We start from the raw sequence: 57,671 nt of genomic DNA on the forward strand, positions 1-57,671 counted from the left end.
TCGCTCGGCTGCGGCTGCTTGATGACCGCCGCGAGCACCGCACCCTCGCCCACGCTCAGGTCCTTCGCCGCCTTGCCGAAGTACGTCTGCGCCGCGGCTTCGATGCCGTAGGCGCCCCGTCCGAAGTAGATGACGTTGAGGTAGTGCTGCATGATCTCCGGCTTGCTGTACGCGTCGTTCAGCTTGGAGGCGAGGATGGCCTCCTTCACCTTCCGGCCGTACGTGTCGTCCTGGAGATTCTCGAACGCGTTGCGGGCGTACTGCTGGGTGATGGTCGAGGCACCCTGCTTGTCACCACCGGAGATGTTGTTCCATCCGGCCCGGACGATGCCCTTGTAGTCGACGCCCGAGTGCCGGTAGAAGTTCCGGTCCTCGGCTGCCGCCACGGCATGCTGCACGTGCTCCGGGATCTGGTTGATGGTGACGAAGGTGCGGTTCTCGCTGCCCAGCTTGGCCAACTGGGTCTTGCCGTCCTTGGCGTACACGGTGGTGGACAGCGGCAACGGCAACTCGTTGGGCATGACCACGTTGGTCGAGTAGTAGGTGAACCCGACCACGCCGATGCCGGCGAGCATGATGAAGACCGCGACCCCGGCGATCAGCAGGTTCATCCGCTTGCGCTTCTTCGCCCGCGCCGCAGCCGAGCCGCCCGCACCACGACCGCCTCGACCTGGGCCGCCCGGCCCACCCGGACCGTTGGGCCCACCCGGGCCACCCGGGCCACCGGAGGTTGGAGAGACGCTCGCCCGGGCGACCGCGGCCCGGCCACCCACTGACGCGGAGCCGACGCTGGCCCGGCCACCCACTGACGCGGAGCCGACGCTGGCCCGGCCCGCCGAAGCGGTGCCGACAGAGGCGGCACCCACTGCCGCGGCACCGACCACGGCCCGACCTGCCGGTGCTCCCGGCGCCGGGGACACGGGTACCGAGGCCCGGCCCGCGCCGGCGCGACCGGCGGCCACACCCGGTGCCGGCGACACCGGCACCGACGCCCGGCCCGGGGCTGCCGAACCCACCGAGGCGGATCCGGCCGCTGCGGTGCCACGCGACGGCACCGAGGCTGAACCGCCCACCGAGGCCCGCCCACCGGCGGCCCGTGGCGTCACCGAGGCACGGCCCGGGGTTGCCGCGCCGCCTTCCGAAGCCGACCAGCCACTCCCGCGGGAGTCACCGCCGGGTCGGCGGGACGCGTCGTTCGCTCCCGACCCGGGGTCGCCGTCCGCGCCCGGGTACTGGGCCCGTCCGCGCGCAGAACTGGGATCGCCGTACGAGTTCATTCCTCACACCCTGCCGGTCGCGGTGGGGCGCGACTGCGCCGCCACCGGGTTGCCGTGAGTTGCTTCACCCGGGACACCGGCACGGGGGTGCCGCTTCACCGAGGTCATTGCCGTACCAAACGGGCCAATCGGACCAACGAGCGGTTGGTCGTCCCGGGTTTCGTCGATGGCCCCGGGGCCGGTCCAACCAGCTGTGATCACCGTTGCGCCTCTCGCCTCCGCCGACCCGCACCTTCGGCGGCAGCAACGTCCTGCTCGCCGGTGCCGTCGCTGTCGCCGGTCAGACCGTCCCGGCCGAGCAGGTACTGCTCGACGAGATGGTTCCAGTCACAGCCGAGGCACACCTCCACCACGAAGACCTGGAACTCACGCAGCGTCATCGCCAGCACGGGTAGCTCGGTCAGTGTCCGGGCCTGCCCGGCGGACTGCTTGAGCTCGTCACCGTAAATGTAGTGGACGAGCGTCAGGTTCTCGCTGCGGCAGATCGGGCAGCGCCGGTCGGTCGGTTCGCCGTGGAACCGAGCGGCGTTCTTCAGGTACGGCGACGCGTCGCAGACGTCGTACGTGCCGACCCGGCCGGCCAGGAGCTCACGCAGCACTGCTCGCTTCTGAAGCGAGTAGTCGACGACCTGGCGCTGCGTACGCATGCGGAGAAGGGTACGCGGTCCGGCCCGAGCAGGCGACCACGCTCACGATCCGTGACGAGAGCATCTCGGAGCGGGGGTTTGCCCTGGCCCGTGCGACCCGCTAACGTGCGATGTATCGGTCCGATACATCGCGGCGGTTACCACTTCAGCCGGGAGGGTAAAGAGAGGGTGGCCAGTGCTTGAGTTCGCCATCCTCGGCCTCCTGCAGGAGTCTCCGATGCACGGCTATGAGCTGCGCAAGGAGTTGACCGCCAAACTCGGCGCGATCCGGGCGGCAATCAGCTACGGCTCGCTCTACCCGACCCTACGCAGGCTGCAGGCGGCGGGATGGATCACCGAAGCTGCTGAGACACCCGTCACCGCCGAGGAGGTTCCCGCGCTGACCAGCCGACGAGGTCGGGTGGTCTACAAAATCACCGCGGAAGGCAAGGAACGCTTCGGCCAGCTGATCGCACAGGCCGGGCCCGAGACGTATGACGACACGGGCTTCGGGGTGCACTTCGCGTTCTTCGCCCGGACCGACCAGGCGACCCGACTGCGCATTTTGGAGGGTCGCCGCCGCAAGATCGAGGAGCGTCGCGAAGGGCTTCGTGACGTGCTGGGCCGAGCGGCCGAGCGCCTCGACGCTTACACCCTGGAACTGCAGCGCCACGGCCTTGACGCCTGTGAGCGCGAGGTCCGCTGGCTGGAGGAGCTCATCGCCAACGAGCGCTCCGGCCGAGCCCCGACGGTCCCGAACATCGGGACAGCCGGCGGCCGACGAGAAGACAACAGCCCGCCTCCGCCTGGAGAGACCAGGAATGAGCGGCCGTGACAGAAAAGAAGGAGGCAGACGCTATGGGCTCCGTCCGCGTCGCCATCGTCGGTGTGGGTAACTGCGCCTCGTCCCTGGTTCAGGGCGTCGAGTACTACCGGAACGCCGACCCGAACGACCGCGTCCCGGGTCTGATGCACGTCGCCTTCGGCGACTACCACGTCTCTGACGTGGAGTTCGTCGCGGCGTTCGACGTGGACGCCAAGAAGGTGGGCATGGACCTCTCGGAGGCGATCGTCGCCAGCGAGAACAACACCATCAAGCTCTGCGACGTGCCGCCGACCGGCGTGTCCGTGCAGCGCGGCCCGACCTTCGATGGTCTGGGTGAGTACTACCGCGAGATCGTCGAGGAGTCCGACGCCACCCCGGTCGACGTGGCGCAGACGCTGCGCGACGCGCAGGTCGACGTTGTCGTCTGCTACCTGCCGGTCGGTTCCGAGCAGGCCGCCAAGTTCTACGCGCAGGCTGCGATCGACGCCGGCTGCGCGTTCGTGAACGCCCTGCCGGTCTTCATCGCCTCCAACCCCGAGTGGGCGAAGAAGTTCGAGGACGCTGGCCTGCCGATCGTCGGTGACGACATCAAGAGCCAGGTCGGTGCCACCATCGTGCACCGCGCGCTCGCGAAGCTCTTCGAGGACCGCGGTGTCGAGCTGCTGCGCACCTACCAGCTCAACTTCGGCGGCAACATGGACTTCATGAACATGCTGGAGCGCAAGCGGCTGGTCTCGAAGAAGATCTCGAAGACCCAGTCGGTCACCTCGCAGATCCCGCACGAGATGAGCAAGAGCGACGTGCACATCGGCCCGTCGGACCACGTGCCGTGGCTGGACGACCGCAAGTGGGCGTACATCCGCCTGGAGGGCCGTTCGTTCGGTGACACCCCCCTCAACGCCGAGCTCAAGCTCGAGGTGTGGGACTCGCCGAACTCGGCCGGCGTCATCATCGACGCGGTCCGCGCCGCGAAGATCGCGCTGGACCGGAAGATCGGCGGCCCGATCCTGTCGGCCTCGTCGTACTTCATGAAGTCCCCGCCGGTGCAGTACGCCGACCACGACGCCCACCAGGCTGTCGAGGAGTTCATCGCCGGCGAGGTCGAGCGCTGACCCGCTGAGCACCAAGCACGGCCGAGGGCCGGGTCCGATTGGACCCGGCCCTCGCCGCGTTCAGGTCGACACCTTCGGGTACGCCCGGGGCCGAGTCACCGGCGGCGGGGTGGTGGTGGCGGCGTGATCGACTCCATATCGCCGGCATGGCGGCATCCGAGCAGCCGGACACCGCAACATCGGCGATGTGGAGTCGATCATGCGCCGGGCCGGGCCGGGCCGGGCCGGGCCGGGCCGGCTGGGGGTCAGGACCACGCGTGGCGCAGCGCGACCCCGGCCTCCAACTCCAGCAGCTTGATCTTGCGGGGCAGGCCTCCACCGAACCCGACCAGCTTGCCGCCCACCCCGACGATCCGGTGACACGGCACGATCACCGGCACCGGGTTGCGGTTGCAGGCCACACCGACCGCCCGGGCCGCGCCGGGATCGCCGACCAGGCGGGCAACCTCGCCGTACGTCAGCGTCTCCCCGTACGGAATGAGGGTCATCTCCCGCCACACGGCGCGCTCGAAGTCGGAGCCGCGCGGCATCGACACCGGGACGGTGAACGCGGTCAACTCACCCGCGAAGTACGCCCGCAGCTCGGTCGCCATCTGCCGGGACAACGCGTCACCGGGCTCGTCGACCGCTGCCTCGACCCGTCCGAACGACGCGCCACACACGTTGGTGCCGTCCGTGGCGACGGAGAACTCACCGATCGGTGAGTCGAGCACGGTCCAGCGCATCAACCCATTCTCCCCGACGCCGCTGCCGGCAGGGCTACCAGCGTCGGGCCGAGCGCCACTCCTCGGCGGCCTGGGTCGCCTCTTTCGCCGCGGCCCGTTCGGCGCGGGCCCGGTCGCGGTCGCGGAAACCCAGGTAGAGCTTGCGCCCGGCGTAGAAGGGGAGCAGCAGCGCCCCGTAGAAGATCGCGACGGTTTCGTCGTTCGAGCTGAGCAGGTAGTAGGCGTAGTAGCCGGCGAGGGCACCACCGATACCGGCCAGCACCCGGTCGACCCGGGAGGTGGTGGCGAACGAGGTGATCGCGACGCCCAGCAGCACGACCGCGGTCAACGCCAGGCTGACGATGTAGAAGACGACCACGACGTTCGGGATGATTGGGTCGGCCACGGGCAGGTCCTCTCGATGCGTGTTGACCGGGACGATCTGCCGGCGGCGCAGAAGATAACGCGCCCGAGCCGTCGGGCGCTGCCCTGTTTTCGATCTACACCAAAACAAGATCACCTTTGATCGAACGCGATCGTCAGATGTTGCGCCACATCGATACCGTGCAGGTCGTGGCCACGGGGACGCTCGTCTTTCTGATCATCGGCGCAGCCGGCATCGGGGTGCTCGCGCTCGCTCTGCTCGGCACCGAGCTGTTCCAGTTCGGGCACGCCGACGTCGACGGTCCGATCTCGCTCGAGACGGTCGCCGGCTTCGCCGGGGCGTTCGGGTTCGGCGGGGCCATCGTCAACGAGCTGCTCGGTGCGCGTACACCGGGCATGGTCCTCGGCGCGGCGGTCGGCGGCGTGCTCGCGGCCGTGCCGACCGGCTGGTTGGCGTCCCGGCTGAGCCGGGCGGCACGGAACATGCGCACCGACCCCACCCCCACCCGTGACGACCTGGTCGGTGCGATCGGCCTGGTCGTGACCCCGGTGCCGGTCGGCGGCTACGGCGAGGTCCGGGTACGCCTCGCCGGCCAACCGGTCAAACTCAGCGCCCGTGCCGATCAGCCGATACCGATCGGCACCCGGGTCTTCGTCGTGCAGGCGCTCAGCGAGACCAGCGTGCACGTCGAGACCTACTGACCTCCACCTCGCAGACGGGACTCCTTTATGGCCCTGCTAATCGCCATCGGCGGCGCGGTCCTCCTCGCGCTCATCCTGGTGCTCTTCGTGCTCTCCCGGATCAAGGTCGCCGGGCCGAACGAGGCGTTCATCGTCACGGGCCGCAAGGGCCGCACCACCCAGACCGCCGACGGGGGCCGTTCCACCGACAACTCCGGGCAGAAGGTCGTGCTGGGCGCTTCGGTGTTCGTGCTGCCCGTGGTGCAGAAACTCCAGTCGCTCGACCTGTCCAGCCGGCGGATCGACGTCGGCATCCGGGGCGCGGTGAGCAAGCAGGGCATCCGCGCCGACCTGCACGGTGTGGCGATCGTCAAGGTCGGCGGCACCGAGGACGCGATCCGGGCCGCCGCCCAGCGGTTCCTGCACCAGCAGGACGAGATCGACAACTTCACCCGGGAGGTGCTGGCCGGCGCGCTGCGCTCGATCGTCGGTCGACTCACCGTGGAGGAGGTCATCCGGGACCGGGCGGCGTTCGCCAGCGCCGTCGCCGAGGAGGCCGAGCACTCGATGACCAACCAGGGCCTGGTGCTGGACACCTTCCAGTTGCAGGACATCCTCGCCGAGGGGTCCTACCTTCAGGACCTGGGCCGGCCCGAGGCCGCCCGGGTGCTCAAGGACGCGGCCATCGCCGAGGCTCGGGCCCGGCAGCAGGCCGAGCAGGAGCGGCTGCTCGCCGAGGAGGCCATCGCGGAGGCGAATCGGAACCTGGCCCTCAAGCAGGCCGGCATCCAGGCCGAGATCGACGCGGCGAAGGCGAAGTCCGCCGCCGCCGGGCCACTCGCCCAGGCCGAGCGGGACCAGGCGATCCTCTCCGAGCAGCAGAAGGTCGCCGAGCGCAACGCCGAACTCAAGCAGCGCCAACTGGACACCGAGGTGCGCAAGCCGGCCGACGCGGCCCGGTACAAGGTGGAGCAGGAGGCCGAGGCGTCCCGCAACGCGGCGGTGCTGCACGCCGACGCACAGCGACAGTCGGTCATCGCCGCCGCGCAGGCCTCCGCCGAGCAGGCCCGACTCACCGGTGAGGGCGAGCGGGCCCGGCGGGCCGCGCTCGCCGAGGCGAACGCGATCGAGGGCGCCAAGGAAGGTGAGGCCGAGCAGCGTCGGCGCTCCGCGATCGCCGAGGCGGTGGAGCGGGAGGGTCAGGCCGAGGCCGCGGCCATCCTCGCCAAGGGTGAGGCCGAGGCCGACGCGATGGCGCGCAAGGCCGAGGCGTTCGCCGCGTACGGGGAGGCGGCGGTGCTGGACCTGCTGGTCAAGGTGCTACCGAAGGTGGTCGAGGCGGCCAGCGCGCCGATCGGGGCGATCGACAAGATGACAGTCATCTCCACCGACGGTGCCTCGTCGCTGACGAAGTCGGTGGCCGGGAACGTCGCCCAGGGGCTCCAGCTCGGCAGTGACCTGACCGGGATCGACCTGGCCGGCCTGCTGGGCCGGCTCGGTTCGGCGTCGACCCCGGCCGGCAACGGCACGCCGGCCGGCAAGGGCGCGTCCGTGGACGGGACGGCCGTCGAGACCCGCTGACGTCGTACGCCGACGGGTGCCGCTCCCGGTTTCGGGGTGGCGCCCGTGGGCGCATCTGATCGACTCGGCTGCTGAGAGTCGGGTGTCCCAGTGGTCCGCGGAAAACCAATAGCCGTAAAGATCTTGGAAGGAAAGCGCCCCTGCGTGGGCACTTTCCTTCCAAGATCTTCCGCACTAAGCCCCTGCGGCCGGGTTAGGTGATCAGGCCCTCGGCACGGGCCCAGCGCAGCAGCTCCACCTCGGCGGCGTCCCGGTCCAGTGGGCCGTGCTCGAGGCGCTGCTCCTTGAGGTGCTTCCAGGCCCGGCCGACGACCGGCCCCGGCGGTACGCCGAGCAACTCCATGATCGCGTTGCCGTCCAGGTCGGGACGGACCCGGGCCAGGTCCTCCTCGGCCTCGATCCGGGCGATCCGCTCCTCCAGCGCGTCGTAGTCCGCCGCGAGCTGGGCGGCCTTGCGCCGGTTACGGGTCGTGCAGTCCGAACGGGTCAGCTTGTGCAGCCGGGGCAGCAGGTCACCGGCGTCGGCGACGTAGCGACGCACCGCCGAGTCGGTCCACTCGCCCCGCCCGTACCCGTAGAAGCGCAGGTGCAGCGCGACCAGCGCGGTCACCTTCGCGGTGACGTCCTTCGGGTAGCGCATCGCCTTCATCCGGGCCTTGGTCAACCGGGCGCCGACCACCTCGTGGTGGTGGAAGCTGACCCGGCCGTCGGGTCCGACCGCCTTCGTCGCCGGCTTGCCCGCGTCGTGCAGGAGGGCGGCCATCCGCAGGATGAAGTCGCAGCCCTCCTCCTCGTACGAGACGGCGTTCTCGACGACCGTCAGCGTGTGCTCGTAGACGTCCTTGTGCTGGGCGTGCTCGTCGATCTCCAGCTTCAGACCGGTCAGCTCCGGCAGGAACCGCTCGGCCAGCCCGGTGTCGACAAGCAACCGCAACCCGGCGATCGGGTCGGCGCCGCAGAGCAGCTTGGTGAACTCGTCGCGGATCCGCTCGGCGGTGATCCGGTCCAGGTCGGCAGCCATCTCGGTCATCGCCCGGTGCACGTCCGGGTGCACGGCGAAGCGCAACTGCGCGGCGAACCGGGCGGCCCGCAACATCCGCAGCGGGTCGTCGCCGAACGACTCACCGGGGGTGCTCGGAGTGCGGATCACCTTGGCCGAGAGATCCTCCAGGCCGCCATGCGGGTCGGTGAACCGGTGCTCCGGCAGGCTGACCGCCATCGCGTTGATCGTGAAGTCGCGCCGCTTGAGGTCTTCGTCGAGGCTGGTGCCGTACACCACCACGGGGTTGCGGCTGACCTGGTCGTACGACTCCGCGCGGAAGGTGGTGATCTCCAACTGGAGGCCGCCGCGCTGAGCGCCGATGGTGCCGAACTCCCGACCGGTCTCCCAGATCGACTCGGCCCAGCCCTTGAGGATCCGCAGGGTCTCGTCCGGGTGCGCGTCGGTGCAGAAGTCGAGGTCGTCACCGAGTCGGCCGAGCAGGGCATCCCGCACCGAACCGCCCACCAGGTGCAACTCGTGGCCGGCACGGACGAACCGGCGGCCCAACTCGTCGGCGACCGGGGAGACCCGGAGCAGTTCGGCAACGGCGTTGCGCTGCGCGGCGGTGAGTTCGCGGCGGTCGGCGGCGTGGGGAGCGGAGGCTTCGGACATGGGATCGCCAGCCTATCGGGCCGAGGTGTGATCCGATCCGCCGGGCGCGGGTAACGGGTGACGGTTGACTAAGGTCTGTGGCGTGCGGGTCGGTGCCCGGCTCGACATACCCCCTGGGAGGCTGGAGATGAGCGGCGGGCTCTACCGCAGCGCCAACGCCACGCCGGACGGCAACGTGCCGCCGGCGGACGGGGCGATCTTCATCTCCGCGGAGCCGCTGAACCAGCCCGGCGTGGAGGCCACGGCGCCCCCACCGGAGGTCGTCGGCGAGACCAGCGCCGCCGCCAACAGCGCGGTCATGGCAGTCGGCAGTCTGGTGAGCCGGGGCACCGGCTTCATCCGGAACCTGATGATCGGTGCCGCCCTCGGCAACCTGATCGGCAACGCCTACACGACGGCCATCTTCCTCCCCAACCAGGTGTACGAGTTCCTGCTCGGCGGAGTGCTGACCAGCGTGCTGATCCCGGTGCTGGTCCGTCGACGCAAGAGCGACGCGGACCGGGGCGAGGCGTACGCCCAGCGGCTGCTCACCCTCGCGGTGCTGGCGCTGGCCGCCGCGGCCCTGATCGCCGTGGTGTCGGCGTCCTGGCTGACCGCCATCTACGCCAGCGGCAAGGACAAGGCCTACACCGATCTGATCACGCACCTGTCGTGGCTGATCCTGCCGATGCTGTTCTTCACCGGTGTCAGCGCGTTGATCGCCGCGGTGCTCAACACGCGGGGTCACTTCGCCGCGCCGATGTGGGCGCCCATCCTCAACAACCTGGTGGTGATCGGCGTCTTCGGTCTCTACATCCTGGTCTACGGGGCGAAGGGGCTACAGCCGTCGGATATGGGTGCCGGCCGGATCCTGCTGGTCGGTGGCGGCACCCTGCTCGGCGTGGCGGTGCAGACCGCCGGGCTGCTACCGGCGTTGCGCAAGGTGGGCTTCCGGTGGCGCTGGCGGTTCGACTTCCGCGAGCTGGGGCTGCGCGAGCTGGCCCAGCTCGGCGCCTGGATGTTCTGCTATGTGGCGGTCAACCAGCTCGGTCTCTTCGTGGTGGTCAACCTCCTCACCCGGGCCGCGGGCACGGACCAGGCCGGCATCCTGATCTACAACAACGTCTTCCTGCTGCTGATGATGGCGCACGGCATCATTGCCGTCTCGATCATCACCGCGCTGATGCCACGGATGGCCGCCGCGGCGGCGGACGGGCGGTTCCACGACGTCACCGCCGACCTCTCCCGGGGTGTCCGGATGGTGACAGCGGTGCTCGCGCCGATCGCGGTCTGCTACGCCGTGCTGTCCACCCCGATCTCGGTAGTGGTCTTCCGGTACGGCGCGTTCACCGCCGAGAACGCGACGGCCACGTCCACCGTTCTGCTGGCCGCCGCACTCGCCCTGGTGCCGTTCGCGATCAGTCAGCTCTTCACCTTTGCCTTCTACGCGCTGCCGGACACCCGCACCCCCGCTCTGATCAACATCCCGGTGGTGGCGTTGCGGGTCGGCGTACAGATCGTGCTCTTCGCCGCGTTCGCCGCACACTTCGCGGCGGCCGGAATGATGATCGGCAACGCGGTCTCCTACCTGGCGGCGGCGGTTGCCTCCGCCTGGTTGCTGCGGCCTCGGGTCGGCCGGATCGGGCTGGGTGCCATCATGCGCACCATCGGCCGGGTCGTGGTCGCCGCACTCGGCGCGGCGCTGGTCGGATGGTTGGTGATCGCCCTGCTGCCCGGCGGCGACCGGCCGAGCTGGATCGAGGCGGCGATCCAGCTCGTCGTCGGTGGCGCGGTTATCGGCGGGACCTACCTGGGTCTGGCCATGCTGCTGCGGATCGGAGAGATCACCGAGGTGGTCGGTATGGTCCGCCGCCGCCTCGGTCGCTGACCGGCAGCATTCGGTCACCAGAAAGTTGACACCCACACGGAACGTGACCGCGGATCACCAGGCTGGGGACACGCCTGTGGATAACTCCGCGATTCGCCGGTCAACCACCGCATCAACCTGTGGATAACCACCCGTACGGCTGAGCCTGGCAAGCCGATCGGTGGGAACATGCCTGTTGGCGGCAGCGCCCCAACAGTCCAGCCCCGGCGTCGGTCACTTGCGGTGAAGCCGTAGATTAGCTAGTACATGTGCCAGCAACGTGGCTGACAACGGTCGTAACCGGACGAGTTCCTCGACTGCCGGAAGCCCGCCGGTTACGGCGGGAAGATGACATGTCGGGGAGACGGGCAACGCGGGTAAGGTCGCTCTCGACGGGTACGGCAGGGGCCGACGCTGCGCGTCGACACCGGTCGGCCGGTTCCTTCAACGGCAGAGCGGGAAGCCACATGCCCAGCAGTTCGGGTCCATCGATCGACACGATCACCGAGGGAGGACGGGTGACCCAGGTCGGCGAGGGTCAGGAGGCAGACGAAAGCGCTCCTCCGGTCATGACCTTCGGTGCTCCCACGGCCGGTGAAGTCCTCGCCGAGCGTTACGAACTGGTTGAACACATCAACAACGACAGCGCCGGCCGGCTGGTCTGGCGCGGGGTCGATGTCATCCTGCGCCGTCCCGTCGCGGTGGTGCTGCGCTACCCGGGTGGCGACTCCGCCACCGAAATGCTTCAGGCCGCCGTCGCGGCCAGCCGGGTCATCCACCCCAACCTGGTCGGCGTCTACGACGCGATCGACGAGGCCGACCGGGCGTACGTGGTGCGCGAGTGGGTCGACGGGCAGTCCCTGCGCGACCTGGCGGCCGACGGTCCGCTGGACCCGGCCCGCGCCACCGCGATCGGCAACGCCGTCGCGAGCGCGCTCGCCGCGGTGCACGCCACCGGCATGGTGCACGGCAACGTCCACCCTGGCACCGTCATGATCAGTGATGAGGGCCGGGTGGTCCTGGCCGATGCGCGCACCGATGGTGCCGACAGCCAGGAGAACGACATCCGGGCAGTCGGCGGCGTCCTCTACTTCGCCCTGACCGGCTACTGGCCGCACGCCGAGGCACCGCTGCACGGCGCCACCGCCGGCCACGGCCGTGCCGCCATCCCGGACGCCGTTCGGGACGCCGGGGGTGCCCTCGCGGCACCCCGCCAGGTCCGGGCGGGGGTGCCCGCGTACCTCGACGACCTGACCATGGATCTGCTCGACGCCGAGATCGCGCCGCCGTCCTCCGATGTGCTCGCTGCCGAGTTGGCCCGACTGGACGTGCCGGCCGAGGAGGAGCACTACCTCGAAAACAGCGGCCCGCTGCGGTTCGCCGCCGAGACCGGGGAAGAGCCGTCGCCGTTGGCCGCGGCCGGTGGTCGCAAGGTCGCCGTGGGCATCGCCGGCCTGCTGGCGGTTGCCCTGGTCGGTCTGCTGATCGGGATCAGCACGCTGGGCGACAAGGACCCGCAGGCCAGCCAGAGCCCCACTCCGTCTTCGAGCGCTCCGGCCGGCGATGCCACTCCGGCCGCCGTCGCGGTTCGCAAGCTCCCTGTGAAAGATGTTCGGATCATCGATCCGGACGGGAAGCGCGATGAGTTGACCGACGCCAAGAAGGTGACCGACGGCGACCCGGACAAGGGCTGGGGCACCGACACGTACACGGCCGCCAAGTTCGGCAACCGGAAGTCGGGCATGGGGATCTGGCTGGATCTCGGTGCGCCGCACACCGTCAAGTCGGTGCAGGCGGTGCTCTCGGCGCGCGGCGCCTCCGCCCAACTCCTCACCGGCACCATCAACCCGCCGTCGACCACCAACGGCGACAAGCAACTGATGGCCAACTACAAGACCGCGAAGAACGCCATCGGGCAGCCATTCGTGGACCACGACGGCACGACCATGGCATTCGACGGCTTCGACGCCGACACGAAATACCAGTACCTGCTGTTCTGGATCACCGAGTTGCCGGTCAGCGAGCGGGGCTTCCAGGTCGACGTCCAGGAGATCACGGTCCAGGGGTCGTGAGCCCGGCGCCTACACCGTGGCACCGCATCCGCAGGGCGTGGTGATGGACGGGCACGCCGCCGCTTCGGACCTGGAGTTGCTGCGTGCCCACGTCGATGGCGACCAGCACGCTTTCGCCGAACTGTTCCACCGGCACCGCGACCGGCTCTGGGCGGTTGCCCTGCGTACGGTCGGTGACCGTGAGGAGGCCGCCGACGCACTCCAGGACGCGCTGCTCTCCGCGCACCGGGCAGCCGCCCGGTTCCGAGGTGACTCGGCCGTCACCACCTGGCTGCACCGCATCGTGGTGAACGCCTGCCTGGACCGGATCCGTCGCCGGCAGGCGCACCCGACCGTGCCACTTCCGGACGGCAACCGTGCGGAGGCGGGCTCGGGCATCGGCGGTGTCGAGCCGGCCGCCCCCACGCAGGACCACGACACCGCGCTGGTGGTCCGCGAGGCGCTCGCCGCGCTGCCCCTCGAACAACGCGCCGCACTGGTGCTGGTGGACGTGCAGGGCTACCCGGTCGCCGAGGTCGCCCGGATCCTCGGTGTCGCCGAGGGGACGGTGAAGAGCCGGTGCGCCCGCGGGCGGGCCCGGCTCGCGGTGCTGCTCGGGCATCTTCGCCCTGCCGTCGCCACGACGTCTTCAGCCCGACCCGGCCCGACCCGGGAGGTGCCGGGCGTCACGCCCGGGAACCCAGGCCCGGCCGAGGGCGTCGGATCGGGGTCGGGCCGGTTCCGGCGGGACGCCAACCAGGAGGACACGTGACGACCGAGGGGTTCCGGGAGGTCGACGACGACCTCCTCGCTGACTACCTCGGCGGGGCGTTGGACGGCACCCCGCAGCAGGAGGAGGTCGCCCGGCTGGTGTCCGCGGACCCGGCCTGGGCGCAGGCGTACGCGCTGTTGGCCCCCGCGCTGACGGAGGTCCGTGCCGACCTGGCCCGCTGGGCCGAGGCGTCGCCCGAGATGCCGCAGGCGACCGCCGACCGCCTCTTCGCCGCGCTGGCCGCCGCAGGACCGATGCCGAAGGACGCCTCGACCGACGAGGACACCGCCGCCGCTCCCGAGGCCGATCGACACGGTGCCGACGCCACGCCGCCGGTCGTGCCGGTGCAGGGCGGAGCTGGTCGCCGGCCAGCCGTCCCCACACCGGCCGGGTCGGGTCGCTCGGCGCCCGCCGGCCCGGGTCGTCGCCGGCGCGGCTGGATCCGCCGCGGCGCACCGGTGGCCGCCGCCGCGATCGCCGTCGTCGCGGTCGCGCTGGGCCTCAACCAGCTCTCGACGAACACGGCGGACACCACCGGCAGCGCCCTGAACCACCCGGTCAACGCGCCCGAGGCCGCCGCGGGGGCGGCGGCGGCCCGCACCACCGGGCCGGCACTGCGCAGCGGTACGGACTACACCCCGCAAACCCTCGGCGACGCGCAGGGCGCTGACACGCTGAGCAGACCGGCCCCCAGCCGGGCCACCAGCGGGACTCCCGGCACCCAGCCGAGGGTGGACGCCGAGGAGGATCGACGTCCTTCACCCAACGGGCTGGACCAGCTGGCCCGGCTGACCGCGGAGGCCGCGCTGACCACCTGCCTGGCCGACGTGGCAGCGGAGCACGGATCCGGCCCACTGACGGTCGAGCTGATCGACTACGCGCGGTTCCAGGGCGAGCAGGCGCTGGTCATCCGTTTCAGCGACGCGACCGGGGCCCGCTGGGCCTGGGTGAGCGGCCCGGAGTGCGGGGTGCCTGGGTCCGGCTCGGACAGCCGGTATTCAGCGCGGGTAGGGTGAATCCACGGTCAACGGCACGTAGACCGCCCACGTGACCTGACCCACCGGATGCCCGGTTCGGGAATCCCCGGTTCGTACGATGACGTTCTGGAAGTCAGCTGCCGGCCCCACCCAGGCGTCGGCAACTCGGATCAGCATCGGTGCTCGCGCCGACGCCGAACACACACAACTCGGGAGACGGCAGTGGACGAGGTCCGCAACCTGATCATCATTGGCTCCGGGCCGGCCGGTTACACGGCGGCGGTCTACGCCGCACGCGCCAACCTGAAGCCGCTGATCATTGAGGGCGTGCAGTCCGGTGGCGCGCTGATGACCACGACCGAGGTGGAAAACTTCCCCGGCTTCGCCGACGGCATCCTCGGCCCAGAGCTGATGGACAACATGCGCAAGCAGGCCGAGCGGTTCGGTGCCGAGTTCCTCACCGACGACGTGACCCGCGTCGAGCTGGTGGACACCGGTGACGCCGGCTCCGGTGCGGTGAGCACCGTCTGGGTCGGCGAGACCGCCTACCGCGCCCGCTCCATCATCCTTTCCACCGGTTCGGCCTGGCGTCCGCTGGGCGTGCCTGGTGAGCAGGAGTTCCTCGGCCACGGCGTCTCCGCGTGCGCCACCTGTGACGGCTTCTTCTTCCGCAACCAGCAGATCGTGGTCGTCGGTGGCGGTGACTCGGCGATGGAGGAGGCCACCTTCCTCACCCGCTTCGCCGAATCGGTCACCATCATCCACCGGCGCGACTCGTTCCGGGCCAGCAAGATCATGGCCGACCGGGCGCTGAGCAACGAGAAGATCAAGGTCGAGTGGAACAGCACCGTCGAGGAGATCCTCGGCGACGACGGCAAGGTCACCGGCGTACGGGTCCGGAACGTGCACACCGGCGAAACCAAGGTGCTGGACGTCACCGGCGTCTTCGTGGCCATCGGTCACGACCCGCGCAGCGAACTCTTCCGTGACCAGGTCGAGCTGGACGACGAGGGCTACGTGAAGGTCCAGGCCCCCGGCACCCGCACCAGCGTGCCCGGCGTCTTCGCCGCCGGCGACGTGGTCGACCACACCTACCGTCAGGCGATCACCGCGGCCGGCACCGGTTGTGCCGCCGCGCTCGACGCCGAGCGGTTCATCGCGACGCTCAGCTGAAGCAACCGAACACATCCCGGAGGAGGGGCATAGTGGGAAATACCAAGGCGGTCACCGACGCGAGTTTCATCGCCGACGTGCTGCAGGCCGACAAGCCGGTTCTGGTGGACTTCTGGGCCGAGTGGTGCGGGCCGTGCCGCAAGGTGTCGCCACTGCTCGAGGAGATCGCCGGCGAGATGGGTGACCAGGTCACCATCGTCAAGCTCAACATCGACGAGAACCCCGAGACCGCCCGGGCCTACCGGGTGATGTCGGTGCCGACGCTCACCGTCTTCAAGAACGGCGAGCCGGTGCAGTCGGTTGCCGGCGCCCGACCGAAGGGTGAGCTGGTCCGACTCATCGAATCGGCTCTCTGACCAGCACGAACATCCACCGAACCCCGTACCCGTTCGCCGGGTGCGGGGTTCGGTGTCTTGCCGGCCGCGTTTTTCCGGCCCGAGCCACCTCGCCGCCCAGGAACGCATAGCCTCAAGCCTGGGCCGCCCGGCCAGCCAGCGTCGTGCAGAGGGGGTCGTGCGTGCGTCCGATCCGACCCGGTGACCGGGGACCCGCGGTCACGGAGATCCGCAGCATCCTGACCGGCCTCGACCTGCTCACCGTCGCCGGACCGCACACCGACGAGTTCGACCTCGACACCGAGCGTGCGGTCCGCGGTTTCCAGCAGTCCCGGGGGCTCAGCGTGGACGGCCGGGTCGGGGCGGAAACCTGGCGCGCCCTGGACGCCGCCCGCTGGCGGCTCGGCGCCCGCACCCTCTACCACGCGGTCCCCGATCCGCTCAGCGGCGAGGACGTCCGGTCGTTGCAGGAGCGACTGCTGGAGATGGGGTACGACGTGGGCCGGGCGGACGCCATCTACGGCATCCGGACCTCCCGGGCCGTGGCCCAGTTCCAACGGGAGGTCGGCCTCACCCCCGACGGCTCCTGCGGCCCGCACACCATGAACGCGCTACGCCGGATCGGCCGCAAGGTGGTCGGTGGCCGCCCGCAGTGGCTACGTGAATCTGACGCTATCCGGCAGTCCGGGCCGGCGTTGGTCGGCAAGACGGTGGTCATCGACCCAGGGCACGGGGGCACCGACCCCGGGATGGTGGTGCCCGACGGGTCGCTGCGCTGGACCGAGGCGGACCTGATGCACGACCTGGCCAGCCGGTTGGAGGGGCGCCTCGCCGCGACCGGGGTGCGGGTCCAGCTCACCCGGGGCCCGTCGCCCGACAGGTGCCTGCCGGACGCCGACCGGGCCCTGCTGGCCAATTCGCTGGGCGCCGACGTGTTCATCTCGCTGCACCTGGACGGCCACGCCAACCCGGCCGCGGAGGGCGTCGCGACCTACCACTACGGCACCGACAACGGGGTGACGTCCGCGACCGGTGAACGTCTGGCCGGGCTGGTGCAGCGGGAGATCGTCGCCCGGACCGGGCTGCGGGACTGCCGCACCCACGCCAAGACCTGGGACCTGCTGCGACTGACGCGGATGCCCGCCGTCCGGGTCGAGGTCGGCTACCTCACCTCGCCCACCGACCGCGCCCACCTGGTCGACCCCCGCTTCCGGGACCGGGTGGTGGAGGCGATCGTGGCCGCGGTGCAGCGGATGTACTACCCGATCGAACGGGACGTGCCAACCGGCTCGCTGGACGTCAGCGAACTGCGGGCCGTCGTCACCGCCGGCACAGTGCTCGACTGATCCGCTGCGGGTTCGGTCGTCAGCCGTTGGTGGAGCGGGTGGCCGGGGCGGGACGGACCGGGCGGAGCAGGGTCTCCGGGCTCATCGAGCCGAGCAGCTTCTCCAACGCGTACTCGACGTCGGACTTCCAACTCAGCGCCGTACGCAGCTCAAGGCGCAGCCGGGGGAAACGCGGATGCGGACGTACGGTTTTGAACCCCACCGAGAGGAAGAAGTCGACAGGTGCCACGCAACCACCGGCGGGGTCGTCCGCGTCGCCGAACTTGGCGTCGCCGAACGCCTCGATGGCCTTGATCCCCCGCTTGGTCAGGTCCCGGGCGACGCCCTGCACCAGCATCCGGCCCAACCCGCCGCCAGCGAACGCGGCGACCACGTTGGCCGTCATCAGCAGTGCCGCGTCAGCGGAGACCGGCGAGGTGGGGAACGCCATCGAGCGGGGCACGTAGGCGGGCGGGGCGTACATCACGAAGCCCGCCGGCATGCCGTCGACGTACGCGAGCTTGCCGCAGGAGCCCCACTCCAGCAACGTCTGGGAGACCCACGCCTCCTTCTCCAGACCCGGGTCGCCGGCGGCACAGGCCCGGTCCGCGGAGACCGGGTCAAGCTCCCAGTAGACGCACTGCCGGCACGGGCGAGGGAGGTCTTCCAACGTGTCGAGGGTCAGGCTGACCAGACGTCGCGACATATGGCGCATCCCCACAATAGGCTCGGTGGTAAGACCGGCATGGAACGACAGCGCCGCCTTCCTGCCCCCGACGAGCGATCGTACGCCGCCGATCGGCGATGCGGGAGGGGACGCGCAGATGCCCACCACACCGGGGGACCCCAGGACGGTCCGCCATGTGGTCGATCCGTCTCGGCACGCCGTCGGCGTGGCTGTGGCGGACTAGGATCGACAATCGGTGTCCCGTCGCCATGGTCAGCGGTGGATGGGGTACCCGGGGCGGGAGCCACCCGAGCAGCGATCGAGGTGAGGTCATGACCGGCACGACGCTCGACGACTACACCGACCGGTACGCCCGGCGGGTACGCGGGATGACCGCCTCCGAGATTCGAGCATTGTTCGCGGTGGCCAGTCGTCCGGAGGTCGTCTCGCTCGCCGGTGGTGCACCGTACATCGCCGCGCTTCCGCTGGACGCGGTCGGTGAGATGCTCGGCCGGCTCGGTTCCGAGCACGGCGTGACCACCCTGCAGTACGGCATCGGTCAGGGCACCCTCGAGCTGCGCGAGCGAATCTGCGAGGTGATGTCGCTTTCCGGGATCGACGCCGCGTGTGGCGCCTCCCCGGAGGACGTCGTGGTCACCGTCGGCGGGCAGCAGGCACTGGACCTGGTGGCCCGACTCTTCCTCGACCCGGGTGACGTGGTGCTCGCCGAAGGGCCGACGTACGTCGGTGCGCTCGGAGTGTTCCAGGCCGCCCAGTCGCAGGTCGTGCACGTCCCGATGGATGCGGACGGGCTGATCCCGGAGGCGCTGGAGACGGCCATCGCCGACCTGGCCCGTGCGGGTCGACGGGTGAAGTTCCTCTACACGATCCCCACCTACCAGAACCCGACCGGCGTGACGCTCAGCGAGGAGCGCCGGGAACGGGTGCTCGACATCTGCGAACGCGCCGGCCTGCTCGTCGTCGAGGACGACCCGTACGGTCAGTTGGGGTTCGAGGGTGAGGCGCCGGCGCCGCTGCGGGCCCGGCGCCGGGACGGCGTCTTCTACCTCAGCACCTTCTCCAAGACCTTCGCGCCGGGGCTGCGGGTCGGCTGGATCCTGGCGCCGCACGCGGTACGCGACAAGCTGGTCATCGCCAGCGAGGCGCAGATCCTCTGCCCCAGTGGTTACGCCCAGGCCGCGGTGGCCACCTATCTGGGCACCATGCCGTGGCGGCAGCAGCTCAAGGTCTACCGCGAGGTCTACCGGGAACGCCGAGACGCCCTGCTCGACGCGATGGCCGACCTGATGCCCGAAGGCACCAACTGGACCACCCCGGCCGGCGGTCTCTTCGTGTGGGCCACTCTGCCCGACGGGCTCGACTCGAAGGCCATGATGCCGCGAGCGATCGCCGCCCGGGTCGCCTACGTGCCCGGCACCGGCTTCTACGCCGACGGCACCGGCACCGGCGCGATGCGGTTGAATTTCAGCTTCCCGCCGCCGGAGCGGATCCGCGAGGGCGTCCGCCGGCTGGCCGGTGTGATGGAGCAGGAGATCGCGATGCGCCGGGTCTTCGGTGCCGTGGGCGGCGCCGCCGGCCGACGCGGCCAGGCCGGCTCCGACGTGCCAGGGCCCGACTTGGCATGATGCCGGCATGGGTACGACCGCCACCGAGCGCCTCCTCGTGACCGAATCCGCCGCCTCGCCCGACCTCCGCGTTGTGGTGCTCGCGGGTGGGCTCTCCTACGAGCGGGACGTCTCGCTGCGCTCCGGTCGCCGGGTGCTCGACGCGCTACGCGCCGTCGGGGTGGAAGCCGAACTGCGGGACGCGGACGCTGCACTACTTCCGGCGCTGGCAGCCGATCCGCCGGACGCCGTGGTCATCGCACTGCACGGTGCCACCGGCGAGGACGGCTCACTGCGCGGTGTACTGGACCTGTGCGACATCCCGTACGTCGGCTGCGACGCCCGAGCCTCCCGAGTCGCCTGGGACAAGCCGTCGGCCAAGGCGGTGCTTCGCGAGGCTGGCATCCCCACCCCGGATTGGGTGGCCCTCCCGCACGACCGCTTCTCCGAGCTTGGCGCGGTCGCCGTACTGGATCGGATCGCCGACCGCCTGGGCCTGCCCCTGATGGTCAAGCCGGCACAGGGCGGGTCAGGGCTGGGTGGCGCGGTGGTCCGCGACGCAGCGGCGCTGCCCGCAGCGATGGTGGGTTGCTTCGCGTACGACTCCACGGCCCTGGTGGAGCGGTACGTACCCGGCATGGACGTGGCGGTTTCCGTGGTCGACCTCGGCGACGGACCACAGGCGCTGCCACCGGTGGAGATCGTGCCGCGCAACGGCGTGTACGACTATGCCGCCCGCTACACGGCTGGACGGACCACCTGGCACGCCCCGGCCCGCCTGGCCCCGGAGGTGGCCGCCACCGTCGCCGACGTGGCCCTCGCCGCGCACACCGCGCTCGGTCTGCGGGATCTGTCTCGCGTCGACGTGATCGTGGATGCCACCGGCCAGCCGCACGTGCTGGAGGTCAACGTCTCGCCCGGCATGACCGAGACGTCGCTGCTGCCGCTCGCCGTGCAGGCGGCGGGGCTGGACTTCGGCCGACTCCTCGGCACCCTGGTCGCCCGGGCAGCGGCACGCCTCACCACTCCCTGACCGACTCGTTCAACGCATCGGCTGGGGCGCAGCGCTGCCCAATGGGCCGACCATGCGGGTGGCGCACGCTCGGGTTGCCGTCGCCACCCTCATGGTCGTCCCACTGGGGTCAGCGGGTCGTGCCGTTGGTGTGTGCGGTTGCGCTAGGCGCCACACCCGAGGTGCCGCCGTCCGGGGAGCCGTCTGGTGCGGCTCCAGTGGCGGCGTCGGCCTCGTCATCGGTCTCGCCCGCCCGTTGACGAGGGACAGCGGGTCCGTCGGTGGGTTGCCCGATCAGGGAGTCGGTGCCGGACGCTTGAGCGGCAGACGCTGCCGCACCGGAAGCTGACGTGGTGGACGCTGTCGTGGCGGACGCGTTGTTCGTCAGGTTCGCGGCCGCGGTCGACCTGGCGGTTTCGCCCGGCTGATTGACAGCAGCCGTGGAGTCGGCATCGGCACCCGGGATATCGGGATCGACTGAGGACGTCACCTCGCCGTCGCTCTGCCCGGCACCGTCGGCCTGCCCAGCACCGTCGCTCTGCCCAGCGCCGGAAGTCGGCCCGGCACCGGGAGTCGGCCCGGCACCGGGAGTCGGCTCGGGCGCCGGTTCCGGAATCTCATCTGCCGCCTCGATAACGGAGACTGCCTCTACCGCGGCAGCCTCCGCTGCGGCAGCGGCATCCGCAGCGGCGGACTGGGCCAGCAGGCTGGACGGCGCCTGCCACTGGATGCGGGGTGGCTCAGCGAGCGGGCGGCCACCAAATTCGGCGAGCCAGGCGGCGACGAGCGCCAAATTCTCCCGCCACTGCGCCTCGGAGATCGGCGGCAGGATCGAGTCCCACAGCGACAGGAAGGTGCCCCGTAGTTGTAGACGGCCGTACGGCCGGGCGAGGAACCACATGTGCAGGTGGGCCGAACCGTCTCCCCACCGATTGACGTGCACCCGCGCCACACCGTCGAGAGACCGGATGGCTCGCTCCAGCCGTACGGTCATCACACCCAACTCGGCGGCAAGCAAGTTCGGCAGGTCACCGAGATCGAGGTGCGTCCGCGATTCCAGGATGAGCACCATGGGCAGACCGGTGGGCCGGTCCATGGCGCGTACCCGCCACCGCTCACCCACCCAGATGTAGGCATCGTCGGGCGCGCTGCAGGCGGTGCATTCCCGGAGACCCTCGCCCTTCCGAGGCGGTTCGACCGGGACCGGATCATCGAGTCGCTTCACGTGGAGGTCACCCTCGAAGGGGAACGACGGCCACTGGGTGAAGTCCGGAACTGAGGGAGGGGTGTCGTGCACGACGCTGACCCTAACCGAGTCTGGCACCGCTGTCCCTACCTGTTTGACCGGCCTGGACCGACCGGATCAACGCCCTCCGTCGACCACGTACGCCGAGTCACCACTAGCACCCTCAAGCGATATCCACAGGCTGCCGAGATCCTGAACACACGCCGTCATCCACAGGCCTGCACCCGCTCCCACGCGCTGTTTCACGTGAAACAGGGGGTGCCTGTGGACAACGGGTGTGGATAACTTTTTGGCCCCACGGTCGTTGTCCGCGGACCTCAGAATCGCCCCGCTGATGGCCGTGCGGCCCCGCTATCGGTACGGCGCGGCCCTGACCTTGTCTTTCCTCAGTGAATGCCCCTCCGGGTGGGAAGGCGCCCACACCGACCGGCCACGTACGAGGCCGTCGCTGAGGGTGTGGACGAGCGACGTTGGGCGGCGAAGGGTTACGAGGGGCGGTGGGCGGCAAGAGCCCGAAGGGCCAGATGCGGGGTGCAAGACACACGGCGCACACACCACGGAGCACGCTGCGCGGTCCAGCGCCGCCCGGGCCGGGTCCCGGCGCGGGGCGCGGTCCCGGCCCGGCGCGACGCGGGGCGGGGCGCGACGCGGGGCGGGGCGCGACGCACGGCGGGGCGCGACGCGGGGCGGGGCGCGACGCGGGGCGGGGCGCGACGCGGGGCGGGGCGCGACGCGGGGCGCGACGCGGGGCGGGGCGCGACGCGGGGCGGGGCGCGACGCGACGCGGGGCGGGGCGCGACGCGGGGCGGGGCGCGACGCGGGGCGGGGCGCGACGCGGGGCGGGGCGGGGCGGCGGCGCGGTCCGGCGTAGTCCGACGCGGCGCGGTCCGGCGCCGTCCGGGCCGGTCCCGGCGCGGAGGTCCGGCGGAGGCGGTGCGCGGGGCGCGGTCCCGGCCCGGCGCGACGCGGGGCGGGGTGCGGCCCGATGCGGCGCGGTCCGGCGGCGCGGTCGCGCGTGGTCCGACGCGGCCCGGTCCGGCGCGATCAGGCGCGGCGTGGCCCGGCGCAGTGGTGTCAGACCCCGGTGCGGCGCGGCCCAGGGCGGTCCAGCGCGGTCCGGTCCGAACGGGCTCTGTCCGGTCCAATCCGGCGCATGATCGACTTCATATCGCCGATGTTGCGGTGTCCGGTCGCTCGGATACCGCAATGTCGCGGATATGGAGTCGATCACGAGCAAAGCCGGCCAGGACCGCATGGGGCACGGGCGCACTGCCCACCGCGCTCTGCGCACAGCCCCGCGTCGCCTGCGCCAGAGGGCGCGAGCGCGGGCATATGGCACCTGACGCATCCCCGCACGAGCGCTGAGATGACCGTGGAACGCAGCGGCCGACCGGAGCCACCCCCGTTGGCGCGCAACGCGGCAGCGGACCGCTCAGCGGCCCGCAAGGGCATTTGATGGTCACTTCCATGGGCTCCGCGACGCCCCAACCGCCCGTCGCGGTCTCCGTTTCACGTGAAACAGAGCTACGCCTGCTCGTCGGCGCGCTTCGACACCGGCGGCGACGAGTCAGAGCGGCATGGCCGCCCGCGCGAGCGACCAACTGCGGCGGCGCGGCGGCCCGAGCCGCCACACCGCCGAACTTGCAGGAAAGCGGCGGCCTGTTTCACGTGAAACGCGCGAGCCAGATGCACAACGGCCGCGCACCCCTCGGGGGTAGCGCGGCCGTGTGGAAGAGAAGGGCGGACTCAGTCTCCGCTCTCCTCCTCCTGCTGCACTCCGATGATTCCGACGATCCGCTCAAGGTCGTCCACCGTCGCGAACTCGATAGTGATCTTGCCCTTGCTCCGGCCGATGTCCACCTTCACCCGGGTGTCGAACCGGTCGGACAGTCGATCGGCGAGATCGGTCAGGGCCGGAGCGTGCGCCTTCGGTCGCCGTTTCGCGGCTTGCCCCTTCGCCGGCGCTTCGTTCAGGGCGAGGAACACGATCTCTTCGGTCGCCCGAACCGACAGCCCCTCGGCCACGATCCGCAACGCCAACTGTTCCTGTGCCTCGGTCTCGTCGAGGCTCAGCAGAGCGCGGGCATGGCCCGCCGACAGGGTCCCCGCAGCAACCCGGTCCTGCACCTGGGCCGGGAGGTTCAGCAGCCGGATCGTGTTCGAGATCTGCGGACGGCTCCGGCCGAGGCGACGGGCCAACTCCTCATGGGTGGCACCGAACTCCTCCAGCAGTTGCTGGTAGGCGGCGGCCTCTTCCAGAGGGTTCAGGTTGGCCCGGTGGATGTTCTCCAGTAGGGCGTCACGGAGCATGGCGTCATCACGGGTCTCCCGGATGATCGCCGGGATGCTCTCCCACCCCACCGCCTGGGCGGCTCGCCAACGCCGCTCACCCATGACCAGCTCGTACTTTTCGTCGTCGAGCTGACGGACCACGATGGGCTGGAGGAAGCCGACCTCCTGGATCGAGGTCTTGAGCTCATCCAGTGCCTCATCGTCGAAGATCTGGCGAGGCTGCTTCGGGTTGGGCAGGATCGCGTCGACCGGGATCTCGGCGAATCGGGCTCCGGGTACCGGGCTGAGCGCGGGTTCTGGTTCGGGAACCTGCGCCACGGCGGACGCCGTGGGGACGGCTACGGTGCCCGCGTCGTCTGCGAGCTCGTTCTCCGGCTCGGCCGTTACGGTGCCGGCGGCAGCGGGCGCCGGCCCGGTCGGGATCAGCGCCCCCAGGCCCCTACCCAGACCGCCCCGAGGACGGTTCTTCATGCCACGCCTCCCAGCGACTCTTCCGCACTACGCATTCCGGCCCACCGGCTCCTTGACCCCTCGCTCGGCGATCTCCTGGGCGGCCTCGAAGTAACTCGTGGCACCCCGCGATCCGGGATCGTAGGTCATCACCGACTGGCCGTAGCTGGGTGCCTCGGAGACCCGGACGTTGCGGGGGATGACCGCCTGGAGAACCTTGTCGCCGAAGTGGTTCCGGACATCCTGCTCGACGGCGTCGGCCAACCGGGTACGCCGGTCGTACATCGTCAGCAGGATGGTGGAGACGTCGAGCTTCGGGTTGAGGTGTTGGCGCACCAGGTTGATGTTGTTGATCAGCTGGTTGAGCCCTTCCAGGGCGTAGTACTCACACTGGATTGGGATCAGCACCTCCTGCGCGGCAACCAGGGCGTTGACCGTGAGCAGACCGAGCGAGGGCGGGCAGTCGATGAAGACGTAGTCGAACTCACCCGGGTACGCGGCGATCGCCCGGTCCAGGCGCGACTCCCGCGCCACCACGGACACCAGCTCGATCTCCGCGCCGGCCAGGTCGATGGTCGCGGGCACGCACCAGAGGTTGGGGATGCCCTCGACCGCCTGCGCCACCTCGGCCAGCGGCACGCTGTTGATGAGGCAGTCGTAGACGTCCGGGATCCCGGTGTGGTGCGGGACGTTGAGCCCGGTCGAGGCGTTGCCCTGCGGATCGAGGTCCACCACGAGCACCCGGTTGCCATGCAGGGCGAGTGCCACCGCAAGGTTGACGGTGGTCGTGGTCTTGCCCACGCCGCCCTTCTGGTTGGCGACGCACATGACCCGGGTCCGGTCCGGCCGAGGCATGGTCACCTCGCCACTGGGATTCAGGATCTGCACGGCGCGCATCGCCTCCATAGCCAACGGTGGGTCATCCTCTTCGCGCGTCGGGGTTTCACGTGAAACGTACGTGGGATCGGCCGCCACGGCAGCCAACGACTCAGTCGAAGCGACCGGGGCGTCGGCGATCACCGGCGCGGCGTCCCGAGCAACCGCCGCGCTGGGTTGGTGCGGGACCGCCGGCTCGAAGCGAACCGCTGCTGCGGTGTTCCGCCGACCGAGCGTCTGCCGCACCTCGGCGGCATTTGCCGGTCGGGTCGGCCCTTCCGGCGTCCGTCGAGCAACCGTCGGGCCCGCGATCTCTGGCCCGGTCGAGTGATCTGCCGGACCTCCGCGCAACGGCGGCTCGCTGTCCGCAGGTTGGGTCGATGGCGCGGTCGCGCCGGGCGACCAGCTCTGGTAGTCGGTTTCACGTGAAACGGGATCGCTGGTCGATCCGGTCACGCGTGGATCGTCGTACCTGCCGTCGTCATGCACCTGTCATCCCTGCCCGCTTCGGATGGTCGGTCCGCGCCCCGGTCAACTTGCCACACCCACGCTCGCAACCCAGAGCGTACGGCCCTCGGGAGCGGTCGGAGACCCGCAGCGTCCGTCGCCCGCTCCACACTATCGACGCGCGGCCAGCCTACGGCGGACGGGCGCGGCCGGTCCACGTCGGGTTCTCATCCCCTCGTCCATCCGTACCGGTACAACGAGGCAACCCACCGGCCGGAAGCCCGATGGCGCGAAGTCACCGTCGGCGGGAGCGTCCGCCTCGGGACTTGTTGGCCGCCACGCGCGGGGGGCCGATCATCCGTTCGCGCACGATCTCCACGACGGTCGTCGGCGGATCGATCACCCCGACGCCGCACAGAACCACGGAGGGCTCCCCGCCACCGAGTCGCGCCACCACCCCAGCGTGCTCCTCGATCTCCGCCGCGGCGGATGAGCCTTTGAGCGCCAGCAGACGGCCACCGCGGACGGCCAGCGGGAGACTCCACCCGGCCAGGCGATCCAGCGGCGCGACCGCGCGGGCAGTCACCACGTCTCCGCTGATGGGTTCCCGGCCGCTCGATCCGGTGGCCGCCTCGTCGGCCCGACCACGGAACACCCGCACCGACTTGGCCAGACCGAGTCGCTCGACGACCTCGATCAGGAAGGACGTACGTCGAGCGAGGGGCTCGATCAGGGTGACCGTGAGGTCGGGGCGGGCGATGGCCAGGACCAGACCCGGCAGACCAGCACCGGACCCAACGTCGAGCACCGTGGCGCCGGACGGGATCCGCTCGGCGACCGCAGCACAGTTGAGCAGGTGCCGATCCCAGATGCGAGGTGCCTCGCGGGGGCCGATCAGACCGCGGACGACCCCGTCGGTGGCCAACAGCTCGGCGTACGCGGCGGCCAGATCGAGTCGGTCGCCGAAGAGGGTCAGCGCGGCCGGGGCCAGCTCGGGCGGCAGCGCCGCGTCATCCGGCGACGGGGCAGCGTCGCGCTGGGTCGGATCGGCGTCGACGTCGGGGGTAGCGGGCCGGACAGCGGGCGGCCCGGGCGGCGTGCCGCCCGGGCCCGTCACAGCGTCGGCCGTGATGTCGTCGGCCGTGATGTCGTCGTGGGTCACCCGGTCAGTCCGCCGGCCGTACGACGATGCGCCGGTTCGGCTCGACACCCTCGGACTCGCTCGCCACGCCAGACAGGGCGTTGACCACGTCGTGTACGCACTTGCGCTCGAAGGCGGACATCGCGTCCAGTCGGACCGGCTCGCCGTACTCCTTGACCTTCTCGACGGCGTTCTTGGCGACCGCGGCGAGTTCCTTGCGGCGGTTCGCCCGGTAGCCGCCGACGTCGAGCAGCAGGCGGCTCGGGGTCCCGGTCTGCCGGAAGACGGCGAGGCGGGTCAGCTCCTGGAGCGCCTCCAGGGTGGCACCTCGCTGGCCGACCAGATTCTGCAGGCGCTCGCCGACCACCTCGACCATCGGGCGGCCGGCGGAGACCAGCTCGTCGATGTCGCCGTCGTAGTCGAGGATGTCGAGCAGCCCTTCGACGTAGTCGGCGGCGATCTCGCTCTGTCGGAACAGGTCGCCCTCGCTCACCGCCTTCTTCACCCGGCCGCCAGCGGCGGTCTCGGTGTCGTCGTCGGCCTCGGTGTCGTCGGCCTCGGTGTCGTCGCCGTCCACTGCGAGCGTCGCGGTCTCCTCCTCGTCCAGGGACTGCTCGGCGCGGGGGATGCTGGTCTCGGTCACGGTCTCATCTCCGTACTCGCTCGGCCGGACCGCAGGGTCCGACTGGTTTCCCGGGGCCGGCTGGAGGTCGCCGGTGCCCACGGGCACGTCTGTACGGGCAGTGTCGCCCGCGGCCGCGCGATGCGCGGTCGGTTCCGCCCGGCGCCGGCCGTACGGCGGCTGCGCGGTGCGGAACGGGCCGCCGCCGGTCACCCGGCGACGGCCCTTGGAGGTCAGCCCTGCCGCTTGGCGGGGCGGCTCTTCTTCGGGTTGTTCGTCGGCTTGGCGCCCGGCTTCGGCCCAGCCACCTTGGGCGCGGTCGCCTTGACCGGTGCCGGCGGGGCCGACTTGCCACGACCGAACAGGCCACCGGACTTGGCGAGCTGCACCGGGCTGCGAGTGGCGGCGGGGGCGACGGCCTTCTTGGCGGTCACCGGCGGCGGGAACTTCCGCAGCACCCACTGCTGCTGGCCAAGGGTGAAGAGGTTGTTGGTGACCCAGTAGATGATCACGCCGATGGGGAAGATCGCGCCGGAGATCAGCAGCGACGCGGGGATGCCGTAGAGCATCAGTCGCTGGATCATCCGCTGCTGCGGGTCTTCCGCCCAGCCGGTCTTGAGGATCATCTGACGGCTGGTCAGGTAGGTGGTGCTGATCATGACCAGGACCAGGACGCCCGCGATGATCTTCACAGCGCTGCCGTTGGCACCGAGCCGGGCCAACTCGTCGGCGGTGGAGCCGAACTTGCCCGACAGCGGCGCGGTGAAGAGCTTCGCGTGCGAGGCGCTGTTGAACTGGTCGACCGACCAGCCGTAGATCGTCTTCTTGTCTTCGCCCTTGAACGGGTCCAGCCGCTTCAGCACGTGGAAGAGGCCGAGGAAGACCGGGATCTGAAGGAACATCGGAAGGCAACCCATCAGCGGGTTGGCCTTCTCCTTCTTGTAGAGCTCCATCATTTCTTTCTGGAGCGTCTCCCGGTCACCCTTGTGCTTCTCCTGCAGCTCCTTGACCTTGGGCTGGAGTGCCTGCATGGCCCGCTGCGACTTGATCTGCTTGACGAAGACCGGGAACAGGATCACCCGGACGGTGACCACCAGGAAGATGATGGACAGGATCCAGGCGAAGTTGGTGCCGAGCACCGCGCCGACCGGCACCCCGATGGCGTCCCAAGCAGAGTGCCAGGTCAGCAGGATCCACGAAATCGCGTAGTAGATCCAGTCGAGACTCAGCTTCAATTCGGGGCTCCAGTCACGTCAGCACGGCGGCGGCCGCCCGGCTCCGGCACCGGGTCATGTCCACCAGGGTGAAAGGGGTGGCAGCGCAACAGCCGCCGGACCGCCAGCGCGGCTCCCCGGAGCGCGCCGTGCCGGGCGAGCGCCTCCTGGGCGTACGCGCTGCACGACGGGTAGAACCGACAGCGGGCCGGCAGCGCCGGACTTATCCACCGACGGTACGCGATGATGGGCGCGATCAGCACCTTGGCACCGGTTGTCGACGGGCGTGGGGTGGTCTGCTCGGTGCCGGTCATCGGGACCGCCGCTCGCGGGGCGACCGAGCGACCGCGATGGCGGCGTCCAGGTCGGTGGCGAGCCGAGGGTACGACGCCTGCGCCGCTGCGGGGAGCGCCCGGACGACCAGGGTGCTGCCGGCCGGCAGGGCGGTCATCCGCTCCCGGACCAGTGCCCGCAGTCGACGCCGGACCCGGTTACGGGTTACCGCGTTGCCGACAGCTTTGGACACGACGAAGCCGGCGCGGGACGGCGCGGATGACTGCTCCGCACTGCTGTCCTGCGCCGGCTCCGGCGAGGTCGGTGTGCTGGGGTCGGCCGCCGGCACGGTCAGGTGGACCACGACGGCGCCACGTCCGGCGCGTCGGCCACCACGAACCGCTGCGGCGAAGTCAGTGCTGCGCCGCAGTCGCTGCGCGGCGGCCAGCACGACTGCCCACGTCCCCTGGACCGGCCCGGTCGGCTCAGGCCGACAGGGTGGTGCGACCCTTGGCGCGACGGCTCGAAAGGATGGCACGGCCGGCACGGGTGCGCATGCGCAGCCGGAAGCCGTGGGTCTTCGCGCGCCGGCGGTTGTTCGGCTGGTAGGTGCGCTTGCTCACGTCAGGCTCTCCGTTTTCGTACGCGCCCCGCGCGACGGGATCGCCGGGGTCGTGGGGTGGTCCAGGCCACCTCGACGGTGGCCCCCGATCGGTGCTGTCCGGTGGTGCGGGACCTCGGCGATGCGGGGATGCGACCGCGGACAGCAAGCACCCATCACCCTAGCAGAGGGCGAGAAAGCAGCCATTCCAGCCTACGCAGGGGGGCAATGACCGTCAAACACCCCGAGTAGCGGACAACAGGACGCGCCCGAGGCCGAAGGGCGGTTTTCGCTGATGTCGACAAGGGTGTCGCCACGTCGCCGGTTGATGGCGCAGGGACAACGCTGTTACCGTGCCCGATTGCGGTGAGCGTCGGAACCTCCGGTCGTCGCGCAGGCAAGACCGGACAAGGTAGTGAATCGTTCGGCACGGTGAACCCGCTTCAACGCCCGGTCAGGCAGGGGGCAGGTCCCCACCCGCGTCCGGCGGCGGCCACAATCGGTCGGTACACACAGGCTGTGGATAACTTGTGGATGACCACCGGTCGACCGTCCGGGTGGGTGTTGTTCCACCCCGCGAACGCGGCGGGCCCGGGACGGCCGGCTGGCAGACAGCGGCGGCCGGAAGCAGAGGCGAGGGGGTGGCACGACGGTGGCCGGTATGACCGACCTTGCCGCAGTGTGGTTAGCGGCGACCGACGAGCTTGCCGACGAGATCATCTCCGCTCAGCAGCGTGCCTATCTCCGACTGACCCGGCTGCGGGCGATCGTCGAGGACACCGCGCTGCTCTCCGTGCCGGACGCGTTCACCCGCGACGTGATCGAGTCACGGCTGCGCCCGGCCATCACCGAGGCGCTCACCCGCCGGCTCGGCCGGCCGATCCAGGTCGCGGTCACCGTTCGGGTGGCCGAGGACGCCACCGGCCGACCGGCCGGCACCGTGTACCGCAGCGCCCCGGAGACCGGTCCGCTCGACGTCGACGGCCCGGCCGCCGCACCACTCGGTGACGACCATGGCCTTCGTCCGGCTGCCGACGCGCTGATCCCGGAGCAGTCACACGCGACACGTGAGCCCGAGCCCAGCGCGCCGCCCGCACCGGCGGGTCCGCCGCTCGCGCCGCCCGTGGACGGGCACCGTTCCGGGCTGATTCCGGCCAGCAGGGACGGACAGGAGGCGCTGTTCAGCGCCGCGTTCGCGGAGCCGATGCGGCCGTCCCGACCGGGGCCGGACCGGCGCGGCTACGACGAGCAGGCCGCTCGCCTGGAGCCGCCAGGCCCGGACACCCGGCCCTACGAGCCGCGCTACCGGGACGACTCGACGTCGCCGCGCGACCAGCACGTGATCCGCGCGCTGCCCCGGGACAACGGGACGGACAGCGGCCCGGGCCGCAGCGGGGTGGACCACCGGGCGGGTGGCCGCGACGACCGCCGGTTGCCCGGTGCCGACACCGGTGGCAACCGGCTCAACCCGAAGTACATGTTCGAGACGTTCGTCATCGGTTCGTCGAACCGGTTCGCGCACGCGGCGAGCGTGGCGGTGGCGGAGTCACCGGCGAAGGCGTACAACCCGCTGTTCATCTACGGTCACTCGGGGCTGGGCAAGACCCACCTGCTGCATGCCATCGGGCACTACGCCACGACGCTCGGCAACGCCCGCTCGGTCCGGTACGTGTCGACCGAGGAGTTCACCAACGACTTCATCAACTCGCTCCGGGACGACAAGACGAGTGCGTTCCAGCGGCGCTACCGCGACGTCGACATCCTGTTGATCGACGACATCCAGTTCCTGGAGAACCGCGAGCGCACCCAGGAGGAGTTCTTCCACACCTTCAACACCCTGCACAACGCCAACAAGCAGATCGTGATCACCTCCGACCGGTCACCACGCCAGCTCGCCACGCTGGAGGACCGGATGCGAACCCGGTTCGAGTGGGGGCTGCTGGCCGACATCCAGCCGCCGGACCTGGAGACCCGGATCGCGATCCTGCAGAAGAAGGCGGCGCAGGAGCGGATGTACGCCCCGCCGGACGTGTTGGAGTTCATCGCCTCCCGGGTGTCGAATTCGATCCGGGAACTTGAGGGTGCGCTGATCCGGGTGACGGCGTTCGCCAGCCTGACCCGGTCGACCGTCGAGCTGTCACTGGCCGAGGAGGTGCTTCGGGATTTCATGCCCGACGGCGCTGGGCCAGAGATCAACGCCGACCAGATCATGGCCTCGACCGCCGACTATTTCGGAGTGAGTCTGGAGGACCTGCGCGGTCAGTCCAGGTCTCGCGTGCTGGTCAACGCACGGCAGGTGGCCATGTACCTGTGTCGGGAGTTGACCGAGCTGTCGCTGCCCCGGATCGGGCAGGCCTTCGGTGGCCGGGACCACACCACGGTGATGCACGCCGACCGGAAGATCCGTCAGCAGATGGCCGAGCGGCGCTCGCTCTACAACCAGATCGCCGAGCTGACCAACCGGATCAAGCAGAACAGCTGAGGCGTACGCCGGCCGTCGCGACGGCACACAGCTCGGGACACGCCCGGCCGGATCTCCGGCTGGGCGTCCCTTTTTTCGTCCGCAGCTGGACTCTCGACATGGTCTAGACCACATCATCGAGGCCGTGACCGCTTCGACTCCCACTCGTTGTCCACAGCTTGTTATCCACCGTCGGTGGATAACTACGGTCCGTCCTTCGCCGGTTACCCACAGGCTGTGGAGAAACCCTGTGTACGGAGCTGTGGACGCCTGGGGACAACCGGCACGTTATCCACCGATGATCGTCGACCTGTGTACGAGCTGTTGAAGGTTCTGGGGATGACGGCAATGGTGATCTTCGTCGTGATCCACAGGCTTGGGGAGAAAGTCGGTGGATTACCGGTGGACAACCGGTGGACAACGGTGGACAACCGGCCGTCGAGATCGGCCTGTGGACAGGCAAGCCGGTTGTACCCCCGGTTCTCCACAGCTAAATCACCGGTGGATAACCTGTCTGAGCTGCGCAGACCCGGGTTTTCCACAGTTTGCACAGGTGCGATGAAGACGATGAGTTATCTCTTCTAAGAGAACAAAAACCAATCATCACCGTTGGGCTTTCTGTGGATCGTGCCGAGCGCTGCCGGATCAGCCCGTCAGCACCGACACGATCCATGGGGTCGGGCGCACAGCCGATGTCCCCGCGCCCTAAGGTGCGATGGGTACCCGCACGGTCGGGCGGGACGGTAGGCAGCGGTCGGCATGAGAGAGTTGTCGCTGACGTCGACGCGGAGGCATTGATGAAGTTCCGAGTGGAGCGCGACGCGCTCGCCGAGGCCGTGGCGTGGACCGCGAAGAGCCTGCCCAACCGGCCATCCGTTCCGGTGCTCGCCGGGGTGATGCTCCGGGTCACCGATGGCAACCTGCGGGTTTCCGGGTTCGACTACGAGGTCTCCAGCCAGGTGACCGTTGAGGTGCAGGGTGACGCCGACGGCGCCGCGCTCGTCTCCGGCCGCCTGCTCGCCGAGATCACGAAGGCGTTGCCGGCCAAGCCGGTCGACATCGCCGCGGTCGGCGCCCACCTCGAGCTGGTCTGCGGCAGCGCCCGGTTCACCCTGCCCACCATGCCGGTGGAGGACTACCCCGCGCTGCCAGAGATGCCGCAGAGCGCCGGCACGGTCGACGCGGCCGCGTTCGCCACGGCGGTCTCCCAGGTGGCCATCGCGGCCGGCCGGGACGAGACGCTGCCGATGATGACCGGCGTCCGTGTCGAGCTCTCCGGCAACACGCTGTCGATGCTCGCCACCGACCGTTACCGGCTGGCGCTGCGCGAGATCCAGTGGCAGCCGGACGACCCCGAGGTGAGCATCAACGCCCTGGTGCCAGCCCGCACCCTGAACGACACCGCCAAGGCCCTCGGCCCGCTGGGTGGCGAGGTCACGCTCGCCCTCGCCCAGGGCGCCGCTGGCGAGGGCATGGTCGGCCTGGCTGGGGGCACCCGACGCACCACCAGCCGCCTGCTGGACGGCGCCAACTACCCACCGGTGCGTTCGCTCTTCCCGGCCACCCACAACGCCGCGGCACGCGTGCCGGTCAGCACCCTGATCGAGGTGGTCAAGCGGGTCGCGTTGGTCGCCGAGCGGGCCACCCCGGTGCTGCTCAGCTTCAGCGCTGACGGCCTGGTGGTCGAGGCGGGCGGTTCCGAGGAGGCACGGGCCAGCGAGGCGATGGAGGCCACCTTCACCGGCGACGCGCTGACCATCGGGTTCAACCCGCAGTACCTCATCGACGGCCTGGCCAACCTGGGGTCCCAGACCGCCGTGCTCTCGTTCGTCGACGCCTTCAAGCCTGCGGTGATCTCCCCCGCCGGCGAGGATGGCGAGGTCATTCCGGGGTACCGGTACCTCATCATGCCGATCCGCGTTTCCCGCTGATCGCGCCAAGCAACACCCAGATCCACGGAGGTAGAAACACATGCAGCTCGGCCTTGTAGGACTCGGCCGTATGGGCGGCAACATGCGGGAGCGGTTGCGTGCCGCTGGTCACGACGTCGTCGGTTTCGACCACAACGCGCAGCTCAGCGACGTTGCGACCATCGCAGGCCTGGCAGAGAAGCTTGAGTCGCCCCGTGCGGTTTGGGTCATGGTGCCCGCCGGTGTCACCGACGCCACCATCGACGAGCTCGCCGCGGTGCTCGGCGAGGGCGACATCATCATCGACGGCGGCAACTCCCGCTTCAGCGACGACGCCCCGCGGGCCGAACGGCTCAACGAGTTGGGCATCGGCTACCTCGACGTCGGCGTCTCCGGTGGTGTCTGGGGCCGGCAGAACGGCTACGGCCTGATGGTCGGCGGCGCCCAGGAGCACGTCGACCGGCTGATGCCGATCTTCGACGCTCTGAAGCCGGAGGGCGAGTTCGGTTTCGTGCACGCCGGGCCGGTCGGCGCCGGGCACTACTCGAAGATGGTGCACAACGGCATCGAGTACGGCCTGATGCACGCCTACGCCGAGGGCTACGAGCTGATGGCCGCCTCCGAGCTGGTGACCAACGTGCCGGGGGTCATCAAGTCCTGGCGGGAGGGCACCGTCGTCCGCTCCTGGCTGCTCGACCTGCTGGACCGGGCGCTCGACGAGGACCCGGAGCTGGCCGACCTGAGCGGCTACACGGAGGACACCGGCGAGGGCCGGTGGACCGTCGACGAGGCGGTCCGGCTGGCCGTGCCGCTGAACGTCATCACCGCTTCGCTGTTCGCCCGGTTCGCCTCGCGGCAGGACGACTCGCCCGCCATGAAGGCCGTTTCCGCGCTGCGCCAGCAGTTCGGCGGCCACGCCGTCCACAAGCGCTGAGCGGTATCCACAACCTGTGTACGTTCACCGGCTGGAACTTGTCGACTTCCGCTCGTACGAGCGGGTGGCCGTCGACCTCCAGCCGGGGGCGAACGTCCTGATCGGCGCCAACGGCGTCGGCAAGACCAACCTCGTCGAGGCGCTGGGCTACGTGGCGACCCTGGATTCGCACCGGGTCGCCACGGACGCCCCTCTGGTCCGGATGGGGGCCGCGTCCGCGGTGATCCGCTGCGCCGTGGTCCACGACGGGCGGGAGCTCCTGGTCGAGCTGGAGATCGTGCCCGGTAAGGCCAACCGGGCCCGGCTGGGCCGATCACCGGCCCGGCGGGCGCGGGACGTGCTCGGCGCCCTGCGACTCGTGCTCTTCGCCCCGGAAGACCTTGAGTTGGTCCGGGGCGATCCGGCCGAGCGCCGGCGCTACCTGGACGACCTGCTGGTCAACCGGCAGCCCCGGTTCGCGGGTGTGCGGGCCGACTACGAGCGGGTGGTCAAGCAACGCAACGCGCTGCTGCGCACCGCCTACCTGGCACGTAAGACCGGCGGATCGCGGGGCGGCGACCTCGGCACCCTCGCCGTCTGGGACACCCACCTGGCCCAGCACGGCGCGGAGTTGCTCGCCGGCAGACTGGAACTCGTCGCCGCCCTCACCCCGCACGTCGCCAAGGCGTACGACGCGGTGGCCGCCGGTCGAGGTGCGGCGAGCATCGCCTACCGGCCCTCGATCGAGCTGGCCGAGCCGACCACCGACCGGGCGGCGCTGGCCGACGCGCTGACCGCCGCCCTGGCCGCGTCCCGCTCCGCCGAGATCGAACGGGGCACGACCCTGGTCGGCCCACACCGGGACGAACTGGCGCTGGCTCTCGGCCCACTGCCGGCCAAGGGGTACGCCAGCCACGGCGAGTCGTGGTCGTTCGCGCTGGCGCTGCGGCTGGCCGGGTACGACCTGCTGCGCGCCGACGGCATCGAGCCGGTGCTGGTGCTCGACGATGTCTTCGCGGAGTTGGACACCGGCCGCCGGGAGCGGTTGGCGGAGCTGGTCAGCGGGGCGAGTCAGCTGCTGGTCACCTGTGCGGTGGACGACGACGTGCCGGCCGCTCTGCGCGGCACCCGCTACCAGGTTGGCGAAGGGACGGTACGCCGTGTCGGATGAGCCACGCCCCAAACGACCCGAGAGCGCCGGAGGCGACGCTGCGGCCGCGCGTACCCCTGGGGCGCAGGCATCGGGTGGTGAGCCGGCGGCGACCGCCAGCGGGCCGGAGTTGGCCCGTGCGGTGCTCGACGCGGCGCTGTCCCGGCGGCAGGCGGCGGCTCGCGCCCGGCGTACCCCCGGCGGCGCAGGCGGCGACGCTGCCGGCGGCTCGGGGCGCCGGTTGCGTGGCTACTCCGGCCCCGGCCCCGACCCGCGTGACCCCCAGCCGCTCAGCGCCGTGCTGAACCGGTTGGTGAAGGCGCGTGGCTGGCAGCAGCCGGCGGCCGAGGCCACCGTGTTCGGTGCCTGGGAGCGGGTTGTCGGCGCGGAGGTGGCCCAGCACAGTCGCCCGGTCAAGCTGGAGAACGGCGAGCTGACCGTCGAGGCGCGCTCGACCGCCTGGGCGACCCAGCTGCGTCTGCTGGCGGGCTCGCTGCTCAAGCAGATCGCCAGCGAGGTTGGCCACAACGTGGTGCGCAAGCTGCACATCCACGGCCCGGCCGCGCCCTCCTGGGGGAAGGGGCCGCGCCGGGTGCGTGGTCGGGGCCCACGCGACACGTACGGCTGAGTCGCCTCCCTCAGCTCCGCCGGCCGGCGTCGCGGGCTGCCCGCTTCTGTTCGCGCTGCTCCCGGGTGTAGCGCTTGCGCTCGGCGAGGTCGCGTTTCCACGCCTCGCGGGCCTCGGCGGAGCCGCCCTGCACCGCACCCTGGACACCCTCGGCCGGGCCGGCCAGGTGCCGGAAGGCCCAACGCATCAATCGGCCACCCTCGCCCGGGGCCCTGGTGGCCGCGCCGTCGTCACTCATCTGTCGCCCTCTCCCGCGTTGTGCCTGTCGCAGCAGCGTTAATTGGCCTACCAATGGTTGGTGCACCAATGATCGGTACGATAGTCACCGTGCTGGGGAAGGGCAACCGATGAGCGAACAACCAGAAGGCGTCGACCCGTTGGCGCTGGAGCAGCAGGTCTGCTTCGCCCTCTCGGTGGCCGCGCGCAGCGTGGTGGCCGTCTACCGGCCACTCCTGGAACCGATGGGGCTGACCCATCCGCAGTACCTGGTCATGCTGGCGCTCTGGCAGCACGCGCCCTTGTCCGGTCGCGAACTCAGCCGCCTGTTGCAGCTCGACCCGGGCACACTGTCACCCCTGCTCAAGCGGCTCGAATCGGCCGGCTACCTGCGCCGGGAACGCGATCCCAGCGACGAGCGCAGCCTCGCCGTCACCCTCACCGCCAGTGGTGCCGCCCTGCGCAGCCAGGCGGAGCTGATCCCAGCCGCGATCGTGCAACGACTCGGGCTGCCCGTCGAGGACCTGCGACACCTGCACGCGGTGCTGACACAGGTGATCGCGGCGGCCAACCGGCCGGGCGGCGACCAGGCCGCGCCGGAGGCCGACGCGGCGGCTCAGGCGTCGGCGTAGACGGCGAAACCGCGCTCGGCGCAGCGTCGGTAGAACGCGGCCAGCACGCCCAACTCGGCGCAGGTGAAATTCCACTGCGGCGGGTCGCCGCGCTCGTCACGCAGCGCGTCGAGGCGGCTCTCCAGCCACCGCAGTTGCTGCTCGGCCAGCCTGCCGTCGCCGAGTAGCGAGCGGAGCACGGTGCTCACCGACTCGAAGGTGACCGACTCACCGAACGGCCGGTGCCCGGCCACGAACCTCTCGATGCCGCCGGCGATCCAGGAGCAGCCGTCGGGGTCGATCACCGGGTCCTCGTCCTCGGCGGCGGCGTCTGTGGCGTACAACACACCTTCGAGGCCGAGGAGAAGATCCACCAACTCGGTGTACGCGGTCGCCCGGATGGTGCCGGTCTTCGCGATGAGTTCGGCCAGCGCCGCGGTCGGCGCGGAGATTCGCGGCAGGTCGACGATCTCGCCGAAGTCGACGAACTCGGCCGGCGCGACCGGGTCGTAGAAGCGGCCGGTCCGCGGCCAGTGCACCGCGACGTTGTCCAGCCCCATCTGTCACCTCTTAAAGAGCACGTGTCGGGTCGATCGGGTCGATCGTCCCGGTTCCGGTGGGTAAAGATCAAGGCGGGTTCCCGGGGCGCCGCAAACGTACGGCACGGACGCTCCGGCCGCGACCCCCGACCCGCCCGGCCGCGGGTCAACCCGTTCGGGGACGGCGCGTGCGATCGGACCCTGGCGTGTGGGGGGAGTCGCGGGCAACGGGGTTCTGCCGGCTACGGACTTCTCAGCCGCCTCTCTGAGGGTGCCGAGTGGTGGTTCTGTCCTCCGCGCACAGTAGGATTGACAGCGAGACGAAGACCCGGTGCGGGAGAGGGACGGGGCCGGTGGCCCCAGGTTCATTCTCCACGTCGGGTCGAGCCGATCGCGATCCGCGGGCAACCGCGGCGACCGGCGCGTTCGACCCGTTGTCCGGAGGTCTCCGGCACCGGTCCACGCGCCGACGTCGCGTCCTGTCCGCCGAACCCGCGCCCGCCGCGCCCTACCGGCGCGGCTGACGCGAGAAAGTGGCCGAGGGTGGCAGCGCAGGACAAGCAGGAGTACGGCGCAGAGTCGATCACCGTTCTCGAGGGGCTGGAGGCGGTCCGCAAGCGGCCCGGTATGTACATCGGGTCCACCGGCGAGCGTGGTCTGCACCACCTCGTCTGGGAGGTCGTCGACAACGCGGTCGACGAGGCGCTGGCCGGATACTGCGACACGATCGACGTGGTGCTGCTCGCCGACGGTGGCGTCCGGGTCACCGACAACGGCCGTGGTTTCCCGGTCGACCTCCACCCGAAGCTCAAGAAGCCGGGTGTCGAGGTCGCACTGACCGTGCTGCACGCGGGTGGCAAGTTCGACGGCAAGGCGTACGCGGTCTCCGGTGGTCTGCACGGCGTCGGCGTCTCCGTGGTGAACGCGCTCTCCACCCGGATGGCCGTGGAGATCCACAAGTCCGGCTTCGTCTGGCGGCAGCAGTACGACAACTCCAAGCCCGGTCCGCTGGACAAGGGCGAGACCACCGACCGCACCGGCTCGGCGGTCTCCTTCTGGCCCGACGCCGAGGTCTTCGAGACCGTCGACTTCGACTTCCAGACCATCTACCGGCGTCTGCAGGAGATGGCCTTCCTCAACCGGGCCCTGCGCATCCACCTCCTCGACGAGCGGGTCTCCGAGGAGGAGGACGGCCGGCAGCGCGAGGTCACCTTCTTCTACGAGGGCGGCATCGCCGACTTCGTCCGTCACCTCAACGCCTCGAAGAGCCCGATCCACAAGACCGTGGTCGAGTTCGAGGCCGAGGAGGAGGGCATGTCGCTCGAGATCGCCATGCAGTGGAACGAGTCGTACGGCGAGTCGGTCTACACCTTCGCCAACACGATCAACACCCACGAGGGCGGCACGCACGAGGAAGGCTTCCGGTCCGCGCTGACCAGCGTGGTCAACCGGTACGGCACCGACAAGAAGCTGCTCAAGGGCGACGAGAAGCTCTCCGGCGAGGACATCCGCGAAGGGCTCGCGGCGATCATCTCGGTCAAGCTGGCCAACCCGCAGTTCGAGGGCCAGACCAAGACCAAGCTCGGCAACACCCCGGTGAAGAGCTTCGTGCAGCGGGTCTGCAACGACCGGCTGGTCGACTGGTTCGACCGCAACCCGGCCGAGGCCAAGATGATCATCACGAAGGCGTCGCAGGCGGCGCGGGCCCGGATCGCCGCGCAGCAGGCGCGCAAGTTGGCCCGGCGCAAGTCGCTGCTGGAGTCCGGCTCGATGCCGGGCAAGCTGGCCGACTGCCAGTCCACCGACCCGCGCGAGTCCGAGGTGTTCATCGTCGAGGGCGACTCGGCCGGCGGCTCGGCCAAGCAGGGTCGCGACCCGCGGACCCAGGCGATCCTGCCGATCCGCGGCAAGATCCTCAACGTGGAGAAGGCCCGGATCGACCGGGTACTGAAGAACAACGAGGTCCAGGCGCTGATCACCGCGCTGGGCACCGGCATCCACGACGATTTCGACATGGAGAAGCTGCGCTACCACAAGGTGGTGCTGATGGCCGACGCGGACGTCGACGGCCAGCACATCCAGACGCTGCTGCTCACCCTGCTGTTCCGCTTCATGCGTCCGCTTGTCGAGATGGGCAACGTCTACCTGGCCGCCCCGCCTCTTTACAAGATCAAGTGGAACAAGAAGGGCGACGACGCGCAGTACGCCTACTCCGACCGCGAGCGGGACGGGCTGATCGCGCTGCGTCAGCAGAAGAAGCCGAACGCGAAGCCGGACGACATCCAGCGCTTCAAGGGCCTCGGCGAGATGAACTATCCCGAGCTGTGGGAAACCACGATGAACCCGGCGACGCGTACCCTGCGTCAGGTCACTCTCGACGACGCGGCGACCGCCGACGAGTTGTTCAGTGTGCTGATGGGTGAGGACGTCGAGGCGCGTCGGTCGTTCATCCAGCGCAACGCCAAGGACGTCCGGTTCCTGGACATCTGACAGACCGTGGTGGAGCGGCCGGGCAGTGCCCGGCCGCTCCACCGGTCCACAGAGTTATCCACAGCTTGGCCGGTATCCACAGCGGTTATCCACAGCACGAAAACGACTCTGAGTCTGATAAGGGTATACAGTGACCGATTCTCCCGAGTCCACACCGAACGAGCCCGAGGTCCCCGCCGAGGCCATCGCCGCCGTGGTCGCACACGACCGGATCGAACCGGTCGGGCTCGAGGTGGAGATGCAGCGCTCCTACCTCGACTACGCGATGAGCGTCATCGTCGGGCGTGCGCTGCCGGACGTGCGGGACGGGCTCAAGCCGGTCCACCGCAAGATCCTCTACGCCATGTTCGACTCCGGCTACCGCCCGGACCGCGGCTACGTGAAGTGCTCCCGCGTCGTCGGCGACGTGATGGGTCAGTTCCACCCGCACGGCGACTCGGCGATCTACGACGCGCTGGTCCGGATGGCGCAGCCCTGGTCGCTGCGTTATCCGCTGGTCGACGGCAACGGCAACTTCGGCTCCCCGGGTAACGACCCGGCCGCCGCGATGCGATACACCGAGTGCAAGCTCGACCCCCTCGCCATGGAGATGCTGCGGGACATCGACGAGGACACCGTCGACCTGCAGGACAACTACGACGGCCGGGCCAAGGAGCCCACCATCCTGCCGTCGCGGATTCCCAACCTCCTGGTGAACGGCTCCGAGGGCATCGCGGTCGGCATGGCCACCAAGATCCCTCCGCACAACCTGCGGGAGATCGGCGCGGCGGTGCAGTGGTGCCTGGAGCACCCGGAGGAGGACGAGGAGACCACCCTCGAAGCCCTGCTCGGCATCGTCAAGGGCCCGGACTTCCCGACCCACGGCCTGATCGTCGGCACCACCGCGATCCAGGACGCGTACCGCACCGGTCGCGGCTCGATCCGGATGCGCGCCGTGGTGGAGGTCGAGGAGGACAAGCGGGGTCGGCCCTGCCTGGTCGTCAGCGAGCTGCCCTACCAGGTCAACCCGGACAACCTCGCCGAGCGGATCGCCGAGCTGATCAAGGAGGGCAAGCTCGCCGGGATCGCCGACATCCGCGACGAGTCCTCCGGCCGTACCGGCATGCGGATCGTGCTGGTGCTCAAGCGCGACGCGGTCGCGAAGGTCGTGCTGAACAACCTCTACAAGCACACCCAGCTCCAGGAGACCTTCGGCGCCAACATGCTGGCCCTGGTCGACGGGGTGCCGCGCACGCTCAACCTGGCGCAGTTCATCCGCTACTACGTCGAGCACCAGATCGACGTGATCCGTCGGCGGACCGCTTTCCGACTGCGCAAGGCTGAGGAGCGGGCGCACATCCTGCGCGGTCTGGGTAAGGCGCTGGACGCGCTGGACGAGGTGATCGCACTGATCCGGCGGTCGCCGACCGTGGACGACGCCCGGCAGGGCCTGATCCGGCTGCTGGAGATCGACGAGATCCAGGCGACCGCGATCCTGGACATGCAGCTGCGCCGCCTCGCCGCGTTGGAGCGGCAGCGGATCGTGGACGACCTGGCCAAGCTTGAGCTCGAGATCGCCGATCTCAAGGACATCCTGGCCAAGCCGGAGCGGCAGCGGAAGATCGTCTCGGAGGAGCTCGGCGAGATCGTCGCCAAGTGGGGCGACGATCGGCGTACGCAGATCATTCCGTTCGACGGCGAGGTCTCGATGGAGGACCTCATCGCCCGCGAGGATGTGGTCGTCACGATCACCCGGACCGGGTACGCCAAGCGGACCAAGGTCGATCTCTACCGCTCGCAGCGGCGCGGCGGTAAGGGCGTCAGTGGCGCCACGCTGCGGCAGGACGACATCGTCAGCCACTTCTTCGTCTGCTCGACCCACGACTGGATCCTGTTCCTGACGAACAAGGGCCGGGTCTACCGGGCCAAGGCGTACGAGTTGCCGGAGGCCAGTAGGGTAGCCAAGGGCCAACACGTGGCCAACCTGCTCGCCTTCCAACCCGACGAGCAGATCGCGCAGATCATCGAAATCCCGAACTACCAGGTAGCCCCCTATCTGGTACTGGCCACGAAGAACGGCCTGGTGAAGAAGACGCGGCTCGAGGAGTTCGACTCCAACCGTTCCGGCGGAATCATCGCGATCAACCTGCGCGATGAGGACGAGCTGGTCGGTGCTGCGCTGGTTGCGCCGGAAAATGACCTGCTGCTGGTCTCCAAGAAGGCACAGGCGATCCGGTTCAACGCCTCGGACGAGGCGCTGCGGCCGATGGGGCGGGCAACCTCGGGCGTGATCGGCATGCGCTTCACGGACGACGACGTCCTGCTCGCCATGGAGGTCGTGCGGGAGGGCCTGGACGTTCTGGTGGCCACGAACGGGGGATACGCGAAGCGGACCCCGATCGAGGAATACCCGGTGCAGGGCCGGGGAGGTAAGGGCGTGTTGACTGCGAAGATCACCGAGCGGCGCGGTGGTCTGGTCGGCGCGGTGGTGATCGATCCGGACGATGAGCTCTTCGCGATCACCAGCAACGGTGGTGTCATCCGGACTCCGGTGAAGCCTGTACGCCGTACGCGTGACCGGAACACAATGGGGGTCAAGCTGATGGACCTCCCGGACGGCGTGACTATCGTGGCGATTGCTCGCAATGCCGACGAGCCTGACGAACAGGACTAGTTGAATGACGGAGACACAGGCGAAGTCGGGGAACACGGGGACCTCGGCCAACCCGGTCGACGAGGAGGCCGCCAAGGGCGGCACACCATCGACCGGCCGCGCGGCCGTGGGCCGGGCGACGGTCCCCGCTGACGCGCCTGCCCCGAAATTCACGAGAGCCCCGGGCATGACACCCCCGCCGGAGCCTTCCGGCGATGATGCTGGCACGGGCGACAAGACCGAGGCGTCCGCCGCCGAGGCGCCGACATCCGCTGTCGCCACGCCTGCGGGTCCGGCGGCGGCACCCTCGGCCCGTCCGGTGACCACCCAGCCGATCAACGTCCGGCCCGGCCAGGCGGCGTCGACTGGGACAACCGGCACCCAGCCACGGATCACACCCGGCATGACCCAACCGCAGCCGGACACGGCACGTACCTCCGCTGCCGGCCGCCCGGCCAGCGGCGGTGGCCTGCCGCCGGGCATCGGCAACCCGTCCGCCGTCGGGGCCGCCCGGGTCGGTGACGCGGTACGCGCGGCGCGTACCTCGGTCAGCTCGGCCGCGTCCCGCGGACCGCGCCGGGCGCGACTGAACCTGAAGCGGATCGACCCGTGGTCGGTGATGAAGTTCGCGTTCGCCGTCTCGGTGGTGCTCTTCATCGTCGTGGTGGTCGCCACTTCGGTGCTCTACCTGGCGCTGGACGCGATGGGCGTGTTCCAGAGCGTCAACGACAGCCTGAGCGACCTGGTCAACGCCGGCGGCGGTCAGGGCACCAGCGGCTTCCAGATCACCGCCAAGGGCGTGATCCTTAGCTCGGCGCTGATCGGCCTGGTCAACGTGGTGCTGTTCACCGCGCTGGCCACGCTGGGAGCGTTCGTCTACAACGTCTGCGCCGACCTGGTCGGCGGGATTGAGCTGACCCTCGCCGAGCGGGACTGAGTGACCGGGACGCCGGGGCACCGCGGAAAGCGGTCGCTCCGGCGTCCCGTACTCGGGTAGGTTTTGCAGGCGGCGACGGGCCCGGCCCGCAGGCGCGGACCCCGATTTGGGGCCAGCCGAGCGGATGGGTTAATCTTGCTCGTCGCACGCGGGGCTATAGCTCAGTCGGTTAGAGCGCAGAGCTGATAACTCTGAGGTCGATGGTTCGATTCCATCTAGCCCCACCGCATGTCGTCCGACGGTAGTCAAGCTTGAGGGGTTGCCCCATGTTCAAGAAGCTGTTGATTCTGGCTGGCGTCGTCGGCGTGGCCGCCGTCGTGTTCAACAAGATCAAGGCCTCGAACGACGAGCGCGCCCTGTGGCACGAGGCGACCACCGCGCCCGACCTGCGCTGACGCCCGGCCGTGGCGACGAGCGATCGACGCCACGGCCATCTGCGGGGCCCTAGCTCAACTGGCAGAGCACTGCCTTTGCAAGGCAGGGGTTAGGGGTTCGAGTCCCCTGGGCTCCACCAGCACTTTCCTTGGTTGATCTCGGTCCGCGAGTTTCTCGCGCAGCCCGGTGAGGAGCCGCTGCGCTGGCGGCCACCTGCGCCATGGGTTCGTTGACGACATCCCCGGGGTGGAGTTTCGGGGCGGCCTGTGTTGGGCGGAGTTGGGTCCGACGCGGGATGCCTTTCCTGCGACCAGTAGCCCGAAAGCGGAGGCACCGGGCGGCCAACCTTCGTCTGAGCGTTATGACGCACAGGTATGAATATGACTCAGAGGTATATCGCTCTCTGGTAAGTCCGCCGCCGGCCCGGTCGGCGCGACACCGCCCGGCCCGGTCAGCACCACACCAGCGCCGGGCGCTCCTCCGCGCCAGCGCTGTCCGTCAACCCTCGGACCTGCTCACTCAGTCGCTGTCCGCCGATGGCCGTGCAGAGTCGGCCGTCTGCCCGGCACCTCGCCCAGCGGCGTTGGGTCGAGCTTCGGGGAGATGTTCCATCAGCCTGGTGAGCGCGCCGTTGGCGAAGGTGGCGCCGAGCGCCGACCCGGCGCCGATGGTCCAGCCGACCGGCCCGAGCGGGGTGCAGCCGAAGAACTGGCTCACCCCGGGCGTCTGCACCACCACGACGAGTACGCCCAGCGACGCCGCCGTGGATGCCAGCACGGCCGGGCTGGTGCCGCCGGCCAGGATGGTCTGCCCGAGTTGGGTGCCGACCAGGGAGACCAGGGCGACCGTTCCGGCCCGCTGACGGCGTCCGGTGTACCGGGCCAACGTCCAGCCGGCGGTCGCGCCCAGCGTGGTGGCTGCCGCCCGTAGCCCGATCTCCCTGGTGAGGCTCTCGCCGAGCGCCGTGTCCGGGCCCTCTCGGAGTAGCGCGTCGGTGCGGTCCGACGCGGGCGGCCGGACCGCGATGGCCAGCGCCGGCGCCAGGTCGGTGAGCAGGTTCACCAGCAGCAGTTGCCGCCCGGTGAGCGCGGAGCGGCCGGTCGCCGCGGCGGTGAGCACACTGAACGCGATCTCGCCGAGGTTGCCACCGACCAGGATGCTGAGCGCGTGCCGCACCGACGACCACATCGCCCGCCCTTCGATCAGGGTCGCGATGATGGTTTCCAGCCGGTCGTCGGTGACCACCAGGTCGGCTGCGGCGCGCGCGGCCGGGGTGCCCCGTTGGCCGAGGGCGATGCCGACATCGGCCAGCCGGATCGCCGGGGCGTCGTTGGCACCGTCGCCGGTCATCGCCACGGTCCGCCCGCACTTCTGCAACGCCTGGATGATCCGCACCTTGTGGGCCGGGGTGCAGCGGGCCACCACGTCGGTGTTGGCCAACCGCTCGGCGAGCGCGTCGTCGTCCAGTTGGTCGAGTTCAGCGGCGGTGACCACTCGCTGTTCGTCGTGCTCGCTGATGGTGGCGGCGATCGCCTCGGCCGTGGCCGGATGATCACCGGTGATCATGATGGTGTGCACACCGGCCTGCCGGATTCGGCGTACCGCCGGGGCGGCGCTCTCCCGGACCCCGTCGGCGAGGGCCAGGAAACCAACGAAGGTCAGCCCACGCACGTCGGAGTCGGTCACCTTCGGGTTATCCACCTGGCACTCGGCGACCGCCAGGATCCGGTTACCCGCGCCGGCCCGATCGGCGAGCATCCGCTCCAGCTCCGCGCGGCCGGCGTCGTCCAGCGGCTCCTGACTGCCATCGGTACGCCGGGCCGAACAGCGCGGCAGCACGGTCTCTGGAGCACCCTTGACACTCAACAGCAGGTGACCGTCGGTCTCTCCGATGCTCGCGTGATAGCCGCGGGACGGCTCGAACGGCAGCCCGCCCGCAGCCCGCCAACCGGCGGCACCGGTCTGCTCCACCACCCCGGCCACTCCGGCACCCCGCCGGACCGCCCGGTCGGTCTGCAATGCCAACTCCTCCGGGTCGGCCGCGGCGGGGGTGGCGCGCAGGGCAGCGGCCAGCGTCAACTGGAGGCGGTCATCCAGCCGGTCCACCGGGGCGTACCGGCCGCCCACACTGTCGCCGACCCCGGCGAGCAGCAACTTGCCCTCGGTGAGGGTGCCGGTCTTGTCGAAGCAGAGCACATCCACCCGACCCAGCGCCTCGATGGTGCGCGGGTTGCGGACCAACGCGCCGTGCTCGGCCAACCGCCGGGCCGCGGCCAGCTGCGCCGCGCTGACCAGAAACGGCAGCCCCTCCGGCACCGACGCCACGGCGAGGTTCGCGGCGGTCGCCGCCGTTTCGGCAAGGGGTACGCCCCGAAGCAGACCCGCGCCGGCCACCGCCACCGCAGAACCGGCAGCCAACGGGATGGCCGCGCTGGTCAACGAGCCGAGCCGGGCCTCCACCCCACTGGTCGGCGGAGCCTGCCGAACCAGCGCCAAGCTGCGTCCCGCCTCGGTGTCGTTGCCGGTCGCCACCACCACGGCGGTGCCGTGCCCGGCGGCGACGGTGGTGCCCTCGTACAACATCGAGTGTCGGTCGGCGATGGCGGCGGCCACCACCGGTCGGTTGGACTTGGCAACCGGCAGCGACTCACCGGTCAGCGACGACTCGTCCGCCTCCAGGCCCACCGACTCGAGCACACGGCAGTCGGCGGGCACCGAGTCACCCGACTCAAGGGCGATCACGTCCCCGAGGACCAGGTCCTCGGCGGCGAGAACCTGCTCGGTGCTGTCCCGGCGGACCCGTGCGGTCACCGCCGAACGGGACAACAGCTCCGCGAGGGACCGTTCCGTGTTGCGCTCGTGCACCGCCCCGATCAGGGCGGACCCACCAACCACGCTGCCCACCAGCGCGGCGTCGACAAGTGAACCGAACGACGCGGAGAGCACCGCCCCGGCGGCCAGCACCGGGGTCAGCGGGTTGGACAACTCGTCCACGAAGGCACGCAGGAGACCACCACGTCCGGATCCGGCATCGCCGTTCCCTCCGGAGCTGTGCTGCCGGCGCTGCGCCTCCGCGCTGGCCAGACCGTCCGGCGTGGTGCGCAGGTGGTCGAGCACGGTGCTGACGGGCATCAGGTGCCAGGCGGTCGCCACCGGCACCGGGGTGTCCGACTGGTCGTGCAGCCGGCGGGCCTGCCACACCCCGTTCGCGAAGGCCAACCCGGCCGCTCCGTTGACCGCGACGAGCGACCGGTGGGGCAACTGGGTCGGTGGGGCGGTCAACGCGCCCAGCGCCCCGAGACCGGTACCCGCCATGGCCAGCCGGATGTTCTGCTGAGCTGTTCGCCGGGCAGCGCCGGTCGCCTCGATCACCAAAGCCACCACCCGCAGGTCGGCACCGACCAGCAGATGTGCCCCCCACGGCGGCAGCTCCTCCGGCGCGGCGAACCCGAGACCGCAGTCGGACGCGCCCAACGCCTTCCGGTCCGCGGAAACGAGCATCACCACAGCGCCGTCGCGCTGCAACGCGCGTACCGACTCGGCCAACCGGTCTCCGCCGGGCAGCATCGCGTCGGCGAAGCCGTACCGCTGCTCGTCACCGCCGGCCACGACGAGCCGCAGGCCGGCGTGTCGGGCGGCGGCCGGTAGGCCATCGACGCCCGGCGCGGGTTCCGGCTCGACCCGCAGCAGTGCGGCGAGTCGGTCGCCGTGGGCCAGGCCGAGTAGCTGGCCGCCAGCGGACCGCAGCCGGTCGCCGTCCGGGACTGCGTCCGGGGCACTCGGGGGGAACTGATCCAGCGGTCCGAGCTGCCAGCCGTCCGCCTTGCGGGAGGCGGTCGGATCGTCCGGGTCGAACAGCGCGAAGGCACGCTCCGCCACCTGGTCGACGTCAGCTCCGGACGCCGGCGCCAGATCGGCCAACACGCCCCGGTCCGACCCGAGTACGGCGGCGTCCAGCACGAGCGTGTCGATCCGGTCCAGCTCACGCAGCACACTGCGGTCCATCGCGATCACTCCGCGCCGGGCCAGCATCCGGCCGAGCTGGGCGGCGTACCCCTCGCGTCCGCTGCCGGGAGCCTTGGGCAACGCGGACAGGCCCAGCGCGGTGGCCCGTTTCGGCCCGGCGAACGGCATCGCCGCCGCGCCGGCCGCCGTGCCCGCGGCGAGCATCCGATTGATGTACCGCTCGACCGGGCCGTCCGGCTTCGGCCGCGGACGTTCGATCACCGGCCAGCGGGCGGTGGCTCGTTCGGCGTCGCCGGTCAGCCGTGGCTCGGCCTGCTCCCACGCGGAGAGCTGAGCCCGATCCTCACCCCACTGCACGATCCGTTGGGCGCCGTCCAGGACGATCCCCGTCCAGCGGCCGGTCAAGCCCTGCACCACCGCCTCGGCCAGCGGAAAGAGGAGGTCGGCGCGAGGGTCGGAGCGCAGTCGTTTGCCGATGAACTGGTGCAGCTTCGGTTGCAGGTCCACCGCGGAGAGCACACCGGCGACCTCGCCGGGGAGGGGCGCGAACGGCAGGATCCGAGTGGCCGCCGAGATGGTCAGGCCCAGCGCGTCCGAGGCGAGCGCGCCGAGGGTGCGTGGGGTGCGCGGACCCTCCTCCGGTGGGTGCGGCGGTGGGATCTCCGGGTCGGGCTCGTGATCGCAGGTCCGCTCGATACGGCTGATCGTGGCAATCAGGTCGCGCAGCGGCGGCTCGGGGGTCTGGACGGCAACCACCACCCGGCCGGAAGGGGCGTTTACCCGGGCCCAGGCCACCCCGGGCGTTCGCTCCAGCGCGCTCTCCACCTGACGGGCCAGCCGGTTACCGCCGTCCTGGCAGACGCCGTGTACCTCGATGTGATGCCGGCCCGGTCGGGACCAGACCCGGCGCCGCGAGAGCCCGGCCGTCCGAGCCAGCCGGGTCGCGGCCGACCCGACGGTTCGGGACGCCTCGCCGATCAGGTGCGGCACGCCGAAGGACGGCAGGATGCGGCCGGCTGCGCGACCCGCCGCCGTCATCGAGGCGTACGGCTGGACGGACGTTGGCCCGGCTCCCGGTTGCTGCTGATTCTGACCTTGGCCATCTCGTCCCTCCCACCGCTCACGTCCGGCGGCCTGGCTTCCCGACCTGCCGTCCGTTATGCCCCTTCAGCGACGGAACTTTCCGCCCGTCACCGGCGCATAGACGGGGTGGGCCGTGGAATCCGACGACCATCACTGGACATGGGGAGGCCGGATTGAGCACGCTGACGCGACACCTCAACGGTTCACACGAGAACGTCCAGATGTACAACCGGCGGGTGGAGATACCGATGCTGGGCGAGGTGGCGGTGCCGCCACCGGACAAGGTCGCCTACTACGCCGGGCTCGGGGTGCTCGCCGCACTCCAGGTCATCGAGTGGCCGATCGCCCTCGTGATCACCGCCGGCCACCTGCTGGCAGACCAACATTTTTCCGGACTGGTGCGCGGGGTCGGGGATGCGTTGCAGGACGCGTGACGAGAGCCGGGTCACCAGCGGTTGACATGAATCCGGGTTGAGGTCGGATGCTCGGCCCATGCCGAGCACAGTCGTCGCCACCGCCGTACCGGCCCCAACGGGACTGTTCGCCCCCCGCTTGCGAGCGATGACGGTGGGCAGCGTCGCCTTGATCTCGTTGCTCGCGTTCGAGGCGTTGGCGGTCGGCACGGCGATGCCGACCGTCGCCCGCAACCTGGACGGGCTGGCGCTGTACGGGATCGCGTTCGGTGGCCCGTTCGCAACGGGCGTGCTGGCCATGGTGATCTCGGGTATCTGGTGCGACGCCCGAGGGCCGCGGGGACCGATGTGGCACGGGGTCGCCTGGTTCGTGATCGGGTTGTTGATCGCCGGGACCGCCCACGCGATGGGTGCGTTGGTCGTCGGGCGGGTGGTGCAGGGGTTCGGCTCCGGGCTGCTCTCGGTGGCGCTCTACGTGATCGTCGGGCAGGCGTACCCACAGGAGTTGCACCGGCGGATCTTCGCGGCGTTCGCGGCGGCGTGGGTCGTACCGTCGCTGGTCGGGCCGGCGGTGGCCGGACTGATCGTGGAGCACCTGGGCTGGCGGTGGGTTTTCCTCGCGGTACCGGCGGTGGCCGTGCCGGCGGTGCTGCTGATCCATCCCGGCCTGCGGTCGCTGGGGCGGAGCGCGGCGACCCGGCTGGCAGCCGGCGCGGCAGGCCGGATCGGTTGGGCGTGTGGGGCCGCGGCGAGCGCCGCACTGCTGCACATCGGGGGACAGCAGCGTGGTGGCACCGCCCTGGTGCTTGTCGCGTTCGCCATGGTCGGCCTGCTGGTCTGTGCCCCGCGCCTGCTGCCGGACGGGTTTCTGCGGGCGGCCCGAGGGCTCCCCACCGTGGTCGGATTGCGGGGCCTGGCGTCGGCGGCGTTCGTCGGCGCCGAGGTGGTCATCCCGTTGATGCTCTCCCGGGAGCGGAGCCTCGCACCGACCGCTGCCGGGCTGGTCCTCACGGTCGGGGCGCTGGCCTGGTCGGTGGGTTCCTGGGTGCAGGGCCGGATCCCGGTGCCGGCCTCCCGGGCCAGCCTGCCGCGCGCCGGGCTGGGCTGCATCACGGTGGGCACCGCCACGGTGGCGCTGGCCATCCGGCCCGAGTTGCCGGTGACCGTCGCCGTGGTCGGTTGGGCGTTCGCGGGCCTCGGCATGGGGCTGCTGTATCCGTCGTTGTCGGTGCTCACCCTGGAGTTGTCCGCACCTGGTGAGCAGGGCCGCAACAGCTCTTCGTTGCAACTGGCGGACTCCCTCTTCGCGGCGACCGTGCTCGCGCTGACCGGTGCCGTGCTGGCAGCGGGGAGCGGGCCCGGCCCGGCCAGCTACGCGGCGACTCTGGTGGTGGCCGCGTGCCTGGCGCTGCTCGGGGCGCTGCTGGCTGGCCGCGTCGTGGTGGGCGGCGTGGTGCGATCGGGCGGGTGATCCGGGGATTCGACACGTACGAGGGAACCGGGCAGAAATGAGAGCAACAACGGTTCACGTTCGTCTTACCGTGATGCCATGTTCGCTGTCGTCACCACGGTGATCCTCTACGTCTTCGGTTTCGTCTTCCTCTACGGCGTGATCCGGCTGGGTGTCCGCCACGCGTTGGAGGACCTGGAGTTGCAACGCGCCAAGGCCCAGCGCGAAGAGGAGTTGGCGGCCGCCCGGGACCGCTCCTTCATGCGCGACAACGCCTTCCTCGCCGGCAGTTGAGCACCGGATCGGTCCGGCCCGGGCCGGTGGCGTCCGGGGGCGTTCCGGGAGCCGCCGGGCGGTTCGGCGTGGCGGATGCGAGGATCGCACCCGTGATGGGAACGCTGAAGACCGAACCGGCCCGCGCTCGCCTCGACCTGCTCGCCCCGCCGGTGGCGGAAGCCATCGCGCAGTGGCCCGCCGATGCGCCGGTGGACGTCAACGATGTGCTGGTCGCGCCGATCGACGCCGAGCTCGCCGACACGGCGGCGTTCTGCGCGGCGTACGAGGTGGGGCTGGACGTGTCGGCCAACTGTGTCGTGGTGGCCGGCAAGCGTGAGGGTGTCGTCCGCTACGCGGCCTGCATCGTCCTGGCCACCACCCGGGCCGACGTGAACGGGGTGGCCCGGCGGGCGCTGGACGTGCGCAAGGCGAGCTTCGCCCCGATGGACGACGCGGTCGAGTTGACCGGCATGGAGTACGGCGGCATCACCCCGATCGGGCTGCCGGCGCAGTGGCCGATCCTGGTGGACGCGCGGGTCGTCGCCACACCGCACGTGATCATCGGGTCCGGTGTGCGGCACAGCAAGATCGCGCTGCCGGGGCCGGCGTTGGGCGCGTTGCCTGGCGCGCAGGTGGTGGAAGGCCTGGCCAGGCCGGCATGACCAGCGACCGGCATCGATACCGTTGCACGTGAAACATTGCGGGCGTCGATGCCGGTGCCGTTTGATCAGTTACTCAGTGTGAGTGCCCTGCCGCTTCGCGCTGCTCGACCTCGGTGAGCGCGGCAAGCAGTGTCTGCGTCTCCTGCGCGCCGGAAACCGCGTACTTTCCGGCCAGGATGAAGGTCGGCACGCTGGTGATGCCGAGGTCCCGTGCGGTGGCCAACTGAGCGGCGACGTCGGCGGAGCGCTCGTCGGAATCGAGGAATCGGCGCGCGTCGGCCACGTCCAGGCCGATCCCGCCGGCAATGGTCGCCAGAGCTTCCCGGGAGCCGACGTCGACACCCTGGGTGAAGTGCGCCTGGTAGAGCGCCTCCACCAGTTCGGCCGCCTTGCCGTGGTCGGTGGCGTAGGAGACCAGTCGGTGCGCGTCGAAGGTGTTGGCGATCACCGCGCGGCCGTAGTCCAACTGCAGCCCGTCACTCGCCGCGACCTGCGTCACGTGGTCGACCATCTGCCGGGCGCGTTCCGGGCCACCGAACTTGGCGGCCAGCGCCTCCACCAGTGGGAGGGGCTCGGGCACCGGCGACGGGTCGAGCTGGAACGGCCGGTAGCGGACCGTCACCTCGCCCGCATAGCTGGCGAGGGCCGCATCCAGGCGACGCTTACCGATGTAGCACCACGGGCAGATGACGTCCGCGTAGATCTCGATCTCCATGACCGGTGGCAACCTCGCGATCAGCCGAGTTGTTCCCGGATCTGACGCTTCAGCCGGCCCAGGATCGCCGTGCCGCCGCGTATCCGCAGCGGGCTGATCGCCTGCGCCAGACCCATCCGCTGGTAGAGGTCGTCCGGAACGGCCAGCACCTCCTCCGGGCTCGCCGACGCCAGCCCTTCGGCGAGGATCCCGGCGAACGCCCGGGTCGTCGGCGCCTCCGGTGGGCAGTCGAAGATCGTCGCCACGGTGCCTTCCGGGGTCACCTTGGCGCGCAGAAAGAACGACGTCTGACACTCTGGCACCTGTTCCATGCCCTCGTGTTCGACGGTGCCCGCTGGCAGCACCGGGATGACGTCCGCGTACTCCAGGAGCATCTCCAACACCAGGTCGCGCGGCGCGGCGGCGAACTCGTCGACGATCTCGGCCAGTCGGGCCGGCATGTCAGCCATGCGTCGAGGCTACCGCCGCCAGGCCGGGGCTTCTCAAACGGTGGGCGACTGCTCGCTGATCTCGCTGAGGGCGCTGGTGGGGTCGAGTTGCATGGCCAGGTCGCCCAGCGAGACGATCCCGACCAGCTTGCGATCGCTGTCACAGACCAGCACCCGCCGGATGCCCCGGTCCCGCATGAGCGCCGCCGCCTCACCCGCCGTGCAGTGCTGCTCGATCATGACCACCTCACGGGTGACGATCGAGCCGATGGTGGTGGCCGCAGGGGAGCTGTTCTCCGCCACGGCCCGCACCACGATGTCCCGGTCGGTCAGCATGCCGGCGAGGCTGGCGCCGTCGGTGACCACCACGTCACCGATGTCGGCCTCCTTCATCACCCTGGCCGCCTCGTCCAGGCTGGTCTCCGCCGGCAGGTACACGACTTGCTTGGTCATCACGTCACTGACCCGGTAACCGGTCATGAGAGCCTCCACGAACGTTTCCAGTCGATCCGACTGCACTACCCCGTGACGTGGCAACTACACCAGGTTTCCACGTTCCTGGCGCACCTCCTGGACAAGTCGCTCCACCAGACCGTCCAGCGGCAGCTCGGTGCGCGTGTCGCCGGCCCGATCACGCAGTTCCACGTACCCGTCGGCGAGTCGGCGGCCGACCACGACGGCCCGGGGAATGCCGATCAGCTCGGCGTCGGTGAACTTGACCCCGGCCGAGACGTGCGTGCGGTCGTCGACCAGCACCCGCAGGCCGGCGGCGGCGAGGCGCCCGCCGAACTCCAGGGCCGCGTCGAGCTGCGGGCCCTTGCCCGCAACCACCAGGTGTACGTCGCAGGGCGCGATCGCCGCCGGCCAGCTCAGCCCCCGGTCGTCGTGGTGCTGCTCGGCGACCGCCGCCACCGCCCGGGACACCCCGATGCCATAGCAGCCCATGGTCGGCCGGACCGGCTTCCCGGCCGGCCCGAGCACGTCGACCGCGAACGCGTCGGTGAACCGGCGGCCGAGCTGGAAGATGTGCCCGATCTCGATGCCCCGCCGGATCGTCAGCTCGCCCGCGTCGCAGTCGGGGCAGGGGTCGCCGGCGCGTACGTCGGCCGCCTCGATGGTGCCGTCCGGCGTGAAGTCCCGTCCGCACACCACGTCGGTCGCGTGCCGGCCCGGCTCGTTCGCCCCGGTCAACCAGGCCGACCCGGCCACCACCCGCGGATCGACCAGGTAACGGATGCCCAGCTTGTCGAGTAGCTGCGGCCCGATGTACCCGCGTACCAGCTCGGGATGGTCGGCCCACTCCTCGAAGACGTCCACCTGGGCCGGGTGCAGGGCGGCACCGACCCGTTTCAGGTCGACCTCCCGGTCACCCGGAAGCCCGATCACCAGCGGCTCGGCCCGATCCGCGCCCGGCTGCCGGACGGACAGCACGACGTTCTTCAGGGTGTCGGCGGCGGTCCAGCCGTCCCGACCGCCCAACCGGCGGGCGTTGGCCAGCTCCACCAGGCTGGCGATCGTCGGAGTCTCCGGCGTGTCGTGCACCTCGGCGGCCGGCTGCGCGGCCGGGTCACCAGCGACCGGCGCCCGGGTGAGCACCGCCTCGGTGTTGGCCGCGTAGTCGCAGGCGGTACAGCCGACGAAGGTGTCCTCGCCGACCGGTGTCGCCGCCAGGAACTCCTCCGACGCGGAGCCGCCCATCGCGCCGGACATCGCCTGCACCACCGTGTAGTCCAGGCCCAACCGGTCGAAGATCCGCCGGTACGCCGCTCGATGCCGTGCGTACGCGTCCCGCAGCCCCGCCTCGTCCAGGTCGAACGAGTACGCGTCCTTCATCAGGAACTCGCGGCCCCGCAGCAGCCCCGCGCGGGGACGCGCCTCGTCGCGGAACTTCGTCTGCACCTGGAAAAGCGTCACCGGGAAGTCCCGGTACGAGGTGAACAGGTCCTTGACCAGCAGCGCCGCCATCTCCTCGTGGGTGGGCGCCAACAGGTGCTCGGCACCACGCCGGTCGGCGAGGGTGAAGATGTCGTCGCCGTACTCCGTCCACCGGCCGCTCGTCCGGTAGGGGTCCGCCGGCAGCAGCGCCGGGAAGTGCACCTCCTGGTCACCGATCGCGAACAGCTCGCCCCGCACCACCTCGGTGATCCGGTCCAGCACCAGCTTGCCCAACGGCAGCCAGGTGTAGCCGCCCGGTGCGGCGCGACGGATGTAACCGGCGCGCAGGAGGAGCCGGTGGCTCGGCACCTCCGCGTCGGCCGGGTCCTCGCGCAGAGTTCGCAGCAACAGGGTCGACATGCGCAGCAGCATGGGTGCAGCGTAGGGCTGCGCCGATCGGACGAGCGAACCATTTCGTTCCAATGTCCGTTGCGGCCGGTCTCTGCGGGCCGCCGAAAATCTCCGGTCTGGGCGGCAACCACTGCTGCCTGAGGTGACGTCTGGGAAGTCATCAAGCCCTTCATGCACCGCTACCCAAAGGATCGGCTCGTGTGGACCCATCGCTGAGTGAGTTCGACTCGTTCGTCCGTACCCGCACGCCAGCGTTGCTGCGCTCGGCCTACCTGCTCACCGGTGACCAGCACCTGGCCGAGGATCTCGTCCAGTCGGCCCTGGCCCGGACCCACCGTTCGTGGGGCCGACTGCACCACAGCGGTAACGCCGAGGCGTACACCCGCAAGACCATGTACCACCTGCAGGTGTCCTGGTGGCGGCGGCGCCGGGTACCCGAGTCGATGCCGGGCGACCTGCCCGAGCCACGCGGAGGCGACTCGGGCCCGGACCACGCGCAACAGACGAGCCTGCGCCTCACCCTCCGGGCGGCGCTGGCGAAGCTCTCCCCGAAGCAACGGGCCGTCCTGGTGCTGAGGTTCTTCGAGGACCGCACCGAGGCCGAGGCTGCCGAGCTGCTCGGCGTCACCGTCGGCACCGTCAAGAGCCAGACGGCCAAGTCGCTGGCCAAGCTACGCGCCGTCGCGCCCGAACTCGCCGAGCTGTACGTCCTGGAAGGGAGCACCCGATGAACGACCAGCGCCTTCGGCTCGACCTGACCGACCTGGCCGAGGAGGTCACCGTGGTCGACCTCCGGGACCGGACCCTGCGTACGTCCCGCCGGCTCGGTGTCCAGCGTGCGGTGGCCACGTCGGCCGCCGCGTTGGTGCTGATCGCAGCGGTGACCGGCACTGCCTTCGCCATCCGCCCCAACCAGTCCCCGCCTCCACTCCCGGCGGACACCCCGTCGGTCATCGTGACGCCCACGCCGACGCAGTCGCCCAGCCCGACGCCGTCCACCAGCACCAGCGTCGCACCCAACTCCCCCAGTGGCGGGTCCGGCCAGAACACGCCGACGGCGGAAATCGGCAAGCTCTTCTACGGGCCCGCGGAGGTGACCGGCGCGGAGAACGCGAACCTGCGATCCTGGCGCCCCGGCGACAACCCGGTACGACTGCTGGCCCTGCCCGCCCTCGCGTTGAAGGGCAATGTGAGCGTCTCGCCGGACGGTCGCCGGGTGGCCTGGGTGGACAGCGACGGCACCAGCAACAACCTCTTCGTCGCCAACGCCGACGGTTCCGACAAGCAAAAGGTGCGCTCGGATGTCGATCCGTACTGCGTCACCGCGGTCTGGTCGCCGGACGGGCGGCAACTGCTGTTCCGCGAGACGAAGGCGAACGACGCGGGTGGACCCGGCCGGTATGGCGTGCTGGACGTGCGCTCGACGGCGAGGACTGTGCGTTGGTGGACCACTGAACCTGACGCCTGCCACGCCCTCTGGTCGGCCGACGGCCAGACCATCGCCATGAACACCGACCTCGGGGTCACGCTCTACGGCACGGACGGCACGACGAGGCGAGTCGTCCCCGGCTTCTCCCTGGACGGTTGGCGCAGCAACGACGTCGCCAGCCTCTCCCCGGACGGCTCCCGGATCGCCCTGCTGCGCAAAAAGTCGGGTGGGGACGCCGGCGATGTCGCTCGCGACCTGCGGGTCAACGTTGTGCTGAACACAAAGACCGGTCAGGAGATCAGGCTGCCACT

General features: G+C 70.4%; 51 protein-coding genes and 2 tRNA genes (2 of these 53 only partly in view). 31 read left to right on the forward strand and 22 right to left on the reverse strand.

Features of this window, described 5'->3' with window-relative positions:
* Nucleotides 1-1,277, reverse strand: partial view of a transglycosylase domain-containing protein gene (locus tag C7C45_RS18050; RefSeq protein ID WP_110564819.1) — the 5' portion only. 1,621 nt of this gene lie to the left of the window's left edge; only the first 1,277 of its 2,898 coding nucleotides appear in the window; it begins with the start codon at nt 1,275-1,277; its stop codon lies beyond the left edge, outside the window.
* A 197-nt stretch (nt 1,278-1,474) separates the two neighbouring features.
* Nucleotides 1,475-1,924 (reverse strand): DUF5318 domain-containing protein, encoded by a 450-nt coding sequence (locus C7C45_RS18055; RefSeq protein WP_110564820.1) that lies wholly within the window; start codon nt 1,922-1,924, stop codon nt 1,475-1,477.
* 175 nt (nt 1,925-2,099) lie between these two features.
* Between C7C45_RS18055 and C7C45_RS18060 the strand changes: the two genes are divergently transcribed.
* Together C7C45_RS18060 and C7C45_RS18065 are read left to right on the forward strand one after the other, a co-directional pair.
* Nucleotides 2,100-2,738, forward strand: coding sequence for a PadR family transcriptional regulator (locus C7C45_RS18060; RefSeq protein ID WP_110564821.1), 639 nt, complete (start codon nt 2,100-2,102; stop codon nt 2,736-2,738).
* 23 nt (nt 2,739-2,761) lie between these two features.
* Nucleotides 2,762-3,841, forward strand: a complete 1,080-nt coding sequence (locus C7C45_RS18065; protein WP_110564822.1) for an inositol-3-phosphate synthase — start codon at nt 2,762-2,764, stop codon at nt 3,839-3,841.
* 245 nt (nt 3,842-4,086) lie between these two features.
* Here the strand turns inward: C7C45_RS18065 and C7C45_RS18070 are convergent, their stop codons facing one another.
* Nucleotides 4,087-4,566, reverse strand: coding sequence for a methylated-DNA--[protein]-cysteine S-methyltransferase (locus C7C45_RS18070; protein ID WP_110564823.1), 480 nt, complete (start codon nt 4,564-4,566; stop codon nt 4,087-4,089).
* Between the two features lie 34 nt (nt 4,567-4,600).
* Nucleotides 4,601-4,951, reverse strand: a complete 351-nt coding sequence (locus C7C45_RS18075) for a hypothetical protein (RefSeq protein ID WP_110564824.1) — start codon at nt 4,949-4,951, stop codon at nt 4,601-4,603.
* A 137-nt stretch (nt 4,952-5,088) separates the two neighbouring features.
* On the opposite strand from C7C45_RS18075, the gene C7C45_RS18080 reads away from it, so the two are divergent.
* Entirely contained in the window at nt 5,089-5,631 is a 543-nt protein-coding gene (locus tag C7C45_RS18080; RefSeq protein ID WP_110564907.1) for an NfeD family protein, read from the forward strand.
* A gap of 27 nt (nt 5,632-5,658) precedes the next feature.
* Complete coding sequence (locus C7C45_RS18085) at nt 5,659-7,191, forward strand: flotillin family protein (protein WP_110564825.1); 1,533 nt, start codon at nt 5,659-5,661, stop codon at nt 7,189-7,191.
* Between the two features lie 193 nt (nt 7,192-7,384).
* Here the strand turns inward: C7C45_RS18085 and C7C45_RS18090 are convergent, their stop codons facing one another.
* The gene (locus C7C45_RS18090) at nt 7,385-8,845 is read right to left on the reverse strand and encodes a CCA tRNA nucleotidyltransferase (RefSeq protein ID WP_110564826.1); all 1,461 of its coding nucleotides are present in this window, start codon (nt 8,843-8,845) and stop codon (nt 7,385-7,387) included.
* Between the two features lie 127 nt (nt 8,846-8,972).
* On the opposite strand from C7C45_RS18090, the gene murJ reads away from it, so the two are divergent.
* From murJ to C7C45_RS18125, 7 genes are all read left to right on the forward strand, one after another.
* The gene (murJ, locus tag C7C45_RS18095; RefSeq protein ID WP_110564827.1) at nt 8,973-10,712 is read left to right on the forward strand and encodes a murein biosynthesis integral membrane protein MurJ; all 1,740 of its coding nucleotides are present in this window, start codon (nt 8,973-8,975) and stop codon (nt 10,710-10,712) included.
* A 446-nt stretch (nt 10,713-11,158) separates the two neighbouring features.
* The gene (locus C7C45_RS18100; RefSeq protein WP_110564828.1) at nt 11,159-12,763 is read left to right on the forward strand and encodes a protein kinase family protein; all 1,605 of its coding nucleotides are present in this window, start codon (nt 11,159-11,161) and stop codon (nt 12,761-12,763) included.
* 43 nt (nt 12,764-12,806) lie between these two features.
* Nucleotides 12,807-13,514 (forward strand): RNA polymerase sigma factor SigM, encoded by a 708-nt coding sequence (gene sigM / locus C7C45_RS18105; RefSeq protein ID WP_110564908.1) that lies wholly within the window; start codon nt 12,807-12,809, stop codon nt 13,512-13,514.
* Entirely contained in the window at nt 13,511-14,530 is a 1,020-nt protein-coding gene (locus C7C45_RS18110; RefSeq protein ID WP_110564829.1) for a hypothetical protein, read from the forward strand. The genes sigM and C7C45_RS18110 overlap by 4 nt, the downstream gene beginning before the upstream one ends.
* A 183-nt stretch (nt 14,531-14,713) precedes the next feature.
* Nucleotides 14,714-15,664, forward strand: coding sequence for a thioredoxin-disulfide reductase (trxB, locus tag C7C45_RS18115; protein ID WP_110564830.1), 951 nt, complete (start codon nt 14,714-14,716; stop codon nt 15,662-15,664).
* 32 nt (nt 15,665-15,696) lie between these two features.
* Nucleotides 15,697-16,020 (forward strand): thioredoxin, encoded by a 324-nt coding sequence (gene trxA, locus C7C45_RS18120; RefSeq protein ID WP_110564831.1) that lies wholly within the window; start codon nt 15,697-15,699, stop codon nt 16,018-16,020.
* Nucleotides 16,021-16,181: 161 nt separating this feature from the next.
* Complete coding sequence (locus C7C45_RS18125) at nt 16,182-17,345, forward strand: N-acetylmuramoyl-L-alanine amidase (RefSeq protein ID WP_110564832.1); 1,164 nt, start codon at nt 16,182-16,184, stop codon at nt 17,343-17,345.
* 19 nt (nt 17,346-17,364) lie between these two features.
* On the opposite strand, the gene C7C45_RS18130 is transcribed toward C7C45_RS18125, so the two are convergent.
* Nucleotides 17,365-18,030 carry a GNAT family N-acetyltransferase gene (locus C7C45_RS18130; protein ID WP_110564833.1) on the reverse strand — a complete coding sequence of 222 codons (666 nt, stop codon included), beginning with the start codon at nt 18,028-18,030 and terminating at the stop codon, nt 17,365-17,367.
* 293 nt (nt 18,031-18,323) lie between these two features.
* Here C7C45_RS18130 and C7C45_RS18135 point away from each other — a divergent pair, with 293 nt between their 5' ends.
* Both C7C45_RS18135 and C7C45_RS18140 read left to right on the forward strand, forming a co-directional pair.
* Nucleotides 18,324-19,637 (forward strand): aminotransferase-like domain-containing protein, encoded by a 1,314-nt coding sequence (locus C7C45_RS18135; protein WP_110564834.1) that lies wholly within the window; start codon nt 18,324-18,326, stop codon nt 19,635-19,637.
* A gap of 7 nt (nt 19,638-19,644) precedes the next feature.
* Nucleotides 19,645-20,649 carry a D-alanine--D-alanine ligase family protein gene (locus C7C45_RS18140; RefSeq protein ID WP_110564835.1) on the forward strand — a complete coding sequence of 335 codons (1,005 nt, stop codon included), beginning with the start codon at nt 19,645-19,647 and terminating at the stop codon, nt 20,647-20,649.
* A 109-nt stretch (nt 20,650-20,758) separates the two neighbouring features.
* On the opposite strand, the gene C7C45_RS18145 is transcribed toward C7C45_RS18140, so the two are convergent.
* The 9 genes from C7C45_RS18145 to rpmH all read right to left on the reverse strand — a co-directional run bounded on the left by C7C45_RS18145 (nt 20,759) and on the right by rpmH (nt 29,812).
* Nucleotides 20,759-21,925, reverse strand: a complete 1,167-nt coding sequence (locus tag C7C45_RS18145; RefSeq protein WP_110564836.1) for a hypothetical protein — start codon at nt 21,923-21,925, stop codon at nt 20,759-20,761.
* Nucleotides 21,926-23,620: 1,695 nt separating this feature from the next.
* The gene (locus C7C45_RS18150) at nt 23,621-24,637 is read right to left on the reverse strand and encodes a ParB/RepB/Spo0J family partition protein (RefSeq protein WP_110564837.1); all 1,017 of its coding nucleotides are present in this window, start codon (nt 24,635-24,637) and stop codon (nt 23,621-23,623) included.
* A 27-nt stretch (nt 24,638-24,664) separates the two neighbouring features.
* Entirely contained in the window at nt 24,665-25,636 is a 972-nt protein-coding gene (locus C7C45_RS34125; protein ID WP_387196414.1) for a ParA family protein, read from the reverse strand.
* Between the two features lie 598 nt (nt 25,637-26,234).
* Nucleotides 26,235-27,086 (reverse strand): 16S rRNA (guanine(527)-N(7))-methyltransferase RsmG, encoded by an 852-nt coding sequence (gene rsmG / locus C7C45_RS18160; protein WP_110564909.1) that lies wholly within the window; start codon nt 27,084-27,086, stop codon nt 26,235-26,237.
* Between the two features lie 19 nt (nt 27,087-27,105).
* On the reverse strand, nt 27,106-27,723 hold the full coding sequence (locus C7C45_RS18165) for a Jag family protein (protein ID WP_110564910.1): 618 nt from the start codon (nt 27,721-27,723) through the stop codon (nt 27,106-27,108).
* 212 nt (nt 27,724-27,935) lie between these two features.
* The gene (gene yidC, locus C7C45_RS18170) at nt 27,936-28,931 is read right to left on the reverse strand and encodes a membrane protein insertase YidC (protein ID WP_110564911.1); all 996 of its coding nucleotides are present in this window, start codon (nt 28,929-28,931) and stop codon (nt 27,936-27,938) included.
* A gap of 2 nt (nt 28,932-28,933) precedes the next feature.
* Nucleotides 28,934-29,230, reverse strand: coding sequence for a membrane protein insertion efficiency factor YidD (gene yidD, locus C7C45_RS18175; RefSeq protein WP_110564839.1), 297 nt, complete (start codon nt 29,228-29,230; stop codon nt 28,934-28,936).
* Entirely contained in the window at nt 29,227-29,640 is a 414-nt protein-coding gene (gene rnpA / locus C7C45_RS18180) for a ribonuclease P protein component (protein WP_110564840.1), read from the reverse strand. Before rnpA ends, yidD begins: the two co-directional genes overlap by 4 nt.
* 34 nt (nt 29,641-29,674) lie before the next feature.
* Entirely contained in the window at nt 29,675-29,812 is a 138-nt protein-coding gene (rpmH, locus tag C7C45_RS18185; protein WP_007453904.1) for a 50S ribosomal protein L34, read from the reverse strand.
* Between the two features lie 630 nt (nt 29,813-30,442).
* Here rpmH and dnaA point away from each other — a divergent pair.
* The 5 genes from dnaA to C7C45_RS18210 all read left to right on the forward strand — a co-directional run bounded on the left by dnaA (nt 30,443) and on the right by C7C45_RS18210 (nt 36,852).
* Nucleotides 30,443-32,272, forward strand: a complete 1,830-nt coding sequence (dnaA, locus tag C7C45_RS18190) for a chromosomal replication initiator protein DnaA (protein ID WP_110564841.1) — start codon at nt 30,443-30,445, stop codon at nt 32,270-32,272.
* Between the two features lie 776 nt (nt 32,273-33,048).
* Nucleotides 33,049-34,182 (forward strand): DNA polymerase III subunit beta, encoded by a 1,134-nt coding sequence (gene dnaN, locus C7C45_RS18195; protein WP_110564842.1) that lies wholly within the window; start codon nt 33,049-33,051, stop codon nt 34,180-34,182.
* Between the two features lie 40 nt (nt 34,183-34,222).
* Entirely contained in the window at nt 34,223-35,095 is an 873-nt protein-coding gene (gene gnd, locus C7C45_RS18200; RefSeq protein ID WP_110564843.1) for a phosphogluconate dehydrogenase (NAD(+)-dependent, decarboxylating), read from the forward strand.
* Nucleotides 35,096-35,111: 16 nt separating this feature from the next.
* A complete protein-coding gene (gene recF, locus C7C45_RS18205) occupies nt 35,112-36,245 on the forward strand; it encodes a DNA replication/repair protein RecF (protein WP_110564844.1) in 1,134 nt (377 codons plus the stop codon).
* A complete protein-coding gene (locus tag C7C45_RS18210) occupies nt 36,235-36,852 on the forward strand; it encodes a DciA family protein (RefSeq protein ID WP_110564912.1) in 618 nt (205 codons plus the stop codon). Before recF ends, C7C45_RS18210 begins: the two co-directional genes overlap by 11 nt.
* Before the next feature lie 10 nt (nt 36,853-36,862).
* On the opposite strand, the gene C7C45_RS18215 is transcribed toward C7C45_RS18210, so the two are convergent.
* Nucleotides 36,863-37,090 carry a hypothetical protein gene (locus C7C45_RS18215; RefSeq protein ID WP_110564845.1) on the reverse strand — a complete coding sequence of 76 codons (228 nt, stop codon included), beginning with the start codon at nt 37,088-37,090 and terminating at the stop codon, nt 36,863-36,865.
* 109 nt (nt 37,091-37,199) lie between these two features.
* On the opposite strand from C7C45_RS18215, the gene C7C45_RS18220 reads away from it, so the two are divergent.
* A complete protein-coding gene (locus tag C7C45_RS18220; RefSeq protein ID WP_110564846.1) occupies nt 37,200-37,700 on the forward strand; it encodes a MarR family winged helix-turn-helix transcriptional regulator in 501 nt (166 codons plus the stop codon).
* Here the strand turns inward: C7C45_RS18220 and C7C45_RS18225 are convergent.
* A complete protein-coding gene (locus tag C7C45_RS18225; RefSeq protein WP_110564847.1) occupies nt 37,685-38,239 on the reverse strand; it encodes a hypothetical protein in 555 nt (184 codons plus the stop codon). The two genes, C7C45_RS18220 and C7C45_RS18225, sit on opposite strands and share 16 nt — an antisense overlap.
* 522 nt (nt 38,240-38,761) lie before the next feature.
* Here C7C45_RS18225 and gyrB point away from each other — a divergent pair.
* The 6 genes from gyrB (at nt 38,762) to C7C45_RS18250 (ending at nt 44,791) form a co-directional block, all read left to right on the forward strand.
* On the forward strand, nt 38,762-40,708 hold the full coding sequence (gene gyrB / locus C7C45_RS18230) for a DNA topoisomerase (ATP-hydrolyzing) subunit B (protein WP_110564848.1): 1,947 nt from the start codon (nt 38,762-38,764) through the stop codon (nt 40,706-40,708).
* 130 nt (nt 40,709-40,838) lie between these two features.
* On the forward strand, nt 40,839-43,361 hold the full coding sequence (gene gyrA / locus C7C45_RS18235; RefSeq protein WP_110564849.1) for a DNA gyrase subunit A: 2,523 nt from the start codon (nt 40,839-40,841) through the stop codon (nt 43,359-43,361).
* 4 nt (nt 43,362-43,365) lie between these two features.
* Nucleotides 43,366-44,277, forward strand: a complete 912-nt coding sequence (locus C7C45_RS18240; protein ID WP_110564850.1) for a DUF3566 domain-containing protein — start codon at nt 43,366-43,368, stop codon at nt 44,275-44,277.
* Between the two features lie 150 nt (nt 44,278-44,427).
* Nucleotides 44,428-44,501, forward strand: a tRNA-Ile gene (locus tag C7C45_RS18245).
* Nucleotides 44,502-44,543: 42 nt separating this feature from the next.
* Nucleotides 44,544-44,672, forward strand: coding sequence for a DLW-39 family protein (locus tag C7C45_RS35080; protein WP_209444550.1), 129 nt, complete (start codon nt 44,544-44,546; stop codon nt 44,670-44,672).
* A 43-nt stretch (nt 44,673-44,715) separates the two neighbouring features.
* Nucleotides 44,716-44,791 (forward strand) — tRNA-Ala (locus C7C45_RS18250).
* Nucleotides 44,792-45,171: 380 nt separating this feature from the next.
* Here the strand turns inward: C7C45_RS18250 and C7C45_RS18260 are convergent.
* Complete coding sequence (locus C7C45_RS18260; RefSeq protein ID WP_110564852.1) at nt 45,172-49,656, reverse strand: cation-translocating P-type ATPase; 4,485 nt, start codon at nt 49,654-49,656, stop codon at nt 45,172-45,174.
* A gap of 266 nt (nt 49,657-49,922) precedes the next feature.
* Between C7C45_RS18260 and C7C45_RS18265 the strand changes: the two genes are divergently transcribed.
* From C7C45_RS18265 to C7C45_RS18280, 4 genes are all read left to right on the forward strand, one after another.
* A complete protein-coding gene (locus C7C45_RS18265) occupies nt 49,923-50,135 on the forward strand; it encodes a hypothetical protein (protein WP_425271145.1) in 213 nt (70 codons plus the stop codon).
* Nucleotides 50,136-50,193: 58 nt separating this feature from the next.
* Nucleotides 50,194-51,585: an MFS transporter gene (locus tag C7C45_RS18270; RefSeq protein ID WP_110564854.1), complete on the forward strand. Its 1,392-nt coding sequence runs from the start codon at nt 50,194-50,196 to the stop codon at nt 51,583-51,585.
* Nucleotides 51,586-51,663: 78 nt separating this feature from the next.
* On the forward strand, nt 51,664-51,858 hold the full coding sequence (locus C7C45_RS18275) for a hypothetical protein (protein ID WP_110564855.1): 195 nt from the start codon (nt 51,664-51,666) through the stop codon (nt 51,856-51,858).
* Between the two features lie 95 nt (nt 51,859-51,953).
* Nucleotides 51,954-52,502 carry a YbaK/EbsC family protein gene (locus tag C7C45_RS18280; RefSeq protein ID WP_110564856.1) on the forward strand — a complete coding sequence of 183 codons (549 nt, stop codon included), beginning with the start codon at nt 51,954-51,956 and terminating at the stop codon, nt 52,500-52,502.
* Nucleotides 52,503-52,575: 73 nt separating this feature from the next.
* Here the strand turns inward: C7C45_RS18280 and C7C45_RS18285 are convergent, their stop codons facing one another.
* Genes C7C45_RS18285 through C7C45_RS18300 form a run of 4 tightly spaced genes read right to left on the reverse strand, consistent with a single transcriptional unit; the run spans nt 52,576 to nt 55,952 of the window.
* On the reverse strand, nt 52,576-53,217 hold the full coding sequence (locus C7C45_RS18285) for a DsbA family oxidoreductase (RefSeq protein ID WP_110564857.1): 642 nt from the start codon (nt 53,215-53,217) through the stop codon (nt 52,576-52,578).
* 20 nt (nt 53,218-53,237) lie between these two features.
* Nucleotides 53,238-53,666, reverse strand: a complete 429-nt coding sequence (locus C7C45_RS18290) for a SufE family protein (protein WP_110564858.1) — start codon at nt 53,664-53,666, stop codon at nt 53,238-53,240.
* A gap of 33 nt (nt 53,667-53,699) precedes the next feature.
* Nucleotides 53,700-54,125: a CBS domain-containing protein gene (locus C7C45_RS18295; protein ID WP_110564859.1), complete on the reverse strand. Its 426-nt coding sequence runs from the start codon at nt 54,123-54,125 to the stop codon at nt 53,700-53,702.
* Nucleotides 54,126-54,182: 57 nt separating this feature from the next.
* Nucleotides 54,183-55,952 carry a proline--tRNA ligase gene (locus C7C45_RS18300; protein ID WP_110564860.1) on the reverse strand — a complete coding sequence of 590 codons (1,770 nt, stop codon included), beginning with the start codon at nt 55,950-55,952 and terminating at the stop codon, nt 54,183-54,185.
* Between the two features lie 179 nt (nt 55,953-56,131).
* Here C7C45_RS18300 and C7C45_RS18305 point away from each other — a divergent pair, with 179 nt between their 5' ends.
* Nucleotides 56,132-56,662, forward strand: coding sequence for a SigE family RNA polymerase sigma factor (locus C7C45_RS18305; protein WP_110564861.1), 531 nt, complete (start codon nt 56,132-56,134; stop codon nt 56,660-56,662).
* Nucleotides 56,659-57,671, forward strand: the 5' portion of a protein-coding gene (locus C7C45_RS18310; RefSeq protein WP_110564862.1) for a TolB family protein. The gene runs 175 nt beyond the window's last position; the window shows 1,013 of its 1,188 coding nt (coding positions 1-1,013); it begins with the start codon at nt 56,659-56,661; its stop codon lies off the right edge, out of view. Before C7C45_RS18305 ends, C7C45_RS18310 begins: the two co-directional genes overlap by 4 nt.

The sequence above is a fragment of the Micromonospora arborensis genome (assembly GCF_003205615.1).
GTDB classification, from domain to species: Bacteria; Actinomycetota; Actinomycetes; order Mycobacteriales; family Micromonosporaceae; genus Micromonospora; species Micromonospora arborensis.

Excerpts from the sequence above, each read along its gene's own strand:
- C7C45_RS18055 (WP_110564820.1), bottom strand. The coding sequence starts at position 1,924 with ATGCGTACGCAGCGCCAGGTCGTCGACTACTCGCTTCAGAAGCGAGCA.
- C7C45_RS18065 (WP_110564822.1), top strand. The coding sequence starts at position 2,762 with ATGGGCTCCGTCCGCGTCGCCATCGTCGGTGTGGGTAACTGCGCCTCG.
- C7C45_RS18070 (WP_110564823.1), bottom strand. The coding sequence starts at position 4,566 with ATGCGCTGGACCGTGCTCGACTCACCGATCGGTGAGTTCTCCGTCGCC.
- C7C45_RS18080 (WP_110564907.1), top strand. The coding sequence starts at position 5,089 with ATGTTGCGCCACATCGATACCGTGCAGGTCGTGGCCACGGGGACGCTC.
- C7C45_RS18085 (WP_110564825.1), top strand. The coding sequence starts at position 5,659 with ATGGCCCTGCTAATCGCCATCGGCGGCGCGGTCCTCCTCGCGCTCATC.
- C7C45_RS18090 (WP_110564826.1), bottom strand. The coding sequence starts at position 8,845 with ATGTCCGAAGCCTCCGCTCCCCACGCCGCCGACCGCCGCGAACTCACC.
- murJ (WP_110564827.1), top strand. The coding sequence starts at position 8,973 with ATGAGCGGCGGGCTCTACCGCAGCGCCAACGCCACGCCGGACGGCAAC.
- C7C45_RS18100 (WP_110564828.1), top strand. The coding sequence starts at position 11,159 with ATGCCCAGCAGTTCGGGTCCATCGATCGACACGATCACCGAGGGAGGA.
- sigM (WP_110564908.1), top strand. The coding sequence starts at position 12,807 with ATGGACGGGCACGCCGCCGCTTCGGACCTGGAGTTGCTGCGTGCCCAC.
- C7C45_RS18130 (WP_110564833.1), bottom strand. The coding sequence starts at position 18,030 with ATGTCGCGACGTCTGGTCAGCCTGACCCTCGACACGTTGGAAGACCTC.
- C7C45_RS18135 (WP_110564834.1), top strand. The coding sequence starts at position 18,324 with ATGACCGGCACGACGCTCGACGACTACACCGACCGGTACGCCCGGCGG.
- C7C45_RS18140 (WP_110564835.1), top strand. The coding sequence starts at position 19,645 with ATGGGTACGACCGCCACCGAGCGCCTCCTCGTGACCGAATCCGCCGCC.
- C7C45_RS18150 (WP_110564837.1), bottom strand. The coding sequence starts at position 24,637 with ATGAAGAACCGTCCTCGGGGCGGTCTGGGTAGGGGCCTGGGGGCGCTG.
- yidD (WP_110564839.1), bottom strand. The coding sequence starts at position 29,230 with ATGACCGGCACCGAGCAGACCACCCCACGCCCGTCGACAACCGGTGCC.
- dnaN (WP_110564842.1), top strand. The coding sequence starts at position 33,049 with ATGAAGTTCCGAGTGGAGCGCGACGCGCTCGCCGAGGCCGTGGCGTGG.
- gnd (WP_110564843.1), top strand. The coding sequence starts at position 34,223 with ATGCAGCTCGGCCTTGTAGGACTCGGCCGTATGGGCGGCAACATGCGG.
- C7C45_RS18215 (WP_110564845.1), bottom strand. The coding sequence starts at position 37,090 with ATGAGTGACGACGGCGCGGCCACCAGGGCCCCGGGCGAGGGTGGCCGA.
- C7C45_RS18220 (WP_110564846.1), top strand. The coding sequence starts at position 37,200 with ATGAGCGAACAACCAGAAGGCGTCGACCCGTTGGCGCTGGAGCAGCAG.
- C7C45_RS18225 (WP_110564847.1), bottom strand. The coding sequence starts at position 38,239 with ATGGGGCTGGACAACGTCGCGGTGCACTGGCCGCGGACCGGCCGCTTC.
- C7C45_RS18240 (WP_110564850.1), top strand. The coding sequence starts at position 43,366 with ATGACGGAGACACAGGCGAAGTCGGGGAACACGGGGACCTCGGCCAAC.
- C7C45_RS35080 (WP_209444550.1), top strand. The coding sequence starts at position 44,544 with ATGTTCAAGAAGCTGTTGATTCTGGCTGGCGTCGTCGGCGTGGCCGCC.
- C7C45_RS18260 (WP_110564852.1), bottom strand. The coding sequence starts at position 49,656 with ATGACGGCGGCGGGTCGCGCAGCCGGCCGCATCCTGCCGTCCTTCGGC.
- C7C45_RS18265 (WP_425271145.1), top strand. The coding sequence starts at position 49,923 with ATGTACAACCGGCGGGTGGAGATACCGATGCTGGGCGAGGTGGCGGTG.
- C7C45_RS18270 (WP_110564854.1), top strand. The coding sequence starts at position 50,194 with ATGCCGAGCACAGTCGTCGCCACCGCCGTACCGGCCCCAACGGGACTG.
- C7C45_RS18275 (WP_110564855.1), top strand. The coding sequence starts at position 51,664 with ATGTTCGCTGTCGTCACCACGGTGATCCTCTACGTCTTCGGTTTCGTC.
- C7C45_RS18280 (WP_110564856.1), top strand. The coding sequence starts at position 51,954 with ATGGGAACGCTGAAGACCGAACCGGCCCGCGCTCGCCTCGACCTGCTC.
- C7C45_RS18285 (WP_110564857.1), bottom strand. The coding sequence starts at position 53,217 with ATGGAGATCGAGATCTACGCGGACGTCATCTGCCCGTGGTGCTACATC.
- C7C45_RS18290 (WP_110564858.1), bottom strand. The coding sequence starts at position 53,666 with ATGGCTGACATGCCGGCCCGACTGGCCGAGATCGTCGACGAGTTCGCC.
- C7C45_RS18295 (WP_110564859.1), bottom strand. The coding sequence starts at position 54,125 with ATGACCGGTTACCGGGTCAGTGACGTGATGACCAAGCAAGTCGTGTAC.
- C7C45_RS18300 (WP_110564860.1), bottom strand. The coding sequence starts at position 55,952 with ATGCTGCTGCGCATGTCGACCCTGTTGCTGCGAACTCTGCGCGAGGAC.